The 52,738-nt window shown below is 62.0% G+C and carries 54 protein-coding genes; 17 read left to right on the forward strand and 37 right to left on the reverse strand.

Annotated features, from left to right (window positions below):
- Positions 1–954: 954 nt before the first annotated feature.
- Positions 955–1,371: a MarR family transcriptional regulator gene (locus tag D0Y60_RS23345; protein ID WP_117372348.1), complete on the reverse strand. Its 417-nt coding sequence runs from the start codon at positions 1,369–1,371 to the stop codon at positions 955–957.
- 173 nt (positions 1,372–1,544) lie between these two features.
- Here D0Y60_RS23345 and D0Y60_RS23350 point away from each other — a divergent pair, with 173 nt between their 5' ends.
- On the forward strand, positions 1,545–3,350 hold the full coding sequence (locus D0Y60_RS23350) for a chloride channel protein (protein WP_117372419.1): 1,806 nt from the start codon (positions 1,545–1,547) through the stop codon (positions 3,348–3,350).
- A gap of 794 nt (positions 3,351–4,144) precedes the next feature.
- Here the strand turns inward: D0Y60_RS23350 and D0Y60_RS23355 are convergent.
- Positions 4,145–4,834 (reverse strand): FCD domain-containing protein, encoded by a 690-nt coding sequence (locus tag D0Y60_RS23355; protein WP_117372349.1) that lies wholly within the window; start codon positions 4,832–4,834, stop codon positions 4,145–4,147.
- Positions 4,835–5,019: 185 nt separating this feature from the next.
- On the opposite strand from D0Y60_RS23355, the gene D0Y60_RS23360 reads away from it, so the two are divergent.
- The 5 genes from D0Y60_RS23360 (at position 5,020) to hydA (ending at position 10,025) form a co-directional block, all read left to right on the forward strand.
- Entirely contained in the window at positions 5,020–5,820 is an 801-nt protein-coding gene (locus tag D0Y60_RS23360; protein WP_117372350.1) for an ABC transporter substrate-binding protein, read from the forward strand.
- Between the two features lie 68 nt (positions 5,821–5,888).
- Entirely contained in the window at positions 5,889–6,563 is a 675-nt protein-coding gene (locus tag D0Y60_RS23365) for an amino acid ABC transporter permease (protein ID WP_117372351.1), read from the forward strand.
- Positions 6,560–7,297, forward strand: coding sequence for an amino acid ABC transporter ATP-binding protein (locus D0Y60_RS23370; protein WP_117372352.1), 738 nt, complete (start codon positions 6,560–6,562; stop codon positions 7,295–7,297). Before D0Y60_RS23365 ends, D0Y60_RS23370 begins: the two co-directional genes overlap by 4 nt.
- Positions 7,298–7,322: 25 nt before the next feature.
- Complete coding sequence (locus tag D0Y60_RS23375) at positions 7,323–8,603, forward strand: cysteine desulfurase-like protein (RefSeq protein WP_117372353.1); 1,281 nt, start codon at positions 7,323–7,325, stop codon at positions 8,601–8,603.
- 18 nt (positions 8,604–8,621) lie between these two features.
- Positions 8,622–10,025, forward strand: a complete 1,404-nt coding sequence (gene hydA / locus D0Y60_RS23380) for a dihydropyrimidinase (protein ID WP_117372355.1) — start codon at positions 8,622–8,624, stop codon at positions 10,023–10,025.
- 361 nt (positions 10,026–10,386) lie between these two features.
- Here hydA and D0Y60_RS23385 read toward each other — a convergent pair whose 3' ends face one another.
- The gene (locus D0Y60_RS23385) at positions 10,387–11,139 is read right to left on the reverse strand and encodes a transporter substrate-binding domain-containing protein (protein ID WP_245409289.1); all 753 of its coding nucleotides are present in this window, start codon (positions 11,137–11,139) and stop codon (positions 10,387–10,389) included.
- A gap of 297 nt (positions 11,140–11,436) precedes the next feature.
- Here D0Y60_RS23385 and D0Y60_RS23390 point away from each other — a divergent pair, with 297 nt between their 5' ends.
- The gene (locus D0Y60_RS23390) at positions 11,437–13,710 is read left to right on the forward strand and encodes an EAL domain-containing protein (RefSeq protein WP_245409285.1); all 2,274 of its coding nucleotides are present in this window, start codon (positions 11,437–11,439) and stop codon (positions 13,708–13,710) included.
- 288 nt (positions 13,711–13,998) lie between these two features.
- On the opposite strand, the gene D0Y60_RS23395 is transcribed toward D0Y60_RS23390, so the two are convergent.
- On the reverse strand, positions 13,999–15,351 hold the full coding sequence (locus tag D0Y60_RS23395) for an IS3 family transposase (protein WP_245409286.1): 1,353 nt from the start codon (positions 15,349–15,351) through the stop codon (positions 13,999–14,001).
- Between the two features lie 137 nt (positions 15,352–15,488).
- On the opposite strand from D0Y60_RS23395, the gene D0Y60_RS23400 reads away from it, so the two are divergent.
- The 3 genes from D0Y60_RS23400 to D0Y60_RS23410 all read left to right on the forward strand — a co-directional run bounded on the left by D0Y60_RS23400 (position 15,489) and on the right by D0Y60_RS23410 (position 16,999).
- Entirely contained in the window at positions 15,489–16,130 is a 642-nt protein-coding gene (locus D0Y60_RS23400; RefSeq protein WP_158565543.1) for a DUF1206 domain-containing protein, read from the forward strand.
- A gap of 138 nt (positions 16,131–16,268) precedes the next feature.
- Positions 16,269–16,568 carry a hypothetical protein gene (locus D0Y60_RS25185; protein WP_117372359.1) on the forward strand — a complete coding sequence of 100 codons (300 nt, stop codon included), beginning with the start codon at positions 16,269–16,271 and terminating at the stop codon, positions 16,566–16,568.
- Positions 16,568–16,999, forward strand: a complete 432-nt coding sequence (locus tag D0Y60_RS23410; protein ID WP_117372360.1) for a type II toxin-antitoxin system VapC family toxin — start codon at positions 16,568–16,570, stop codon at positions 16,997–16,999. Before D0Y60_RS25185 ends, D0Y60_RS23410 begins: the two co-directional genes overlap by 1 nt.
- A 69-nt stretch (positions 17,000–17,068) precedes the next feature.
- On the opposite strand, the gene D0Y60_RS23415 is transcribed toward D0Y60_RS23410, so the two are convergent.
- The 9 genes from D0Y60_RS23415 to nirK all read right to left on the reverse strand — a co-directional run bounded on the left by D0Y60_RS23415 (position 17,069) and on the right by nirK (position 24,902).
- Positions 17,069–17,773, reverse strand: coding sequence for a cytochrome c3 family protein (locus D0Y60_RS23415; protein WP_117372421.1), 705 nt, complete (start codon positions 17,771–17,773; stop codon positions 17,069–17,071).
- A 2-nt stretch (positions 17,774–17,775) separates the two neighbouring features.
- The gene (locus D0Y60_RS23420) at positions 17,776–18,267 is read right to left on the reverse strand and encodes a nitrate reductase cytochrome c-type subunit (RefSeq protein ID WP_117372361.1); all 492 of its coding nucleotides are present in this window, start codon (positions 18,265–18,267) and stop codon (positions 17,776–17,778) included.
- A complete protein-coding gene (napA, locus tag D0Y60_RS23425) occupies positions 18,237–20,741 on the reverse strand; it encodes a periplasmic nitrate reductase subunit alpha (protein ID WP_117372362.1) in 2,505 nt (834 codons plus the stop codon). Before napA ends, D0Y60_RS23420 begins: the two co-directional genes overlap by 31 nt.
- The gene (locus D0Y60_RS23430; protein ID WP_117372364.1) at positions 20,716–21,000 is read right to left on the reverse strand and encodes a chaperone NapD; all 285 of its coding nucleotides are present in this window, start codon (positions 20,998–21,000) and stop codon (positions 20,716–20,718) included. The genes napA and D0Y60_RS23430 overlap by 26 nt, the downstream gene beginning before the upstream one ends.
- Positions 20,993–21,493 (reverse strand): ferredoxin-type protein NapF, encoded by a 501-nt coding sequence (gene napF, locus D0Y60_RS23435; protein ID WP_117372365.1) that lies wholly within the window; start codon positions 21,491–21,493, stop codon positions 20,993–20,995. The genes D0Y60_RS23430 and napF overlap by 8 nt, the downstream gene beginning before the upstream one ends.
- 10 nt (positions 21,494–21,503) lie before the next feature.
- The gene (gene napE / locus D0Y60_RS23440) at positions 21,504–21,695 is read right to left on the reverse strand and encodes a periplasmic nitrate reductase, NapE protein (protein ID WP_199564263.1); all 192 of its coding nucleotides are present in this window, start codon (positions 21,693–21,695) and stop codon (positions 21,504–21,506) included.
- Between the two features lie 251 nt (positions 21,696–21,946).
- Positions 21,947–22,642, reverse strand: coding sequence for a Crp/Fnr family transcriptional regulator (locus tag D0Y60_RS23445; protein ID WP_117372366.1), 696 nt, complete (start codon positions 22,640–22,642; stop codon positions 21,947–21,949).
- A gap of 71 nt (positions 22,643–22,713) precedes the next feature.
- Positions 22,714–23,628 carry a formylglycine-generating enzyme family protein gene (locus D0Y60_RS23450; protein WP_117372367.1) on the reverse strand — a complete coding sequence of 305 codons (915 nt, stop codon included), beginning with the start codon at positions 23,626–23,628 and terminating at the stop codon, positions 22,714–22,716.
- Between the two features lie 131 nt (positions 23,629–23,759).
- Entirely contained in the window at positions 23,760–24,902 is a 1,143-nt protein-coding gene (gene nirK, locus D0Y60_RS23455) for a copper-containing nitrite reductase (protein WP_117372368.1), read from the reverse strand.
- 218 nt (positions 24,903–25,120) lie between these two features.
- Here nirK and D0Y60_RS23460 point away from each other — a divergent pair, with 218 nt between their 5' ends.
- Complete coding sequence (locus tag D0Y60_RS23460) at positions 25,121–26,338, forward strand: NnrS family protein (RefSeq protein ID WP_117372369.1); 1,218 nt, start codon at positions 25,121–25,123, stop codon at positions 26,336–26,338.
- Positions 26,339–26,377: 39 nt separating this feature from the next.
- Here D0Y60_RS23460 and D0Y60_RS23465 read toward each other — a convergent pair whose 3' ends face one another.
- The 4 genes from D0Y60_RS23465 to D0Y60_RS23480 are packed head-to-tail and all read right to left on the reverse strand — an operon-like array spanning position 26,378 to position 28,863.
- Entirely contained in the window at positions 26,378–26,677 is a 300-nt protein-coding gene (locus tag D0Y60_RS23465; RefSeq protein WP_117372370.1) for a metal-sulfur cluster assembly factor, read from the reverse strand.
- Positions 26,678–26,682: 5 nt separating this feature from the next.
- A complete protein-coding gene (locus tag D0Y60_RS23470) occupies positions 26,683–27,198 on the reverse strand; it encodes a DUF2249 domain-containing protein (RefSeq protein ID WP_245409287.1) in 516 nt (171 codons plus the stop codon).
- Positions 27,198–28,556: a hypothetical protein gene (locus tag D0Y60_RS23475; protein ID WP_117372373.1), complete on the reverse strand. Its 1,359-nt coding sequence runs from the start codon at positions 28,554–28,556 to the stop codon at positions 27,198–27,200. The genes D0Y60_RS23470 and D0Y60_RS23475 overlap by 1 nt, the downstream gene beginning before the upstream one ends.
- A gap of 25 nt (positions 28,557–28,581) precedes the next feature.
- Positions 28,582–28,863 (reverse strand): DUF2249 domain-containing protein, encoded by a 282-nt coding sequence (locus D0Y60_RS23480; RefSeq protein WP_117372374.1) that lies wholly within the window; start codon positions 28,861–28,863, stop codon positions 28,582–28,584.
- 225 nt (positions 28,864–29,088) lie between these two features.
- Between D0Y60_RS23480 and hemN the strand changes: the two genes are divergently transcribed.
- Positions 29,089–30,441, forward strand: coding sequence for an oxygen-independent coproporphyrinogen III oxidase (gene hemN / locus D0Y60_RS23485; RefSeq protein ID WP_117372375.1), 1,353 nt, complete (start codon positions 29,089–29,091; stop codon positions 30,439–30,441).
- A gap of 58 nt (positions 30,442–30,499) precedes the next feature.
- Here the strand turns inward: hemN and D0Y60_RS23490 are convergent, their stop codons facing one another.
- From D0Y60_RS23490 to D0Y60_RS23515, 6 genes are all read right to left on the reverse strand, one after another.
- Positions 30,500–32,398, reverse strand: a complete 1,899-nt coding sequence (locus D0Y60_RS23490; protein ID WP_117372377.1) for a nitric oxide reductase activation protein NorD — start codon at positions 32,396–32,398, stop codon at positions 30,500–30,502.
- 9 nt (positions 32,399–32,407) lie between these two features.
- Positions 32,408–33,211 (reverse strand): CbbQ/NirQ/NorQ/GpvN family protein, encoded by an 804-nt coding sequence (locus D0Y60_RS23495; protein WP_117372378.1) that lies wholly within the window; start codon positions 33,209–33,211, stop codon positions 32,408–32,410.
- A gap of 64 nt (positions 33,212–33,275) precedes the next feature.
- On the reverse strand, positions 33,276–34,622 hold the full coding sequence (locus tag D0Y60_RS23500) for a nitric-oxide reductase large subunit (protein ID WP_117372379.1): 1,347 nt from the start codon (positions 34,620–34,622) through the stop codon (positions 33,276–33,278).
- Between the two features lie 11 nt (positions 34,623–34,633).
- On the reverse strand, positions 34,634–35,086 hold the full coding sequence (locus D0Y60_RS23505) for a cytochrome c (RefSeq protein ID WP_117372381.1): 453 nt from the start codon (positions 35,084–35,086) through the stop codon (positions 34,634–34,636).
- 155 nt (positions 35,087–35,241) lie between these two features.
- Positions 35,242–35,517, reverse strand: coding sequence for a cytochrome C oxidase subunit IV family protein (locus D0Y60_RS23510; protein WP_117372382.1), 276 nt, complete (start codon positions 35,515–35,517; stop codon positions 35,242–35,244).
- A gap of 10 nt (positions 35,518–35,527) precedes the next feature.
- Entirely contained in the window at positions 35,528–36,088 is a 561-nt protein-coding gene (locus D0Y60_RS23515) for a cytochrome c oxidase subunit 3 (RefSeq protein ID WP_117372384.1), read from the reverse strand.
- Between the two features lie 99 nt (positions 36,089–36,187).
- On the opposite strand from D0Y60_RS23515, the gene D0Y60_RS24925 reads away from it, so the two are divergent.
- Together D0Y60_RS24925 and D0Y60_RS23525 are read left to right on the forward strand one after the other, a co-directional pair.
- The gene (locus D0Y60_RS24925; RefSeq protein WP_199564264.1) at positions 36,188–36,343 is read left to right on the forward strand and encodes a hypothetical protein; all 156 of its coding nucleotides are present in this window, start codon (positions 36,188–36,190) and stop codon (positions 36,341–36,343) included.
- 9 nt (positions 36,344–36,352) lie between these two features.
- Positions 36,353–36,814, forward strand: a complete 462-nt coding sequence (locus tag D0Y60_RS23525; protein ID WP_117372388.1) for a hemerythrin domain-containing protein — start codon at positions 36,353–36,355, stop codon at positions 36,812–36,814.
- Between the two features lie 8 nt (positions 36,815–36,822).
- On the opposite strand, the gene D0Y60_RS23530 is transcribed toward D0Y60_RS23525, so the two are convergent.
- The 3 genes from D0Y60_RS23530 to D0Y60_RS23540 are packed head-to-tail and all read right to left on the reverse strand — an operon-like array spanning position 36,823 to position 39,241.
- The gene (locus tag D0Y60_RS23530; protein ID WP_117372390.1) at positions 36,823–37,755 is read right to left on the reverse strand and encodes a U32 family peptidase; all 933 of its coding nucleotides are present in this window, start codon (positions 37,753–37,755) and stop codon (positions 36,823–36,825) included.
- An 11-nt stretch (positions 37,756–37,766) separates the two neighbouring features.
- Positions 37,767–38,744 carry a peptidase U32 family protein gene (locus D0Y60_RS23535; protein ID WP_117372392.1) on the reverse strand — a complete coding sequence of 326 codons (978 nt, stop codon included), beginning with the start codon at positions 38,742–38,744 and terminating at the stop codon, positions 37,767–37,769.
- On the reverse strand, positions 38,735–39,241 hold the full coding sequence (locus tag D0Y60_RS23540) for an SCP2 sterol-binding domain-containing protein (RefSeq protein WP_117372394.1): 507 nt from the start codon (positions 39,239–39,241) through the stop codon (positions 38,735–38,737). Before D0Y60_RS23540 ends, D0Y60_RS23535 begins: the two co-directional genes overlap by 10 nt.
- Before the next feature lie 107 nt (positions 39,242–39,348).
- Here D0Y60_RS23540 and D0Y60_RS23545 point away from each other — a divergent pair, with 107 nt between their 5' ends.
- Together D0Y60_RS23545 and D0Y60_RS23550 are read left to right on the forward strand one after the other, a co-directional pair.
- Complete coding sequence (locus tag D0Y60_RS23545; RefSeq protein WP_117372396.1) at positions 39,349–40,860, forward strand: UbiD family decarboxylase; 1,512 nt, start codon at positions 39,349–39,351, stop codon at positions 40,858–40,860.
- Positions 40,857–41,429 carry a UbiX family flavin prenyltransferase gene (locus D0Y60_RS23550; RefSeq protein ID WP_117372398.1) on the forward strand — a complete coding sequence of 191 codons (573 nt, stop codon included), beginning with the start codon at positions 40,857–40,859 and terminating at the stop codon, positions 41,427–41,429. The genes D0Y60_RS23545 and D0Y60_RS23550 overlap by 4 nt, the downstream gene beginning before the upstream one ends.
- A gap of 257 nt (positions 41,430–41,686) precedes the next feature.
- Here the strand turns inward: D0Y60_RS23550 and D0Y60_RS23555 are convergent, their stop codons facing one another.
- The 4 genes from D0Y60_RS23555 to D0Y60_RS23570 all read right to left on the reverse strand — a co-directional run bounded on the left by D0Y60_RS23555 (position 41,687) and on the right by D0Y60_RS23570 (position 45,265).
- Positions 41,687–42,133: a pseudoazurin gene (locus tag D0Y60_RS23555; RefSeq protein ID WP_117372400.1), complete on the reverse strand. Its 447-nt coding sequence runs from the start codon at positions 42,131–42,133 to the stop codon at positions 41,687–41,689.
- Between the two features lie 385 nt (positions 42,134–42,518).
- Positions 42,519–44,117, reverse strand: coding sequence for a CopD family protein (locus tag D0Y60_RS23560; protein WP_245409288.1), 1,599 nt, complete (start codon positions 44,115–44,117; stop codon positions 42,519–42,521).
- Positions 44,118–44,171: 54 nt separating this feature from the next.
- Positions 44,172–44,702: a YcnI family protein gene (locus D0Y60_RS23565; RefSeq protein WP_117372401.1), complete on the reverse strand. Its 531-nt coding sequence runs from the start codon at positions 44,700–44,702 to the stop codon at positions 44,172–44,174.
- Positions 44,703–44,872: 170 nt separating this feature from the next.
- A complete protein-coding gene (locus tag D0Y60_RS23570; protein WP_117372403.1) occupies positions 44,873–45,265 on the reverse strand; it encodes a hypothetical protein in 393 nt (130 codons plus the stop codon).
- A gap of 201 nt (positions 45,266–45,466) precedes the next feature.
- Here D0Y60_RS23570 and ric point away from each other — a divergent pair, with 201 nt between their 5' ends.
- Positions 45,467–46,144: an iron-sulfur cluster repair di-iron protein gene (gene ric / locus D0Y60_RS23575; protein WP_117372405.1), complete on the forward strand. Its 678-nt coding sequence runs from the start codon at positions 45,467–45,469 to the stop codon at positions 46,142–46,144.
- A gap of 56 nt (positions 46,145–46,200) precedes the next feature.
- Here ric and D0Y60_RS24930 read toward each other — a convergent pair whose 3' ends face one another.
- The 7 genes from D0Y60_RS24930 to nosZ form a co-directional block, all read right to left on the reverse strand.
- On the reverse strand, positions 46,201–46,350 hold the full coding sequence (locus tag D0Y60_RS24930; protein ID WP_199564266.1) for a hypothetical protein: 150 nt from the start codon (positions 46,348–46,350) through the stop codon (positions 46,201–46,203).
- A gap of 36 nt (positions 46,351–46,386) precedes the next feature.
- Positions 46,387–47,301 carry an FAD:protein FMN transferase gene (locus D0Y60_RS23580; RefSeq protein ID WP_117372407.1) on the reverse strand — a complete coding sequence of 305 codons (915 nt, stop codon included), beginning with the start codon at positions 47,299–47,301 and terminating at the stop codon, positions 46,387–46,389.
- Positions 47,302–47,304: 3 nt separating this feature from the next.
- On the reverse strand, positions 47,305–47,889 hold the full coding sequence (locus D0Y60_RS23585; protein ID WP_117372409.1) for a nitrous oxide reductase accessory protein NosL: 585 nt from the start codon (positions 47,887–47,889) through the stop codon (positions 47,305–47,307).
- Entirely contained in the window at positions 47,886–48,707 is an 822-nt protein-coding gene (locus D0Y60_RS23590) for an ABC transporter permease subunit (protein ID WP_117372411.1), read from the reverse strand. The genes D0Y60_RS23585 and D0Y60_RS23590 overlap by 4 nt, the downstream gene beginning before the upstream one ends.
- Complete coding sequence (locus D0Y60_RS23595; RefSeq protein WP_117372413.1) at positions 48,704–49,603, reverse strand: ABC transporter ATP-binding protein; 900 nt, start codon at positions 49,601–49,603, stop codon at positions 48,704–48,706. Before D0Y60_RS23595 ends, D0Y60_RS23590 begins: the two co-directional genes overlap by 4 nt.
- Entirely contained in the window at positions 49,569–50,897 is a 1,329-nt protein-coding gene (locus tag D0Y60_RS23600) for a nitrous oxide reductase family maturation protein NosD (protein ID WP_117372415.1), read from the reverse strand. The genes D0Y60_RS23595 and D0Y60_RS23600 overlap by 35 nt, the downstream gene beginning before the upstream one ends.
- Before the next feature lie 3 nt (positions 50,898–50,900).
- The coding region (gene nosZ / locus D0Y60_RS23605; RefSeq protein WP_117372417.1) for a TAT-dependent nitrous-oxide reductase at positions 50,901–52,738 on the reverse strand (1,838 nt) is incomplete at its 5' end.

A 52,738-nucleotide genomic window follows, 5' to 3' on the forward strand; every position in this document is an offset into this window, starting at 1 on the left:
GCTCAGTAACGCCATGTCAATCACTCCACAGCCCTCGCTGAAAACTCGCGAGGGACGGTTGAAACATGGGTCAATTCTCAATGGAAATATCGGGCTATGCCGGGTCAGTTCTCAGTGGCAATCAACAAACAACTTCTTTAATCTCATCGGACATCTCGGCCCTCCAACGCTTGGCGTAATATGCAGTGAAACTGTATATTACGCTCTAGGCTACCTTCGGTGCTTTTGCAACCAGCCTCGATGCTTCCTGCCCACCAGTCTGTACCACGTCCCCAGAGCAAAAGTATCTTCGCTCGCGCAGGTCCTGCGACGATCCGCTTTCTGCGATGGGAACACATGGGGACACAGTGAAAGGCGGTTTGCGCTTCGGGTTAGAACCCGAGCTAACCATGAGAAGCTCGACACCGCGATCGGGGCATTTGAGAACCTTCGTCAGCAGATTTCGCGTCGCGATGGACCGGGTCTTGGATGATGTCTTCTGGCCACAGGATTGGTCTTGACGTCCGACCGCCGTCTCCGATTCGATCGCGCTGGACGCGAAAGATCTGGCTCCGGGGTCCGGCACCCTGTTTCCATGCGCATCGAAGACGCGCTGGCTGGAATTCCAAGGGCATAGACGGTCGAGACACGCCTTTTTCACACCGCGCTAGCGCTGGTGTGGGGTCGAGATTGCGATCATCCACCCGTCCTCTGCCACCGACAACCAAGTCAGAGGAGTAGTCGTCCGGCCGTACGCGCAATTCATCGACGCCGGCTTTCTGGCTATCCGCCGCAGCAATGGAGCGGACAATCAGCTCGCGAAACGCTTCATTGCTGGTTTCTGGGAGTATCACGAAGCGCTGCTCCGAGAAGCAATGACGTCGTGAAACATATTGCGCCGAGTTATTTCCCCGCAGGTGCAAAATCCGCAGGTACCAAATCCAGGGCTGAGAACACAGAGATTTGTAAAGTCACTCAGCGGTCCTTGAATGATCTGAGAATATCGATCAAACGCGGCGCCATCTCGCGGATTTCGGTCAGGTGAATGGCGCTCAGCTGCTCGAGGACGGCGTCTGCCTTTTGCGTCAGCGCCAGGGTCTGCCGTCGGCGGTCGGCAGGGTCGACTTGCCGGATCACGTAGCCGGCGGCCACAAGGCGGCCGACCAGTTCCGTCGAGGAATGCGGCGCGATCATCAGCCGCTCAGCAAGCTTGCCGACCGTCATCGCCTCCCCTCCGCCATGGCCCCGGATTGCCAACAGCGCCTGATGCTGCTGGGCCGGGAGCCCTTCCTGTTGGGCGGCCGACGTGCTGAAATCCATGAAACGGCGGAGCGTGTAGCGTAAATTGGAGAGCGCCTCGTAATCGGCATCGCTCAGCTTGTCTCTCGCCATTTTCCGCACTCCCGCATTCCGCAGCCGTCGCGATTTGGCAGCGGTTTATCCGCCTTAACGCACGAGAGAGCGGCCGACTAGGGCGATCTGCACCCTTCGCCGACTGGCATGTTGATTTATGTCGCATTACGATATATCTGCGGCTACCTCATATGACAGAAATGGACGATGCCATGCAGCAGACGAAGCCGCACCACCGGCCGCACGACTTTACCGGAGGCCTCGCCCGCCGCGAGGCCGGTGACTTCACGACCGACCGGCGCGTGCTGGCGCTGATCGGCATGGCCCTGATCGTCGGCACCGGCGGGGCGCTGGCGGCCAAGCTGCTGGTGAACCTGATCGCCCTCGTCACCAACCTCGTCTGGTTCGGCACGCTGAGCCTGGCGGCCTCCTCTCCGGCCGATGCGCCGCGCTCGCTGTGGATGGTCGCCACCCCGGTTATCGGTGGCCTCGTCATCGGCCTCATGGCGCGGTTCGGCTCGGAAAAAATCCGCGGCCACGGCATTCCCGAAGCCATCGAGGCAATCCTCATCGGTGGAAGCCGCATGTCGCCGAAAGTCGCCATTCTGAAGCCCCTGTCCTCGGCGATTTCCATCGGCACCGGCGGGCCGTTCGGCGCGGAAGGGCCGATCATCATGACCGGCGGAGCCATTGGATCGCTCTTTGCCCAGTTCTTCCACCTGAGCGCTGCCGAGCGCAAGACGCTGCTCGTGGCCGGGGCCGCCGCCGGCATGACCGCGATCTTCGGCTCGCCGATCGCCGCCGTGACGCTTGCCGTCGAACTGCTGCTGTTCGAATGGAAGCCGCGCAGCTTCATCCCCGTCGCCCTTGCCGCCTGTGTTTCGGCTTGCTGGCGTCCCTTTCTGTTCGAGGCGGGTGCACTCTTTCCAAAACAGTTCCACATGGACCTGCCCTGGTGGGGTATCGGCCTCTGCGCCGTCATAGGCATCATCGCCGGCCTGCAATCCGGTCTGCTCACCACGCTGCTCTATCGCATCGAGGACGCCTTCGAGGCCTTGCCGATCCACTGGATGTGGTGCCCGGCGATCGGCGGCCTTGCCGTCGGGCTGGGCGGCCTGATCGAGCCGCGCGCGCTCGGCGTCGGTTACGACATCATCGACGGCCTGCTGAACAACAGCATGCTGCCGCAGGCCGTGCTGATAATCCTGCTGGTGAAGGCTGCGATCTGGTTGATCTCGCTGTCATCTGGCACATCGGGCGGCGTGCTTGCGCCGCTGCTCATTCTCGGCGGCGCGCTCGGCTGGCTGGTCGGCCTCGTTTTTCCCGGCGACCCCGGTTTCTGGGCCCTCATCGGCATGGCCGCGATGATGGGTGGCACGATGCGCGCGCCGCTGACCGGCACCTTCTTTGCCGTGGAACTCACTGGGGACGTTTCGACCCTGCTGCCGCTGCTCGCTGCGACCATTTCCGCCTATGCGGTGACGGTACTTCTCCTGCGCCGGTCGATCCTGACGGAGAAGATCGCCCGGCGCGGCCAGCACATCACCCGCGAATACGGCATCGATCCCTTCGAATATACCCGCGCCTGCGACATCATGATCGCAACGGTAGACACGCTTCCCGCCGAGATGCGCGTCGGCGATGCCTCCGCCTTCTTCGCCACCACCGAACGGACGCACCGCATCTATCCCGTCATCGACGGATCAGGCTGCTTGAAGGGGGTCGTCTCGCGCGGCGATGCCCTGCGCTGGCAACAGGACCCGGCACTCGCCGATCAAAGCCTCGATGAGCGTGTCTCCGACACCTCGGTGCCTGTCGCTCATCCGGAAGACACGATCGGCTATGTCGCCGACCTCATGCTCGCCACCGATGTCGGTCGCATCCCCGTCGTCGATCCTGAAACGGGCCGCCTGCTCGGCCTCGTCGCACGCAAGGACCTTCTGCGGCTTCGTCACGCGGCCAATGCCAGCGAGAATGAGCGTAAACCCTATCTCGGGGCTGGAAAGGCAAGCAGATGAAGCAGATGTGATCCCTTTCGGCTAAAGCTGAGCCGTACCGGCTTTGAAGATCGCATCGACACGCGCGATCCACGAGCAGGCATGATCGAACAGGAGCGCAAAATCGTAACGCCACTCCAGAAGGCGCAACTGCCATGTCCTATCGTCGAAAGCTGAGAAACGGTCATCGAGCTTCTGTTTTAAAGCGAGGAGTTCCCCAATTGCGGCGTAGCGGCTTCCTGGTCCGCCGTATGAGACGAAGCGGCCTGGAGTTGTTGATCCAGTTCGAGAAGTTCGACTTTCAACTTTGCGAAATCTGGAGACATCGCGTCAGTCCTCAATTACGCCTGGATAAATTATATCACATAACGATATAATCTCAGGATCGTTCGTGAAATTCTTGTTGCATAGACGGCGAGACATTGAGCTTCATGCTACGATACACGGACGGCAGAGCGGCTTTCACCGAGCGGCATGGCCGCAGGTGTTCTCAAGATGGAGTGGTGCGACCGCTGCAGGCCGGCAATCAAACAGTGAATCCTACCCTGCGTGGCGGGGAAAGGAAGAGATCACATTTGAAACGCTTGAGCGACTGGCCGACTGATCGGCAAACCTAAGCCTACGCCACTCGACACGGCATCGTTGCCCCTGAAGAATGGAGTGAGAATGGTATCGCTATGCTCTGCTGCGATGCTACGGACTTTACCCTCGATATGGGGCTCATAAGTCGCACCTCGCTTCGAACTTGAAGCGAGCACTTCCAGCGGCATCATTAGGGTAACGTCGGAACTGCGGCACTCACCACAATATAGTATCTAGGGCTCCAAGCCCGCGCACCGGGCTGTGTTTCGAATGTGGGTTTCCATTTGCAACCGAGCGCCCACCGGATCGTTTGCGCTCAGCGCCGCGATTATGCGGCGATGCTCTGCAATGGATTCACGCATGCGAGCGGGATCAGTTATAGGAATGGGTTGTCGTTGCGTCGCTGTCAACTGATCGCGTACCGTCTGGTAGAGTGCACGCAGCATGGCGTTGCTGCAGGCCGATGCGATGATCGCATGGAATTCCAGGTCGGCTTCGACGTTGGCCAATAGATCCTGCTGCGCCCAGCCTTGCTCCATCTGCTGGGTCATTTTTTCCATCTGATCCAGTTGATTTGCCATCAGCCGCCCTGCTGCAAGACTAGCCATCTGCCCTTCCAACATGATCCGGGTCTGGAACACGTCGAAAACCGAATAGCTGTCGGAGTAACGCCAGGGCCCCATGTGATTGGAAGCGGACGGCGGACCACCGGAGACGAATGTTCCCCGTCCCGCCTCGGTCTTCAGCAAACCAAGGGTTTCGAGCGTCAGCAAAGCCTCCCGCAGCGAGGCACGACTGATACCGAATTTTTGCGAGAATTCACGCTGCGAGGGAATTTTCTCTCCCGGCTTGAGGCTGCCGCCCTGAATCATACTCTGGATTTCGCGGGCGACGGATTGGGGCAGCAGGGTCTTGTTTAGCATTGTACGTCTTCCATCTCCCCTGCGATACTCCCGTCCCTGGTCGTCGGAAGGACAATCTCGCATCAAGTCTATTTTATCCAGACCGTCCCTTGCAATTGCCAAACAGGCGTGCTTCCTTGGTCCTACTGGTCTGACCAGTTAGACCAAGCGTAGCCGTTTCATTGCCAAAAAATCAAGGGGAACCTATGAAAGCGCTTACACTCTTTACTTCGACGACCGCCTCCGCTCTGCTTGCCGCGGCAGCGTTCATCACCCCCGCCATAGCCGCCGACCTTACCGTCGGCGCCAATATCGGCAACGTTCCGTGGGAATTCCAGAATGCGTCAGGCGAAACCGTCGGTTTCGAAATTGACCTGATAAACGAGGTCGGCAAGCGGCTGGGCAAGTCGGTTGAGTTCGTCAACGTCCCGTTCAATGGCCTGTTTTCGGCCGTCCAATCCGGCCGCATCAATATGGCGGTATCGTCCATCACTATCACCGACAAACGGCTGCAGTCCGTAACCTTCGCGCAGCCCTACTACGACAGCGACCAGTCCTTGACGGTGACGGCAGCCAGCGGGATTACAGGGCTTTCGGGCATGGAAGGCAAGGTCGTGGGTGTCGACACCGGCTCGACGGGCGACATGTGGGCCACCAACAACGGTTCGCAATACAAGTTCGGCGAAATCCGCAAGTTTGAAGGCCTGTCGCCCGCCATGCTCGACCTCGTTGCCGGTCGCATCGACGGCTACATCAGCGATATCCCAGCGCTGCTCTACTACGTCAAGGATAAGCCGGACCTCAAGGTAGTCGAACGTATCCCTACCGGCGAGAAATATTCGGTCATGTTCAACAAAGACGACCCGCTGGCCAAGGAGGTCAACGACGTGATCTCGACGCTGAAGAAGGAAGGTTTCGTCGCCAAGCTGCATGAAACCTGGTTCGGCGCCAAGGCCGAGGACACCACCTCGACTGTCATGGTGATGGACATGCCGGTCGGCAAGTAAGCCACGCCTCCTCGTGACGGCGGCACGCTGGTGTCGTCGTCAACTCCACAGCGACAGCCGGTGGCTCCATGAATCTGGTCAATACCTTCTTCAATATTCCCATCCTGATCGACACATTCCCGCTTCTGCTATCGGGATTGCTCGTCACACTGGAGATTGGCGTCACCAGCATTGTTGCCGGTCTCGCCGGCGGATTGTTCCTCGCTCTGGTCAGGCTTTATGGACCGGGCCCGGTGCCATTCCTCTCCAAGATCTACATCGACATCTTCCGCTCGATCCCGCTTCTGGTGCTGTTGATCATCGTATACTACGCCCTGCCCTTTGTCGGCATCCGTTTCTCGCCCTTCGTCTCCGCAGTCGTTGCGCTCACGCTTGTCTCTGCCGCATACACCGCGGAAATTTTCCGCGCGGGTATCGAGGCCATCCCACACGGGCAGTTCGAAGCTTCGCAGGCGCTGGGGCTCTCTGGCCGCCACATGATGGTCGACGTCATCCTGCCCCAGGCGATCAAGATCGTCATTCCGCCGTTGACGAACAATTGCATCAACGTCCTGAAGGATACGGCCCTAGCCTCCGTCGTCGCCATGCCCGATCTCCTTAAGCAGGCGACCCAGGCGCAGGCGCTGGCTGCCAACCCCACGCCCCTGATCGGCGCGGCGCTGATCTATGTCGCCTTGCTCTGGCCGCTGGTCGCCATCGTCGCGCGACTGGAAAAACGTTTCGGCAAGGACAAACGCCCATGACCCCCCTCATCAAGATCAGCAATCTAAAAAAAGCCTACGGCGCTTTCACTGTCCTGCACGGCATCGATCTCGATATATCGGAGGGCGAAGTTGTCTGCGTCATTGGTCCCTCCGGGTCTGGAAAATCAACGCTGATACGCTGCATCAACCGCCTGGAGGCTTTTTCCGACGAGAGCAGTATCATCGTGGACGGCGTTACCGTCGGCCCTGGCAAAGCGCTGGCGAAGGTGCGTGCCGAAGTCGGCATGGTTTTTCAGTCATTCAATCTCTTCCCACATCTGACCGTGCTGAAGAACGTTATGCTGGCACCAATGCGGGTGCGCGGTGCAAAACCGGCGGAAGCTGAGCGCAAGGCCCGAGACCTGCTAACCCGGGTCGGGATCGCGACACAGGCCGAAAAGTATCCGGGCAAGCTTTCCGGCGGCCAGCAACAGCGCGTCGCAATCGCCCGCGCATTGGCGATGGAACCCAAGGTCATGCTTTTTGATGAGCCGACCTCCGCACTCGATCCGGAAATGGTCGGTGAGGTGCTGGACGTGATGAAGACCCTCGCCGGCACCGGCGTGACCATGGTCGTCGTCACCCACGAAATGGGTTTTGCCCGCCAGGTGGCCGATCGGGTCATCTTCATGGACGGCGGCCGCATCGTCGAGCAGGGCACGCCCTCCGAAATCTTCGACAATCCCAGAGAAGACCGGACGCGCAGCTTCCTGCGCTCGGTTCTCGATCACTGAATACAAATTGGGTCTGGAGGACCATATGCCGAACCAAAATACATCCGCAAAAGCGGCACTCGACCTCGATTTCGTCCGCAGCCAGTTTCCCGGCCTGTCCCATGGCTGGACATTTTTCGACAATGCCGGCGGGTCACAGATCCTGAAGCGGGCGGTTGAACGGATCAATACCTTCCTCTATGACAAGAATGTCCAGATCGGCGGAAGCTACGAGGTTTCGCAGGCAGCCGCAAAGGCACTCTACGAGGCCCGCACCGCGGCCATGCATCTCGTAAACGCGTCACGGCCGGAAGAAATCGTCTTTGGCAACTCGACGACGGCACTCTTGCAGAACCTCGCCCGCGCGATGGTGAGCCAGCTTGCACGGGGCGACGAGATTATCATTACGATCGCCGATCATGAATCGAACATCGGTCCGTGGGACAGGCTGCGTGACGCCGGCATCGTCATCAAGACGTGGCCGCTCAACAAGGACACGTACACGCTAGACCTTGTCGACCTTGAACCGCTGATGTCGGTCCGCACCAAGCTCGTCTGCGTCACCCACGTTTCCAATATTCTCGGTTCGATCAATCCGGTGCGCGAAATCGCGGATTTCGTTCACGCACGGGGCGCACGCATCTGTGTAGATGCCGTCGCCTATGCGCCGCATCGCGTGGTGGACGTTCAGGCCTTCGACGTCGATTACTACGTCTTCAGCCTCTACAAGACCTACGGTCCGCACTATGCGCTGATGTACGGCAAGTATGACCATCTGCTGGAACTGGATACGCTCTATCACTATTTCTACGGCAAGGACAAAGTGCCGGGCAAACTGGAACCCGGCAATCCGAACTACGAACTTGCCTACGCCACCTGCGGCATTGTCGACTACCTTACCGAAATCGGGGAAATGGCCGGCGAAACCGGTTCCACCCGCGAGAAGATCGTTGCGGCTTATGGTGCGATCACGGCGCAGGAAAACGAACTTGTCGATCGACTGCTAACCTATCTGCGTGGCCGCAATGACTGCCGTATTATCGGTCATAGCGCCAACCGTGACGGCACGCGCATTCCGACGGTCAGCTTTGTCTTCGACGGCCGGGATTCTGCGGAAATCTGCAAGGCAATGGACGTACACCGGATCGCAATCCGGTTCGGCGATTTTCACTCGCGCCGCCTGGCGGAGTACCTCGATCTCACCGAGAACAATGGCATGGTCCGGGTCTCGATGGTTCACTACAACACGATCGATGAAATCGACCGGATGACGAAGGCGCTGGATACGATCCTCGCATCGTCCGCCGGCTCCGCGACTGCCGCCTGAGAACCGGAAGAGCGCAGCATGTCCTTCGATACGATCATCCGGAACGGCACCGTCGTTACCGCCAGCGATACCTTCCGATGCGATGTCGGCATTCGCAATGGCCGCATCACCGCAATGGCCGATAACCTTAGTGATGCGGACGAGATCATCGATGCCAGTGGCCTCTATGTGATGCCTGGTGGTATCGACAGCCATGTGCACTTAGCGCAGCCATCCGGCGACGGGATCGTCATGGCCGACGATTTCGCGAGCGGCACGCTCTCGGCAGCCTTTGGCGGAAATACGACGGTCATGCCATTCTGCCTGCAGGAAAAAGGATCAACGCTGCGGGAGGCGCTCAAGGCGTATCACGCAAAAGCGGAGGGCGAGTGCTACGTCGATGTCAGCTTCCATATCATCGTCACCGACCCGACGAGTCATGTACTCGGGCAGGAACTGCCAGCCCTCGTGGAGGATGGATACACGTCGATCAAGGTTTTCATGACCTACGAGAACCTTCGTCTGCGCGACGATGAAATCCTGGCGACCCTGGACAGTGCCAGGACATCCGGCGCGTTGGTCATGGTCCATTGCGAAAACGAGGACGCAATCCGATTCCTGATCGGCCGTCACGAAGCGAATGGCGAGTTTGCTGCAAAATATCATGCGACAAGCCGCCCGGTCGCCGCCGAGCGGGAGGCGACGCATCGTGCTCTCTCCCTGGCGGAGATCGTCGATACGCCGATCGTCATCGTCCATGTATCGAACCGGCAGGCGATGGAGGAAATCCAACGCGCGAGGGCACGCGGTAGCAAGGTGGCGGGTGAGACCTGCCCGCAATACCTTATGCTCACGGCTGACGACCTCGATGCCACGGAATTGGAGGGCGCGAAATTCGTCTGCTCGCCACCGCCACGCGACGAGGAAAGCCAGATTGCCTGCTGGGAGGGCCTGCAAAACGGGACGTTCGATCTATTCTCATCCGACCACTGCCCCTTTCGCTACGATGATGACTCGGGCAAGCTCAATGAAAAGGGCAAGCGAAACTTCCGATGGATCCCCAACGGCATTCCCGGCGTGGAAACGCGGCTGCCGATCCTGTTTTCGGAAGGCGTCAACAAGGGGCGCATCGATCTCAACCGGTTCGTCGCCTTGTCTTCCACCAATCATGCCAAGCTGTATGGCCTCTATCCACGCAAGGGCACGGTCGCGATCGGCTCCGATGCAGATATTGCGCTGTGGGACCCGAAAAAATCGGTCGTCATCACGAACGAGATCCTTCACCACGGCGCTGACTACACACCCTATGAAGGACTTGCGATTACCGGTTGGCCGGTGCGCGTGATGGTCCGCGGAAAGACGGTGATCGACGGAGACGCCCTCGTCGCACAGAAGGGTCTGGGCGATTACTTGGCACGAGCACGTTCACCGTTGTCTAACTGATAATTCACAACACTGGCTCCGGTCCGGGAGGTTTATGGTTTGCGAGAAGTCCTATACCCGTCCATATCTTCAGTGCTTCTCGCTCTTGAACTTAGTCGAACCGTCCGCCCAGACCCTTTGCGAAGGAGTTGAAGGCGCTTCAAAGACTTGGTCTGGCGAGAGTGTTCAGGGTCGGGCGGCAGCGTGACTGTCCGTTGATGTCGCGAAACCTAGCATCAGCGGACTTTGTCGCTCCCCCGACCAGTCCGGGTACAGGCGCCGAGTTCAGTCTCCCAAGCACGCTCCACGTCGCGCCCACAGACGGTCCGATACTTCGTCAGCTTCTGCGGCGAACGCATCCGCTGCAGACAGCCCAACACAATCACCGAATGCTAAACGGAAAATATTTTGCGTTAATGGTGTCGTAGATGTCGTTGGACTGTATCGTCTCGAGCGCGGCATTGAACTTGGCGAGCAACTGTCTGTCGGAAGGCCGCAACGCGATGCCGGCTCCATCGCCGAAATATTCGGCGTCCTTGATATCGCCGCCCAGGAACTCGCAGCAGCTTCCCGCCCGAGTATTGGCCAGCCAGTCATAGACCGCAAGCTTGTCTTCCATGATGATGTCGACATCTCCGTCGGCCAAGCCTTTGTACAGGTCTGGCGAAGCCTTAAACACCGTCTTTGAGACATCCCCATAAAACTTCTGGGCATACGCCTCCTGGGAGGTGCCGGAAGTGACGCCGAGCTTCAGGTCCTTGAGGTCATCCGGCGCGGTCCCTGCAATGCCGGCTCCCTTACGGGAGATGAAAATTGATGGGCTGTCGTAGTATTTCTGGGTGAACGAGACCTTCTCGCGCCGCTCGGCGCTCATCGACATTGACGAGATGATGGCATCGTAGCGTTTGTCCAGAAGGCTGGGGATCATCGTCGTCCATTCCTGGATGACGAACTCGCATTTCAGCTTTGCCGTCTCACAGAGTGCCTTGGCGATCTCGACGTCGAAGCCCTGGAGCTGGTTTGCCGAGTCCAGATAGTTGAAAGGCGGGAATGCGCCCTCGACGGCGATCCGGATCGTATCGTTCTCGGAGGCCGAGATGGCCCTGGGCTGGCTGAAGGAGGCAATGGAGACCATGCAGGCCAGCGCCAGAATTTTCCGTCTGTCAAGAGAGTTCAATCGCAGCATGTCGGCCCTTCATGTGGAAGACGCTCCAGCAGAGACGCGTCTGGCGGCTGTTGCACACCACTACTCAACAACAAAAAGATTAAAGAGCTGGACGTGTTGAGCGCGCAATTTTGCAACAGTTTGGAAAGCCTTTCGTAAACAATCAGGTGCAGGATCGGGATGATTTTCGGAGACGATTGTGTGTCGGGCCAAGCAGCAACCAGGAGAACGGCTGACAAACGTCCCGGGATAACCTCAGGCTCGATATTGCTGCTGCTTGCCATCAGTGGATTAGCAATTCTCGGGCTGGTTTTTCTGGCAGCGATCTGGGCCGGCTCCGAGAGTGATGCCGCCGCCCTTGATCGACAGCGCCACCTCGTTAACGACCGGCTCGAAGACCAGGTAAAACGGGTGTCGCAGGAGATCCAGATGATCGGCGCAGGCTACGCGTCGTTCCTTGCGGCAGACCCTGCTGTTCTCGAAGAGAAAATCATCGGTCCAAACCGCGGCAGCGGCGCGTCATCCGCCGAGACCTTCGGCAAGATCGCGACGACAGCGTTTGGCTATAACGCCGCTTTCCTGGTCACGTCGTCAGGGGAGCTTGCGCTAAATGCAGACGCGGAAACGGCGCGGCGCTTCAAGTGGGTGCGCCCCCTGCTCCAGCCTCTAATCCACGACCTGGAAACCGATCAGCCGCAGCCATCGACATCGGCTGCGAAACCGAGCCGGGTACAGCTAATGCGGCTTGAAGGCCGTCCTTCGGTTGCTGGCGTCGTGTCGATAAAGGGCGCTTCACCAGCCGGTGCCCATGAGCACGGTCAGGGCGCCCAGTTCTATCTCGTCGTCTTCCGCTTCCTTGACGGCGCCACTCTCGACACGATCAGCCGTGAGCAAGGGCTGGCAGGCGCGCGCTATGCCCGCACCGCTGACCAGGAGCACAACGAGGTTGCCTTCCAGATCGCGGCGACAGGATCCGGCGAACCGATCGGGTTTATCATCTGGGAGCCGGATCTTCCTGGCTCGCGGGTGATCGGCCGTCTCGTTCCGGTGCTCTCCATTGCCGGGCTCATCATTGCCGGCCTGTTCTTTGCGCTAATGGGACGATTGCGCAAAAGCCTGAGGGAACTCAGCGCCAGCGAGCACCATGCGCGGCATCTGTCGGTGCACGACGTTCTGACCGGTCTTCCTAATCGAGCACTGTTTGCAGTCCATCTTGTGCAATGCCTCCCGGATCTTGCGCCGCTTCGTAGACGCGCCGTGATCGCATTGATCGATCTCGACAAGTTCAAGGAGGTCAACGACAGCTACGGGCATGCCGCCGGCGACGAGCTCCTGCGTGCAGCTGTCGGTCGAATGAGCGCGCTGATCAAGCCCGGCGATACTCTCTCAAGGTTCGGCGGCGACGAATTTGCCCTTCTTCTTCCTGACCTCGACGAGGCAGATAATGTCTATCTGGCGATCTGTAACGGCATCATCGACGAGTTGAGCAAGCCATTTCAGCTCAACACCGGCGATGCCGCCGTTCGCATCGGATGTTCAATTGGTATCGTTGTCATCCAGGATGCGTCCCATCCAACCAACGAGCTCCTGCGACGCGCCGACGTTGCGCTTTATGAGGCCAAGTCCAGCGGGCGGGGGCGGCTGGTCGAGTATGATCCTTGCCTGGACCATCGGGTCGAGGCCCGGGAAAATCTTAAAAATGATCTTCGCCTGCTCCTGGAACAGACCGGCGAGGATCCCGGCCTCCAAGTGCGTCCGTCTGCGGCCCATGTCGGCCGGCTGGAGGTATATTATCAGGGCGTCTATCATGGCGATGGCAGCGGACGCCTTTCAGGCGCCGAAGCGCTGGTGCGCTGGCATCACCCGACGCTGGGTCTATTGTCGCCGGACAAATTCATTCCGATCGCCGAAGAAAGCGGCGTGATCCTCCGGCTCGGCGAATGGGTCCTTCGCGACGCGGCGCAGTCGGCCGCAAGCTGGCCGGCCGCGCTGTCGCTTTCGGTCAACGTGTCCCCGTCGCAGATCCGTCATCGCGGCTTCGAAAGCCATGTCCTGTCAATCCTGTCGGAGGCCGGCCTGCGGCCTTCGCGGCTTGAGCTGGAACTCACGGAGGCCGCCTTGTTCGACATTGACGAAAGAGGCCAGGCGACCCTCGGCGTGCTCCGGTCGCATGGAATTCGGATTGCGCTCGATGACTTCGGCACCGGCTTCTCCTCTCTCAGCCATCTCATTCAGTTCAACATCGACCGCATCAAGATCGACCGATCTTTCGTGAGCCTGCTCGGCACCAAAGCCGAGGGTGCAGCCATCGTATCCGCCATTCTCGGACTTAGCCGCACCCTCGGCAAGGCCACTACGGCCGAAGGAATAGAGACTGAGGGCCAGAAAGACTTCCTGGTCGCTGCGGGATGCAGCGATCTGCAGGGCTACCTGCTCTCCCGTCCCGTACCCTTGAGCGAATTTCGGAAAAAGATTGACGGCGTTCAAGTCGCTGAGGACCGCGCTACGATGAACGTCGCCGCGCAAACAGTAAGCGCTTGAGCGCCGAAGGCAAGTGGGGACTTACCGTCCACCAGTGACAGCCCAGTTTCGAGACGGAAGCTCCTCTTCGGCGGCGGCCGTCAGTTCGAGATAGTTCCGGTTCAATCGCGGTCAATCAAAACCACTGCCACGCCATCCGAAAGCAGGCGTAGGCACCAATGCCAATGACCAATAGCAAAGCAATCTTACGAGCCATGACGCGCTACCGCTGGGGTGTCCGTCGTCGAATGATCTGAGACTTTTGGGACTTCCGAAGATTGGAGTTTCCGGCTCGGTTTGCGGGTTGATTTAAGCTGCTTTGGCGTGGTGGTTCAAGCGACGCTGTCTGATGGTGTCTCGTTTGATCCTTTCGCGTTCGAGCAGGATGGTCTGGCCGCGCCCGAAGTAGACGTCAGCCGGGGTGAGATTGTCGAGGCTCTCGTGGTATCGGCGATGGTTGTAATGGTCGACGAAGGCCGCGATCTGGGCTTCGAGGTCTTCCCGGAAGAAGTAGTTTTCGAGCAGGATGCGGTTCTTCAGCGTCTGGTGCCAGCGTTCGATCTTGCCCTGCGTTTGCGGATGGCCGGGAGCGCCATGGACCTGCTCGATCTTGTATTTTTCCAGCCATTCGCCGAGATCGGAGGCGACGTAAGACGGACCGTTGTCGGACAGAAGGCGGGGCCGGTGTTCGACCTTGACGCGGTAGCAGCCCGACGCGGCAAGGGCCAGGTCGAGTGTGTCGGTGACGTCGTCCACCTTCATGGTCGTGCACAGCTTCCAAGCGACGATGTAGCGTGAGAAGTCGTCGAGCACGGTAGACAGATAGAACCAGCCCCAGCCGATGACCTTCAGATAGGTGAAGTCGGTCTGCCACATCTCGTTCGGGCGGGTGGTCTTGTCCTTGAATTCGTCGCTGGCCTTGATGACGATGTAGGCTGGCGACGTGATCAGGTCATGCGTCTTGAGCAGGCGATAGACCGAAGCCTCTGACACGAAATAGCTTTCCGTGTCGGTGAACTTCACCGCCAGCTCGCGCGGCGACAGATCGGCATGGTCCAGCGCCATGGTGATGATGCGGTCCCGGATGTCATCGGGAATGCGATTCCAGACCCGTGACGGTGCGGACGTCCGGTCCTCCAGGCCTTCGACGCCGTGGGTCAGGAACCGGTCATACCAACGGTAGAAGGTCGGCCGTGGAATGCCCAGCTTGTCGAGGGTCTGCCTGGCGGGCAGATGCGACTGCTCGACGAGCCGGATGATCTCAAGCTTCTCGGCGGCGGGATATCTCATTCTTCGTCGCCCCCATCCCCGATCATGCTTTTTTTGAGCATGCGGTTTTCCAGGGTGAGATCGGCCAGCGCCTCCTTTCAGGTCGCGGCTCTCCCGGCGCAGTGCCTTCACCTCGTCGCTGGTCGCCGAGCGGGCGGTGTCCCCTGCGAGCCGCTTCTTGCCCGCTTCGAGAAATTCCTTCGACCAGCTATAGTAGAGGCTCTCGGCGATCCCCTCGCGGCGGCAGATCGCGGCAATGCTGTCCTCACCGCGCAGACCGTCCAGCACGATGCGGATTTTATCCTCTGCCGAGTGGTGCTTGCGCGTGGCGCGGCGGATGTCCTTGATGACCTGTTCGGCCGCCGGCTTCTGCGGCCCGGATTTTTGTCTCATCTTCGCTTCCTTTGAATGAGCTACGATGAGCCGAAAATCCTCTCTTCTCGATTAAGCCACTTCTGTCTCAAAGGCGCTGATCCGGAACAAGCTCTCGACAGCCTCCTTAAGCAGCCCTTCAGACAGGTTTGGGTTGGTTGATAGCCGCGGGCCTGATCGGCTTCGTCGTTTGGCGTCTTGCCCAGTCGATCGGCAATGCCGACAACCATAACCATGACGCGAAGGGGACGGCGATCAGGATCAGCCTGTTGGGAAGCGCGCTCGCCTATATCGGTCTCACCTATTATGCGATCGACCGTGTCGCCGGTCTTGGCGGCGAGAGTGACGGGGGCGGCGAAAAGGGGCTGGCCGAATGGATCATGTCTCAACCCGCGGGACAGTGGCTTGCCAGCGCCATTGGGATCGGCTTTATTATCGGTGGCATCGTGACGATCGCCAAGGGCGTGTTGCGAGTCTACGAGAAGTACCTCTCGCCAAAGGCGCGCGACAGCAAGCCGATCATGTTCGCATGCGTATATGGCCTCGCGGCTCGAGGCGTTTTGTTTGTCATCGTCGGGGGCTTCTTCTGCTATGCGGCCTTCATGGTGTCGCCCGAACAGGCCGGAAGTCTCGCGGATGCACTAAACTCGCTTCATGGTCTGCCGTTCGGTGGCGTTCTCTATACGACGGTAGCAATCGGGCTGGCATCCTTCGGGGCCTATAATCTGATCCAAGCGCGCTACCGTATAGTACGAGAACCGTCTGTGACGCGCGAAATCAATAATGCCGCGAAGATATGAGCTCTTGATGGGAATCGAACCGTCGACCCGCAAATTCCCCAAGCTAGTTCGCCGCCTGCGTTCAACATCAGGTCCGATTGACGCTTGCAGAAGAGTACGGCTGCAGCTACATTACTGGATATATATCCGGAGGATCTGATGTCTAGCTCTCAGACACGTGCAATTCAAAATTATAGGAGCCGCTTGGGCGACCGCGGCCTTGCTCGCTTCGAGGTGCTCGGGCGGGATAGCGATCGGAGCCTTATCAGATCACTGGCACGCAGGTTAGCAGAAGATGGCCCGGAAGCAGCCAGTTTGCGTGCTGTTGTAAGCGAAACACTTGCCGGAGAGCCGCCTAAAAGAGGTGGTATCCTTGCAGCTCTCCGCAGATCGCCCCTCGTTGGAGCAGAACTCGAAATCTCACGTTCACGCGAAGAAGGTCGAGAGATCGATTTATAATGCGTTATCTGCTCGACACGAACATTCTCAGCAATATTACAAAGCCCGAACCGTCAGAATCGCTATTAAAGTGGATGGCCGAGCAAGCTGACGCTGACTTATTTATCGCATCGCTCACCATCGCTGAAATTCACCGCGGAATTCTGGAGAAGCCGGCGGGCAAGAAGCGTTTCGCTCTCGAAGCGTGGTTTGCCGGTAGTGAGGGGCCACGCGCACTATTTGCGGGCCGCATACTTTCATTCGATGAGAAGGCAGCGCTCATCTGGGGCGAGTTAATGGCACAAGGAAAGGCGGCGGGCCGTCCAAGAAGTGCATTGGACACGATTGTCGCGGCCATTGCCCAGGCCAATAGCTGTATTGTTGTGACCGACAATGAGCGGGATTTTCACGGGGTAGAAATAATCAACCCCCTCCGGCAAACCGCAATCTAAAACGGCCGGCAGTTTTTAAGCTCTTGAACGGATATGAACCAAAAACCCCTACTTTAACCAACGCAGACCCTAAAATGTCATTGAGCCATGTGCGCTTGCAACTGCCTTGCGCAGATCCCCGATGGCATCACTCGATGCCGCGGGCAGCTCCTGGCCCTCGAGATCCTTTGGCATCTTCCAGCCTGGTTCGACGCCCTCCATATTCGGCAGTTCATGGGCAATGCCCTTGTGGCAGTCGATACAGGTCGCCTTGCCCGGCAGGAGATACTTCGAGTGGATGTCGGCGGCCCGTTGCGTCTGCTTGGTGAAGTCCATCGCCGCGGCGGAATGGCAATTGCGGCATTCAAGGCTGTCATTCGCCTTCAGGCGCGCCCATTCGTGCTTGGCCAGCTCCAACCGCTTGTCGAGGAATTTTTCACGGGTGTTGATCGTGCCGAAGATCTTGCCCCAGACCTCCTTCGAGGCCTGCATCTTGCGGGCGATCTTGTCGGTCCACTGGTGCGGCACATGGCAATCCGGGCAGGAGGCGCGCACGCCGGAGCGATTGGTGAAATGCACCGTATTGGTCAGCTCCTGATAAACGTTGTCTTTCATCTCGTGACAGGAGGTGCAGAATTTTTCCGTATTGGTCAGTTCCAGCGCCGTGTTGAACGCGCCCCAGAACATCACGCCGCCGACGAAGCCGCCGAGCGTCAGGAAGGCGAGGCTGAGCGTTGCCGCCGGCGTCGTCAGAATAGTCCAGACCCAGAGCAGGATTGCCTTGATGCTCGCCATCATCATTCGCTTCCCGCACCGGTGACGCCGAGCTCGCTCATGTCCTTGAACGTGTTGCCGACAAGCGGCTTCTTGTCCGCCTGCGGCACATGGCAGGCGGTGCAGAAGTAGCGCCGCGGCGAGACGTCGGCGAGCATCTGGCCTTCACGGGTCATGTAGTGGGTGACGCTGATCATCGGCGCACCGGCATCCTGCGAGAACTCTCGCTTGTGACAGGACAGGCAGCGGTTGGCATTGACCGACAGCTGGTAACCGTCGATCGAATGCGGAATGATCGGCGGCTGCTCGGGGTAGGCGCGCATGCGCCTGATATCGTCGACGATCCACTTCGGCAGCGGATCGGCCGGCACCTCCTGCATCTTGTCTCCGTCAGGGCCGGAGAGCTGCGGCACCATCTGCGCCATGGCGCTGGTGGCGATCACGGCGGCGCTGAGCGCGGCCAGCAGCCATCCTCTGGGGAGGGTTATGCGACGGGTACGATCTTGACTGCGCATTTCTTGTAATCCGTCTGTTTCGAGATGGGATCGGTAGCGTCGAGCGTGACCTTGTTGATGAACTGGCTGGCATCGAACCACGGCACGAAGATCACGCCTGATGGCATACGGTTTCGCCCGCGCGTCTCGACGCGCGAACGGATTTCGCCGCGCCGCGAGATGATGCGGATTTCCGAGCCCTGGTTGAGACCGCGCTTGCGGGCGTCGTCCGCGTTCATGAAGCAGCGCGCGCCGGGAAATGCCTTGAAGAGTTCGGGCACGCGCATTGTCATCGAACCGGAATGCCAGTGTTCCAGCACGCGGCCGGTGACCAGCCAGGTATCGTATTCATCGTCGGGAGATTCGGCCGGCGGCTCGTAGGGCACGGCGATGATCGCCGCCCTGCCGTCCTTGTTGCCGTAGAATTTCACCCCTTCGCCGGGCTTCACATAGGGGTCGTAGCCCTCACGGTAGCGCCACAGCGTTTCCTTGCCGTCGACGACCGGCCAGCGCAGCCCGCGCACCTCGTGATAGGTATCGTAGGGTGCAAGGTCATGACCATGGCCGCGGCCGAAGGCGGCATATTCCTCGAACAGGCCCTTCTGGATATAGAAGCCGAAATGCTGGGCCTCGTTGTTGGCGTGCTCAGGCTTGACCTCGCTGATCGGGAATTTCGCGACGTCGCTGTCGGCATAGAGCACCTGATAGAGTGTCTTCCCCTTGTAATCGGGGTTGGCAGCGAGGATGTCCGCCGGCCAGACCTCGTCTGTTGTGAAGCGCTTGGAGAATTCCACCAACTGCCAGAGGTCGGAGCGCGCCTCGCCCGGCGCCTGCACCAGCTGATGCCAGACATGGGTGCGCCGCTCCGCATTGCCGTAGGCCCCCTCCTTCTCCACCCACATGGCAGCAGGCAGGACAAGGTCGGCGCTCATCGCCGTGATCGTCGGATAGGCATCCGACACGACGATGAAATTGTCCGGGTTGCGATAGCCCTGATAGGTCTCGTTGGCGGTGTTCGGCCCGGCCTGGACGTTGTTGTTGACCTGCACCCAGTAGAAATTGAGCTTGCCGTCCTTGAGCATCCGGTCCTGCTGGACCGCGTGATAGCCCGGCTTGTCCGGGATGATGCCGTGCGGAATGCGCCAGATTTCCTCCGCATGCTTGCGGTGTTCCGGGTTCGTCACCACCATGTCGGCCGGCAGGCGGTGGGCGAAGGTGCCGACCTCGCGCGCCGTGCCGCAGGCGGACGGCTGGCCGGTCAGCGAGAACGGGCTGTTGCCGGGCTCGGAAATCTTGCCCGTCAACAGATGCAGGTTGTAGACCATCTGATTGGCCCAGACGCCGCGCACATGCTGGTTGAAGCCCATGGTCCAGAGCGACATGACCTTACGATCAGGGTCGGCATATAGCTCGGCGAGCTGCTTGAGGAAGCCGGCCTCGACGCCGGTCATCTCGACCGCCTTTTCCAGCGTGTATTCGGCGACGAAGGCCTTGAAGGCCTCGTAGTCCATCGGTTCGGTCTTGCCGGGATCGGCGGAATTAGCAGCTTTCAGCTCGACCGGATTGTCCGGGCGCAGGCCGTAGCCGATATCGGTGACGCCGCGCACGAACTTCGTGTGATCGCGTACGAATGCCTCGTTCACCCGGCCGGACTGGATGATGTGATTGGCGATGTAGTTGAGGATGACGAGGTCCGTGCCCGGCTTGAAGACCATCGGAATGTCCGCAAGGTCCATGCTGCGGTGGGTGAAGGTGGAGAGCACCGCCACACGCACATGGTCGTGGCCGAGCCGCCGGTCGGCAATGCGGGTCCACAGGATCGGGTGCATCTCCGCCATGTTCGAGCCCCAGAGCACGAAGGCGTCGGCATGTTCGAAATCGTCATAGCAGCCCATCGGCTCGTCCATGCCGAACGTGCGCATGAAGGCATAGGCGGCTGAGGCCATGCAGTGGCGGGCATTCGGATCGAGATTGTTCGAGCGGAAGCCGGCGCGCATAAGCTTGGTCGCGGCATAGCCCTCGAAGATCGTCCACTGGCCGGAACCGAACATGCCGAGCGCCGTCGGACCTTTTTCCTTCAGCACCTTCTTGGCCTGTTCGGCCATCACGTCGAAGGCCTCTTCCCAGGTCACCGGCTCGAACTCACCGTCCTTGGCATAGGTACCGTCGCGCTTGCGCAGGAGCGGCGTCGTCAGGCGATCGGCCCCGTACATGATCTTGGAGAGAAAATAGCCCTTGATGCAGTTCAGGCCGCGATTGACCTCGGCCTGCATATCGCCATGGGTGGCAACGACCTTGCCTTCCTTGACGCCCACCATGACGCCGCAGCCCGTGCCGCAGAACCGGCACGGCGCCTTGTCCCATTTGATTTCGAGAGCGCTCACGCCGCCCGGCACCGGCTGGGCGGCCGCCGGCAGTGCAATGCCGGCCGCCGCCGCAGCGACGCCCGCCGCCTGGGCCTTCAGGATGTCACGCCGCGTCAGTTCGCTGCCCATCAGCCTCGTTCCCTTCCAATTCGACATGTTCGAAAACCATGTTTGCCGCGATCACACCGTCGAGGAGCGAGATGCGCATCAGCGTATCGCCCAGCACCCCGGTCGACGGTCCCTCGATGACGATGACGATCTTGCCCTTGTCTGCGCCATGCACCTCGACATTGTCGAAGCCGGCAAGGGCCGCCAGCACACCGTTGAACCCACCGGGCTTGGTGGCGATGACCGCGCTGGAAATGTGATGTTGCCGCCGCTCATGCATAGGCGGCCTCCGCGCTCTGCGGCACGATCGAAACCGCGCTGACGGGACAGACGGAAATACAGGCGCCGCAGCCCGTACAGGCCGCGGCCGTCAACTCTGGTACGAAGGGTCCGCCAAGCACCGGACGAAACCGGATCGCGCCGGTGGGACAGGCGTCCCGGCAGGCCTGACAGTCGACGCGCTGGAAGGGCAAACAGGACGTGGCGATGGCGACGACGTGATCGAATCGGGTCACCGCGTCCTCGGCAAAGACAGGCTCGGGACAGTGCTCCGCGCAAGCGCCACAGAAAGTGCACTCGCCTGCGGCGAAATCGAGTACAGGGCGATTGTCGACGAGGCTGACAATGCCGGTCGGACAGTGTTCGACACAGGCACCGCAACCAGTGCAGTCGGCGCTCGCCGCATCCAGCATGCCGGGAGGCCGGATAGAGACGGCCGCGCTCCGCCTGCTGCCTTTCAGAAAATCGCGCCGGGATAGTGCTTCCTGTCGCATGGCCACCCACTCAATGGCTAGGCGGGCCGGGTGGCCCGAAGATGATCTGGAAGCCCCATACAAGGAAGCCATACCCCCCAACGATACCAACCGCGAGGATGGGCCAGATGCCGAAGGCGAGGATGAAGAATGTCAGCAATTCGCGGCGCCGGCTGGATTTCGGCGCGCGCGGCGGCGGACGATCTGTCAAGACGTCGGACAAAGATGCTTACCTCCGGCGACAATTCATTGCCGCGATACTAGCATCCATCCCCAAGAAAGAAAGAATAATAAACTATACTTTTTCTATCATAATTATATTTGTGTAATGTCAAATCCGGATATATCGACAGAAATACATCGAAGTGCGAATCACTCCTAGAAAAACGCCGATAATTTAAGATAAATATTATAATAAATAAGAATAATTCAGAATTTACTGAATAATGACGCGGTAAAATAAACACCAGAACGTCAGTCGCGGCCACCGTCCGCGAGAGCGGCAAGGCCGGCCATATCCCTCACCAGAAGCTTCTGGCGACCACCCTCGACAAGGCCCTGCGATTCCCAGGCACTTAGGATGCGCGAGACGGTGTGCAGCGTCGTGCCGGTCATTTCGGCAATGTCCTGCCGGGAGATCGGGAAATCGATACGCACACCCTCGCCTTCCTTGCGGCCGGCCTGCTTGGAGAGCCTGAGCACGGCATGCGCCACGCGGCGCTCCACCTCCTGCGTCGACATTTCCCGGATGCGGGTGTGCGCCTCTTCCAGTCGCTGGCCGATCGTCTGCATGGCGCTGACGGCAAGGCGGGGGTTCTGTTCGACAAAATGCGGCCAGAGATCTGTCGGCCAGCCGAGGATGACGCTTTCCGTCGCGGCCTTCGCGGTGCCCGGATAGTCGGAGCGCTGCAAAGCCTTGGCAAAGCCGAAGAGATCGCCGGGATGCACGACGCGCACGATGATCTGCTGGCCGTCCTCCGTCACCTGCGTCACCTTCAGGCGACCGTGCAGCAGCAGGAAGAAGCTCGCCGCCTGCTGGCCCTGCTCGAAGACGGCATCGCCCTGCGGCACGCGACGCGCCGTCGCGTGATTTAGCAGCCTGTCGAGATCCTCGTCGCTCATCCTGTCGAACAGGGCAAGCGACCGGACGACGGTCCGGTCAATCTTCACAATCGTTTCCCTTTGCGTGCACCGTCATCGGTGCACCCGGCTTCTATCATGCCTCTCCGCCGGCAAAAAGTTCAGAACGCAAGTCCGCGCGTTTTCAACCTGGCAAGAAGCGGGGCGTACCAGCGTGTATCCTTGACCAGCCGGAAGCCGACATTGTCAGGCGGAACCCCGACCGCGCAACCGCCGCCCTTCGGGTTGCGTACGAACGAACTCAACGCCGCCCGGTGCTTGCCGCTCGCGACATAGATGCCGCAGGACGACACGTCGTTCACGACGGTACCGGCCTTGTCGAGATTAAAGCGCCGGTTGCAGGTCGCCGTCCACTCCCAGATATTGCCGGCGAAATCCGCAAAGCCGTATTCGTTCTCGCCGAAACGGCCGAGCGGCTGCGGCACCGGATCACGCGACGCCTTGCGCGCCGCCTCGCGGTTATAGTCGGCGAGCCAGCGATCGGCCGGATTGGTGCTGTTGATATCGACGCCGAGCGCATCGTCGGGAAACCGGGACCCCGCGGCAAAAGCAAGATCCTGGTCGGTCGGCAACACCCAGACCTCGCCGGTGCGCGCACTCAGCCAGCCGGCATAGGCGATGGCATCATCATAGCTGACGCCGGTCGCCGGTGTCGTGGTGGCATCGTGAGGTGCAAAGCCCGGCTCGGCCGCCGGACAGACGCCGTCGGCCACGCAGCGGCCATAGTCGGCAGCCGTCACCTGATATTTCATGATGGTGAGCGGGCGGCGCATGGTGACGCTCTTCACCGGCCCATCGACGGCAAAGCCGTTGCGGAAGAACTCGCCGCTGTCGCGATACTCGAAGCGGCGCGGCGCGATTTCCACCGTCAACGGCTCGTCCAACACGGGGCCGGTAGCCGCCAATCCGATAAGATCAGCCTTGATCGCGAGCGTGCCGGCAAGTGCCGCCAGCAGCAGGGCGGGAAGCGCAAGTGATTTCAGGGGAATGCCGGGTTTCGATGTCAGCGCAGCCATGAAGGCCTCCTTACGCCTCGCCCGGACGATCGTTCGGCGTCCGGGAGTGGGCGCCGATTGGTATGGGAATCGCAGCCTTGCGATCCGCAAGCGCGCCCGTCCCAAGACGGGCGCGCCTTTGTCGGGTGGTGTCAGGCGCCGCTGGGCGGTGTGACCGAGGTCATCAGGTCATCGTTCCAGTCGCCGGTGACGGCGAAGTGGCCGGCGGCACCCAGTTCGAAGGCCTCGATGAGGTTGTGGTTCACATAGGCGTAGATGCCGGGCTGCTGGAAGGTATAGTAGGCCGCGCCCGCCGTGCCGCCCGGAATGAACCAGGTTTCCTGGTCGACATCAGGTGGATTGTGGAACTTGCCGGTCTGCCAGACATAGTCGCCATGGCCGCCGATCAGGTGCGGGCGGGTGTCGCGGTTGGCCTGCGAATGCACGACCAGCACCCTGTCGCCCACCTTGGCCTTCAGCGCGTTGTCGCCCGTCAGTGCGCCCACGGCGCCATTGAAGACGATGTGGCTCGGGGTGAGGGTCCGCATGACCGCAAGCGTATCGTCATAGGCGTCGCCGACGCTGGCATATTTCTTGAAGTTGCCCTCGGCATCACGGGGGACATAAAAGTCCTGCTCGCCGACATAGTAGATGTGGTCATAGGTCAGCTCCTTGCCGTGGCCATCACTCAGGCCTTCGCGCGGCAGCACCATGATGGCGCCGTTCATGCCCGAGGTGACGTGCCACGGCACCATTCCGGGAGGTGCGCAGTGGTAGACGAAGACGCCTGCCTTGGTGGCCTTGAAGCGCAGCACGGTGCGTTCGCCGGGATTGACCACCGTCAGCGCGCCGCCGCCGAGAGCGCCGGTCGCCGCATGGAAGTCGATATTGTGCTGCAGCTCGTTGGTCTCGGGGTTGATCAGCGTCAGCTCGACATAGTCGTTCTGGTGCACCACCATCAGCGGGCCGGGAACCGAGCCGTTGAAGGTCATGGCGTGCACTTCCGTGCCCTTGTCGTCGAGGATCATCTTCTTTTCCTCGATCGTCATGGTGAACTCATAGACCTTCGGGCCGCCTTCGGCCTTCTGGGTGTGGGCGTGCACGAAGGGCGGCTTGACGAGCTCGACCTTCACGCGCTCCAGCTTGGCGATGTCGGCCGCGGTCGCCGCGGCGTTTGTTTCGACCGCGCCGCCTTCGGCGCGGGCCATCGACGCCGCAATGATCGGCGTCAGGACGCCGGCAAACGCGGCACCGCCGAGGATCGTGCGGCGGGTCATCTGAAACTGCTCGGTCATTGAATTTCTCCTTTTCGAAAGGACGGAGCGATGTGTCTATCGCCAGGTCCTCTCTGTTCTAGGAGCATTCGCGCCAACCTCTTTGTGGTGGGACAAACAGGCCCTTCCGGCCGCTGCGGCATTTTGGCAGATGCTGATTTGCTCTTTGCCATCTCGCAAAGAAAGAGCCCGATGGAGGCCCTAGAAACAGCTGACGATTGCAAAGGAAAGTGACATCAATGTCTGCAAATCCCCCCGTCAGTCCATCCGTCGGCCGCCCCGTGCCGCGCGGTCTTTCCCGCACCGGACCAGTGCTCTTCTCCTATGGGTTCCGGCCATTCTTTCTCGGCGGCGCGCTCTGGGCCATCGCGGCCATGGGTCTGTGGATCGCCGCGATAACAGGCCACATCACGATTGCCGAGACCTATGGCGCGCCCAACTGGCACGCGCACGAAATGCTGTTCGGCTTCGCCTCCGCCGTACTCGCAGGCTTCCTGCTGACGGCCGTGCCGAACTGGACCGGGCGCCTGCCGGTTTCCGGCTGGCCGCTGGCAGGCCTCTTTGCGCTCTGGTGCGCCGGCCGCATCGCACTTCTCACCTCCGATGCGATCGGCGTGGCCGTGGCCGCCACCATCGATGCGCTCTTCCTGCCCGTCCTGCTCGCCATCTGCACGCGCGAGGTGGTGGCCGGGCGCAAGTGGAAGGATCTGAAGGTTCTGGCCGGGCTCGCCGCCCTGTCGCTCGCCAATGCGCTCTATCACATGGCAGCCATTCATGGCGGGCACGACCCTATGGCGATCCGCCTCGCCGTCGCCGCCTATGTCGTGCTGGTCATGATCGTCGGCGGGCGCATCATTCCAAGCTTTACGCGCAACTGGCTCAACAAGTTCGGCCGCACCGATTTTCCGGTGCCCTACAACACCTATGACATGGTCGCGATCCTCGCAGGTGCCGGTGCATTCGGCCTCTGGGCCATTCTCCCCGAGCACCCGGCAACCGCTGCTGCGGGCGCGGCCGCTGGCGCCCTCCATTGCATCCGCCTGCACCGCTGGCGCGGCTGGACGGTGGCACAAGACCGGATCCTCGTCATCCTGCACATCGCCTATACCTTCATCCCGCTCGGCCTTTTGGCTATCAGCCTCAGCGCATTGGGATATCTCGAAGAACGCTCGGTGCTGCATCTGCTCTCGGTCGGCGCCATCGCCTGCATGATGCTGGCGGTCATGACGCGGGCGAGCCTTGGCCATACCGGCCGCGCCCTGGTCGCCTCGAAGGTCACGGTGGCCTCCTATGCCGCCCTCATCCTCTGCGCGCTGGTGCGCCCACTCGCGGAAATCCTGCCGGACCTCAGCCCCATCCTCTATGCTGCTTCGGGCCTGCTCTGGATCACCGCCTTCGGCCTCTACTGCCTGGAATATGCGCCCATGCTCGCGCGAAAACGCCGCGCACCGCTTTGAAATGCGAAAGGCCCGGAGGTTATCTCCGGGCCTTTTCGTTCATGCGACATCCAGCATCATCTGCGGCGTCCACGGCGGCTCGTAGGTCAGCCGCACCTCGGCATATTCGACACCCGGCACATACCAGACGCAGGCCTGCACCGCCTCCTTGAGGAAATCCGTCGCCGGGCAGAAACGTGTCGTCGTGGTCATGGTGACGTAGACGACCCCGCCCTCCTCCACCACGATGTCGTAGACCAGGCCGAGATCGACAATATTCTTGCCGATCTCGGGGTCGATGATCATGCGCAGGGCGGTGCGGATGTCCTCGGTCAGCGTGGCCTTGTCCATCTCGTTCATCGCCGTCAAGCCTCCCCGATCCGCACGAGGATGCGGTAGGCCGATCCCGTCTCATCGAAATTGCCGGCCCATTGGTGGCCGCGCTTGGTCAGCTCCGGGAACAAGAACAGCGGTTCGCGCGCCAGCACGGCGAAGAGCACCTCGCCCGGCTCCAGCGCTTCGGCAGCCGCAAGAATACGCACCATCGGCTCCGGCGGATCGAGATCGGTGAGGTCGAGATGTTCGGACGGATCCGGCCAGGTTTCGGGGCGATCGGCGTCGACAGAGGTCTCGACGGGCGCCGCGTCCTTCTTCGGCGTGAACAGCACCTCCCAGTCGCCGCCGTCGATCTCGCGGGCTTCATGATCGAAGCCACGCCCTTCCATCACACGAAACAGCGGCTGCGGACGAAACGTCGCAAGCAGCGTCAACGCCTGTCCGGGCTGCAGGTCTTGAACAGCCTGCATGATCGCCTGGAACGGCTCGCCGCCGCTGCGCAGGATCGGCCGCACGTCGAGCACCTTCGGTGTAATCTCGGACATCATTTATCTCCTTGGAAAGCGGATAGAGGCAGAAAGAGGCGCGGCCGCACCATGCCGGCAGGCGCACGTAGCGCAGCCGGCACGATGGAAAGGCGGCGCGCCCGGATGAATTCGCGGATCAGACAAAGCGTCGACAAAAGCTGCCCTGCGACGGCCATCCGGAAAAAGCCGGTCGTTCCGGCAGCAAGGGAGAGCACCGCGATGCCGACGGCACCGTAATAGAGACGGAACAGGATCAACGCGTGGCGCTCGTCGACGAGGTCCTGCACCCGCGGCACGGGCGCACGGCCCAGGACGGGGCCATAGGCCTCCAGCCAGGTGAGAAAGGCGACGATCTTGTAGAGCTGGGCAAGGCCGAGCCCGGTGAGCCAACCGAAAACGAACAGGTAGACGACCGCCGCCACCATATTGCCGGACCTGAGGGAGGGGACGTTGAGAAGGAGGATAGAGAGGGCACACAAGCCAAGCGCCGCGAAACTCGCGCGAATATTCAGTTCCGCCTGCTTTCGCTTCCGCCCACGATAGATGTGCAGGACATCCGCGCCGTAAAGCATGACGGCCATCAGCGTGAGCAGCAGCGCGGCGGCGAAAAGCAGCGCGGCACCGAAAATGCCGGACAGCACGAAGACCACCGCCACGACAACAAGCCCGACAGCCAAGCTCGCACCCCACCAGGCGGCGCGGCTGGTCGAACGTTCGACCTCCGGCGCCAGCAGAAACATCGAGAACAGCCGGTAGCTGACACCGACCGCCGTCGCGCTCAACCAGCCCCCGAGGCCAAGGGCGGCATGCAGCGCGACGCCATCGGCAACGAGCCGGTCGAGCAATGGACTTTCCGTGAAACCGGACAGGGTGGCCGTGAACGCAGAACCGATCAGGGCCGCGCCGACAAGCGCGGCAAGACCGGTGGCGACGAAGCGGGCGGGTAGCGGCAGAGGCCGCGCAGAAAGAAGCGTGACGGCGAGAATGCCGGCAAACAGGCCGAAACCGGCCAGAAGCATAACGCCGCCGATGGGCAGCAGGGCAAGCGGCAGGTCCAATGCCGCAGACAGCGCAACGAACCCGCCCAGAAGGCAGCCCAGCCCGCCGAGCAGCAGCAACAGGGCCGGCATGGCAAAACGCCCGCCGATGACAGGCCGGGCGATGAGCACCGGCACGAATTGCAAGAGCGCCCCGGCCATCAGCAGGCTCAGCCAGCCGATGGCGATGAGATGGACGACGACAAGCGTTTCCGGCGCGCTGATATCGGCAAAGGGATAGCCGTAGCCGGCCACCATCAGCCCCTGCCCCGCCACGAGCATGAGGCAGGCGGCGGCGAAGTAGGACATGGTCCAGCGGGAGAGCGTTGCGCCCGGCATGTCGGTTTGCCTCGCCGCAACCTGTTCAGTGTTCGGAACCGCAGCAGCAGTCGCAGCCGCCGCCGTCTTCCAGCCGGTCGATCTCGACGCGCCAGACTTCCGGACCCTGTTCGAGATAATCCCAGCCGAACTGGCCGGGGAAATTGGTCTCGAGCTGGTAGTGCAAAGGTCGCGGATCGTGATCGCTGGTGATCAGCATGGATTTGCCGGGCATCAACGCGCCAAGCATGCCGAAAATGCGCGGATGGCGTTCGCGCGGCGGAATGGTGCGCACGTCGATGAGGGGCTTGTCCAGGGTCTCAGACATGGTTTGGTGTTTCCGTCCCGGCCGTTCCGATACCGTTCCGGAAGGGCACGGCCCGACCCGACCGGAACCACCTGACGCTAACCCTACGCGCCGCCAGGCACTTTGACCCTGCGCAAACAATCGACGATTTTCAGGCCTCTTGCCGCGCTGCTTGGCATTTCGCAAAGAAGACTGCCCCGGCCGCTCCTACCCTTTCCGCAATCGACACACGAAAAGGAACGCGCCATGCAACAGGCCCTGATCGAGAAATACGGAGAGGCGCGGCTGCCGCGCTATACGAGCTATCCGACCGCGCCCGCCTTCGCTCCCGTCGTCGGCGCCGGCACCTATGGCGACTGGCTGTCTAACATCAAGCCGGGCACCGAGGCCTCGCTCTACCTGCACATCCCCTTCTGTCGGTCCATGTGCTGGTATTGCGGTTGCCACACCACCATCACCCAGAAGGACGCGCCGATCCTCGACTATCTCGACATGCTGCGACAGGAGATCGGCCTCGTCTCCGACCGGGTGGAAAACCGCATCAAGATGAAACACATCCATTTCGGCGGCGGCACGCCGACGATCATGCAGCCGGAGGAGTTCCGCGATCTCATCGGCCTGCTGCGCGCCCGCTTCGGCCTCGTTGCCGGCGCGGAGATCGCGGTGGAGATCGACCCGCGCACGCTGACGGCAGAGATGGCGGCAGCGCTCGGCGAGGCGGGCGTCACCCGCGCGAGCCTCGGCGTGCAGAGTTTCGATCCCGTCGTGCAGAAGGCGATCAACCGCATACAGAGCGAGGCGCAGACCGCCGAGGCCGTGACCCGGCTGCGCGCGGCCGGTGTCGGTGGCATCAATTTCGACCTCATCTACGGCCTGCCGCACCAGACGGTGCAATCCTGCATCGACACGGCGAAGGCGGCGGTCGCCATGCGGCCGGAGCGTTTCGCCGTCTTTGGCTATGCCCACATCCCCTCCTTCAAGAAGCACCAGCGGCTGATCGACGAACGCGCGCTGCCCGATGCCGCCGCACGCGCCGCGCAGGCGGAGGCGATTGCCGAAACACTCGTTGCCGCCGGCTATGTTCGCATCGGTCTCGATCACTATGCGCTCCCGAGCGATGATCTCGCGATCGCCGCAAAACGCGGCCGGCTGCGGCGCAACTTCCAGGGCTATACGACGGATACTTGCGAAACGCTGATCGGCTTCGGCGCCTCGTCCATCGGCCGCACGCCGGATGGTTATGTCCAGAACGAGGTGCCGCCCGGCCTCTATGCCCAGCGCATCGCCTCGGGTCGGTTGGCCACCGTCAAGGGATACCGGCTGACTGCCGAAGACCGGCTGCGCGCCGAAATCATCGAACGGCTGATGTGCAATTTCCGCGCTGACATCACCACCATCGCCGCCCGTCACGGTTTCGACGCGGCCCCCCTTTTGGACGGCAATGCGCGGCTGGCAGCGCTCGCTGATGACGGCGCCGTCGATATAAGCGGCGGCACGGTCACGGTGCGGCAGGATCATCGTTTCATCATCCGCGCCGTCGCTGCCGCCTTCGACGCCTATATCGACCAGTCGGCCCGCACGCACAGCAAGGCTGCCTGAACGCAAAAGGCCCGGCGTGGTGCGGCACGCCGGGCCTTTCTCGCAGATCCTGTGTCCTCTATCCCACAAGACCGCGATAGATCGCCGGCAGCGCCGCTGGCAGCCGGGCGATATTACTGACAATGGCGTAGCCGTTGCGGCCGAAGATGGCGGGCACATAGGCTTGCGCCTCCCGGTCGACCGTCACGCCGAAGACGCCAAGGCCCGTGCGCCGCGCGTCGTTGACGGCGCGGCGGCTATCCTCCAGCGCGAAACGCCCCTCGTAGTGATCGACGTCGTTCGGCTTGCCGTCCGTCAGGATCAGCAGCAGCTTGCGGCGGTTCGGCTGCGCGCGGAGCTTCGCCGCCGCATGGCGGATCGCCGGGCCGATGCGAGTGTAGAAACCCGGCTTCAGCGCCGCGATGCGCGCCTCGACGCCATGGCCCATCGGCTCGCCGAAATCCTTGACCGTCTCGACGCGCACCCAGGAGCGGCGGCGCGAGGTGAAGGTCAGGATGGAATGGCTATCGCCGCAGGCCGCGAGGCCATGGGACAGAACCAGCAGCGCCTCCTTCTCCACGTCGAGCACCCGGCGGTTGTCGAACCAGGCATCAGTGGAGAGCGACACGTCCACCAGGATGGTGACGGCGAGGTCATGCGCCTGCGGCCGGCTCATCAGGTGGATGCGATCGCTGCCCTGCCCGCCGGCGGCGAGATCGCTGCGCGCCCTGACCACCGCATCAAGGTCGAGTTCGGCGCCGTCGAGCTGCGCACGCAGCATTTCATGGCGCGGCCGCAGCACCTCGAATTGCCGGCGCACACGGCGGATGAGGCTTTTCGTATCGGCATCGGTCTCCGGGATCTCGGCCGCATCCGGCGCGGGCGCGGCCAGCACGCGGCAATGGTCCGGCAGATAGGTGGCCGTGCGATAATCCCATTCGGGATAGGTGAACTCACCCGTCAGCCGCGTGCGGTCCATCGCCTCCGGCGGCAGGTCGAGATCGAAACGGAAGCGCGCGGCGGGACGCCCCTTGCGCTCGCCGAGCGTCATGTCGTCGAGTTCATCGGCAGCCGAGGAATCGTGGTCGTCGCTGTCGTCGCCGGGGCGGTCGACATTGACCATCTCGGCCATCGCCAAAATCTTCTCGAAGCGGTTGAGAATGAAGGGGCTGCGTTCGCTCTTGCGGTTCTCTGCCTTCTCACGCAGCGCCACATGACGCTCCGTTTCCGGTGCGTCGGGGTTTGTTCCCGTGGCCGGCTGGTCTTCATCACCGCGTCCCTCACCCTCCTCGCGCCACAGCGCATTCGGCCAGAGCGGCACGGGAAGCATCGGCAGATAGCCGGCAGGTGCACGATGCGGAAAAATCACCGGCAGCGTCCCGTCGGCAAGCCCGGCGCCCTTGCGCAGCAGACTGAGGATGCGGTTCTCGACATGGCGCTCGACGGAGGGCAGCGGGCGGTGCTGGCGCGCTTCCAGCGTCGCGGCGCAAAGCCCGCGGTAGCGCCTCGCAAGGCCGGGAAAGGCCGCAAGTACCGCTTTCACCATCGCTTCCGCGCGCTGGAGAATGGCAAGGTCCCGCAGCAGCGGGTCACTTTCGGCAACAGGCTCGAGCGGCATCGCAGCCATGGCGGCGGCGAGCCAGACATAGAGATCGCGGTTGAGTGCGCGCTCCGGGAAAAGGTCGACTGCGCCGGGCAGCATGACGGTCGCGTGGTCGCGGCCGGGCTGCACCAGCTTCTCCTCGCCAAGCCCCATGCGCTGGCGCAACCGCAACCGATGCGTCGAGGTGCGCCCACGCGCCGGCGCGATCTGCACCGCGCCCTCCCCGCCGAAACCGCGAAAGCAGACGGCGAGCACCGGGCGAACATCTTCCAGCCGCACCGCCTGGTCCGGATAGCGCGGCCAGCTGCCGGTATTGCCGACCAGCCGGTGCCACGCCCGGCCGACGGTCTCCTCAAGCTCCAGAAAATACAGCATGGTCAGACCTCACCGGATCATCGCATCGGCGATTTCGAGAAGGGCGGCGCGCACATCCGGTTCGTCGGTCAAGGGCTCGATCATCGCGGCGCGCACGGCCTCACGCACGCTCATGCCGCTGTCGATAAGGCAGGCGCAATAGACGAGCAGGCGCGTCGAGACACCCTCTTCGAGGTCATGCCCCTTCAGCGCGCGCAGCCGGTGCGCCAGTGCTACGAGCGGCGCAATACGCGCCTCGTCCAGCCCGCTCTCCGTGGCGACCACGGCGATCTCGGCGGCCTTCGGCAGGAAATCGAACTCGATGGCGACGAAGCGCTGGCGCGTGGAGGGCTTCAGCGCCTTCAGAAGGTTCTGGTAGCCGGGATTGTAGGAGACAACGAGCATGAAGCCAACAGGCGCTTCCAGCACCTCGCCGGTGCGCTCCAGCGGCAGGATACGCCGGTCGTCGGTCAGCGGATGCAGCACGACCGCCACGTCCTTGCGGGCTTCCACGATTTCGTCGAGATAACACACACCGCCCTCGCGTACGGCGCGCGTCAGCGGGCCATCGACCCAGACCGTATCGCCGCCCTTCAGCAGGTAGCGACCGGTCAGATCGGCGGCCGAGAGATCGTCGTGGCAGGAGACCGTCGAGAGCGGCAGGTTGAGCTTTGCCGCCATATGGCTGACGAAGCGGGTCTTGCCGCAGCCGGTCGGGCCTTTCAACAGCAGGGGAAGCTGGCGCACCCACGCCTTTTCGAACAGTTCGCATTCATTGCCGGAAGGGCTGTAGGCGGGAATATCCGCACGGGCGGCCTTGAGCATCACGGTCATTGCGGTCTCCAAATCTGATAGAGGAAAGGTGCCGGCCCCGTGGGATGACGGGGCCGGCCAGCGCTCACTCGGCCGGTTGGACCATCCGGGTGAGGCTGTCGGTGCGCTCACGGCCGGGCACCAGCACGGCCCAGATGAACATCAGCGCAGAGACGAGCACGACCACGCCCGAGCCGAGTCGGACCCAGTAGAACAGTGCCAGCTGGTCCTGCACGTCCATGAAGCTTTCGCCGAGCACACGCTGGAGGTGGATCTGCACGACGCCCGCAAAGGTGAGCGCGAAGGTCATGACCGACATGGCTGTGCACATGATCCAGAAGCTGACGATCGAGAGCCATTGGTTATAGGGCTGGCGACCACGGAGCTCCGGGATGGCATAGGCCATCATGGCGAGGTTCAGCATCACATAGGCGCCGAAGAAGGCGAGGTGTCCGTGGGCTGCCGTCATCTGCGTTCCGTGGCTGTAGTAGTTCACCGACGACAGCGTGTGCAGGAAGCCCCAGACACCGGCGCCGAAGAAGGCCATGACCGAGCAGCCGATCGACCAGAGCAGCGCCGCCTTGTTCGGATGGTTGCGGCCGGCCTTCCAGGTCATCACGAAGGTGAAGATGACCATGGTGAAGAAGGGCGCCACTTCGAGTGTCGAGAACAGCGAGCCGATCCACTGCCAGTAGCCCGGCGCGCCGATCCAGTAATAGTGATGGCCGGTGCCAAGGATGCCCGAGAACAGCGCCAAGCCGACGATGACATAGAGCCACTTCTCCACGACTTCGCGGTCGATGCCGTTGAGCTTGATCATCAGGAAGGCGAGCACCGAGGCCATGATCAGCTCCCAGACACCTTCGACCCAGAGATGGATGACGTACCACCAGTACATCTTGTCGAGCGCAAGGTTCGCCGGATTGTAGAAGGCGAAGAGGAAGAACAGCGCCAGACCCCACAGGCCGAAGAGCAGGATGTTGATAACAGTGGTCTTGCGGCCCTTCAGCGCCGTCATGGTAATGTTGAACAGGAACATCAGCACGACAACGACGATGCCGACCTTGGCGATGAAGGTCTGCTCGAGGAATTCGCGGCCCTCATGGATGCGGAACATGTAGCCGACGACCGTCAGGCCCGCCGCGACGAAGAACATCCAGAACTGCGCGATCGCCAGCCTGGGGCTGTAAAGCTCCGTCTCGGTCTCCTCGGGGATCATGTAATAGGTGGCGCCCATGAAGCCCATGAGCAGCCAGACGACGAGCGCATTGGTGTGGATCATGCGCACGATGTTGAAGGGCAAGAGTTCGGACAGCGTATTGGGCAACACATAGATCGTGCCGGCCACAACACCGAAGAGCACCTGGGCGAGGAAGAGGCCGAGCGCGCCATAAAAGTACAGCATCGCGACCTTTTGCGTTTGATATTTCATGTCGTCTCTCCTTAACCGGCGTCGTTCGGCGGCCAGTTCTGGGTCTTGATCTTGCTCGTCCATTCGAGGAAGTCGGCGAGATCGTTGACCTCCTGTTCGGTGAGGTTGAATTGCGGCATCTGCCGCCGGCCTTCCGCGCCGCTCGGCTGGGCGGCCATCCAGGCCTTCAGTGCCTCACGGGCGCCTTCGGGGTCTTCCACGCCGCCATAGCGCTTCCACACATTGCCCAGCTCCGGTGCGAAATAGGCCCCCTCACCCAGCAGCGTATGGCAGTTGATACAGGCGTTCTTTTCCCAGACATGTTTGCCGCGCGCGACGCTGTCGGTGAGCGTCGTCTCGTCGGTGGAGGTCGTGCGCATGTAGTAATGCGAATGGGCGGTCAGCCCCACGAAGATCGTGAAGAAGAAGATGGACCCGCCATAGAAGACGTTGCGGGCCCCGGTCTTGGTTAGGCGCTCTGCCATCCCCTGGTCCTTTCCTGGCCGGAGCCCCAAGGGTCCGGCGTCAAACCCCGCTCTTACGGTTGTCGGCGATCCCCTCGCCGATGATGCGGGACGCTTCCGTTCTAGCGCCGCAGGAAAAGGCGTCTTTGCGCGCAGGCAAAGAGCGGGACAATTCGTCAGCCGATGAGTGAGACGGTGACGGCGCGCACGAGCGCCAGCGACAAGAGAACCGCCGGCCAGGCGAGCAGCGCGGACTTCAGCACGCCGCGGCTGGTGCGCAGCTCCATGAAGTCGAGCACGATGAATCGCCCCTTGGCATAGGCCATGATAAGCACGGCGGTGATGGGCACCAGCAATCCGCCCGAAAGGCCGCCGACAAAGGCGCCGCCGGCGGCGAGCGTCAGCAGCATGGCGAGGGTAGCGAAAAACTGTTCGCGAGCCTGTCGGGTCATCCGGATATCCTCAGGTAAGATAGACGATGGGGAACATGACGAGCCAGACGAGATCGATCGCGTGCCACAGCGTCGCGATCATCACGACATTGCCGCGCGCGGGCCGCCAAGCGACGAGAAAAAGGATCGCCGCGCCGAAGACGACATGCAGCAGATGGAAGCCCGTGACGAGGAAATAGAGTTCGGTGAGCCGGCCGAGATCGCCGATACCGGAGCGGATCTCCAACACGTATTCGAAAGCCTTCACGGCGGCAAAGGCGAGGCCGAGGAGCGCCGCCAGCACGAGGGGGCGGCGGACAGCCTTACCGTCGGCGCCGAGCCGCACCGTCAGCGCGGCCTGCCAGCCACTCAGCACGAGGATGATCGTATTGGCGGCCGCGAGGCCCGGATGAAGATGGCTGCGGAACGACGCCGCGCCATCCGGGTCCAGCATCGTCATGATCATGAAAGCGATCAGCAGCACGCCGAAGGCGGCAAGCTCGCTCCAGACCAGGATCCACAACAGCAGGCCGTCGCCCTCGCCACCCTGCGCCTTCGTCACCGCCATGCTGAAATCACCCGTCGTCGCCATGCCCCTTTCTAACCGGGCGAGAGGAGACCTTCTTTGCGCCGGCACAAAGACCAGCGCGCGCGGACGCGGCAGGATGGCGACAAAGGAAAGGATACCCTCATGACCGACGCGCAGATCGGCCTTCTCGTCGCGACCCCCGTCATCATCGGCTTCGCCCTGATGCTCTACCGCATGGGCGTGCTCCAGGGCGCCGGCACAGTCTCGGCCGTCGGCGCTTCCGTGGTCATCGCCGCCGTACTGTTCTTCGGGCAATAAGGTGGAAGCATGAGCGGACAAAACCTCACCGCCGCCGATATCGGTCGGCTGGAAACCCTGCATAGCGATCTACTCGACTTATGCCTGCGCCTCGAGGAAGCCGCCAGCGATCCCACCATCGCCGGAGAGCTGCGAGACCTCGCCGACGCCATCCCGCCGCTCCTGAAATCCGTACACGACCTAGAGGAGCGCCTGCTCTTCCCGGATTTCGACCGACACGCCGGTTCCTGCTTCGCCGCCATGACCATTGAGCGCCTGAAGGCCGAGCACCGCTGCGACCGACTGGCGGCGGAGGAACTGTCGCTCACGCTAAAGGCCGTCGCCGACGGCCGTTGCGGGCTTTCGCCAGACACCGTCGCACGCATGCTCGCCGGTTTTCAGGAAAGCCTGCGCCGCCACGTCTTTTCCGAAAAGATGATCCTCGAAAGCTTGCTTGCCGCAAAGGATGATGAGCGCAAGATTTTTGGTTGAAATGCTTGTCATCCGCCCGCCGTGGTCGCGCTACGCCCCCGCGCCACCCAGGCCGCTCCCTCCTGCTGGTGCAGGAAGCCGTTCGAAAAGCGTATGCCTGGATAAGCCTTCTCCAGCTCTCGAACAGCCTCTTTCCCTTCGATCCGCCCATCGAGCGTCGCGCGGTAGAGAGCCGCTACCCTAACCATGTCGCAATCCTGTGGAGAAAGCCTGACGCGGGTGAGGCCCGCCTCCATCAACACCGCGAGATCATCCAGGAGCACGACGCAACTGTTCGACATAGTCTGGACGCCGTTCAGGACGAGGAACGACTGTCGGTCGAGCGTGCGCAGCGGCAGGCCGTCGGGATCCTCACCGCAGATGAACTGGCAATTGTCCTTGGTCAGCCCCTTCGAGCGGGCATGGGCGCAGCGCGCGGAGATGGCGAGCGGCATGCGGCCGAAGGCGAAGAGTTCGAAGGCAAAGTCCGGCATGGCCTGCAGCATCTGCCGGATGGAGGTAGCGGGAAGCTCCGGCGGGAGACAGACCACATCCGCACCGCGCGCGGCAAGCGTGCGCGCCGTCGCGGCATTGTAGACATTGACCAATGGGCCGATGGAATGCGGCCTCCCTTTGAGAAGCCCGAGGGCGGATAGGTCGTTTGCTTCCACTTTGTGGTGCGCGTCGCGAATGAGGTCGCGCACATGTCGGCTTTCGCGTTCCAGCGTCACCATGGCGAGCGTCGAGAGCGTCACCTGCTTGCCGGCGGCTTCCAGACGCTCGATAACGTCGGCAATATGCGGCTCGCTGAAATGCTGGCGCTTGGAGCAGACAGTCTCGCCGAGCGTCACGTGATCAATGTCCGCCTCATCGGCGATGCGGAAATAGAAATCCCGCCATTTCGGACCGTCCCAGAGGTAGTAGATCGGCCCGAGGCTTAGCGCTGTCCGCCTGGTTTTCATCGCTTCGTCTCCTATCGCCAGCGTTTGTCATAGGCGCCGGAGGTGGTGCGCTGCCCTTCGCTCATCGCCCGCAGCCTGGAAACGAGCGCAGTACGCTCCGTCGGGCTCGCGCGGAGCGCCTTCTTCAACGAGGACACCACCTCGGCGACATAGGCCTTGCCGCGCTGCCGCCCCTCGATCTTCAAGGCACACACGCCGGCCGCCTTCAGCGCATCGATCTCGTCGATCACATCAAGCGAAACAGGATCTTCGAAGGCGTAGCCCTCCGTGCCGCCGACATCGAAGCGGCCCTTGCAGAGCGTCGGATAGCCGGAGGCCTCGCCGGGGCCGAAGCGGTTGATCGTGTAGGCGCCGAGTTCGGAAACGAGTGCGCCGGCCTCCTCCCGGTAACGGACATGGCTGGCCGGCGAGCAGACGCCGTTCATGTTGGGTGACTTGCCGGTCGCATAGGACGACAGCGAACACCGCCCCTCTGCCATGACGCAGAGGCCGCCGAAGGCAAAAACCTCCACCTCGCAATCGATCTGCCGCGTCAGCCGGGCGATATCCTGCACCGTCAGAACGCGCGGCAAGACCACGCGCTTGGCACCGAAGGCCTCGACGAGGAAGCGGATCGCATCGGGGTTGGAGGCCGACGCCTGGACAGAGACATGCAGTCGCTGCTCCGGATATCGTTCCGCTACATAGGCCATCAGCCCGAAATCGGCGATGATCAGGGCATCGGCCCCGATCGTCACCGCATCGTCGGCGGCGGAATACCAGAGCGCTTCGTCGCCCGCACGCATGAAGGTGTTGAGCGCCACGAAGGTCTGCACGCCCTTGCGGCGCGCGAGCGCGATGGACTGGCGCAGTTCCTCGCGGCTGAAGTTCAGGCCGGGGAAGTTGCGGGCGTTGGTCTCATCGCGAAAGCCGCAGTATATGGCGTCGGCGCCGGCCTCTATCGCCTCGCGAAAGGCGGCGGGGGTGCCGGCAGGGCAGATCAGTTCCATGCCGCGCCCCTCCCCCCGAGTGCCCGCGCCCGGATGTGACGTGCAGCCCCGCTCACCAGTGGCGAAAACGGCCCTGCCAGCGCGCCGAGTTCGCGCGGCAGATCGATGGCGCTGTCATCAAGCGCATTGCGCAGCGCCAGCATGGCCTCCATGTCGCCGGTAACCGAGAGATCGCGCGAGAAGAACAGCGCATCGGCATCGCAACGCCCCTCCAGCAGGCCCAGCAGCAATGCGAGAGGCCCATCGATTCGCGCATCCGCCAAAGGCGGCTCGCCACGAAAGACGGACAGCATGCGGGTCGCCGGCACGATGCGGAAATGCAAGGAAAGATCGGAGGGCGAGAAGCAGTAGCGGGTCTGCCTGTAGTCGCCGAGACGGTCGAAGAGATCCGGATGCCCCTTCAGCACGCCGGTAAAAATCGTGCGCGCGACGCGCTCCACGAACCAGAGCGGTGCGATTTCGGCAGATTTTGCAAGAAGCGGAGAGAGATAGGGCATGCGGCTCGCCTTGGCGGGAAAGAACGCGCAAAGCCTAGGGAGCCGCGGCCCTCAAGTGTTTGCGCCAGCACAAAGACCAGGCTGTTTTTCCCCGGCAGAAGTTCGGCATGAAACCCGAAAGCCCTATTCCCCGCCGCCATGACACCCTTCAGGATTTCGTCGCTCTGCTGGAGCAGCGGGGGCGACTGAAGCGCATCCACGAGCCTGTCTCGCTGGTGCACGAGATCACCGAAATCCATCGCCGCGTGCTGGCACAGGAAGGCCCGGCGCTGCTCTTCGAACAACCGGTTGATGCCGCCGGCACTGTCCAGCCCATTCCACTCCTTGCCAATCTTTTCGGCACCCGAGAGCGGATCGAATGGGGTTTTGGCCTGGAGGCCGGCGGCCTACCGCAGCTTGCATCGTTTCTGGCAGACCTGCGCGATCCCAAGCCGCCGCGATCGATGCGGGACGCCTGGCAGAAGCTGCCGCATCTCAAAGCCGCGCTTTCGATGAACCCGCGCACCATCACCCGCCCGCCCTGCCAGCACACGATCTGGCAGGGGGAGGCCATCGACCTCGATCGTCTGCCGATCCAGACCTGTTGGCCCGGCGAGCCGGCACCACTGGTCAGCTGGCCCCTGGTGATCACACAGGCGCCCTACGACCCAGACGACACCAATGTCGGCATCTATCGCATGCAGAAGCTCGGCAAGAACCGGTTGATCCTGCGCTGGCTGGCGCATCGCGGTGGCGCGCGCCATCACCGGCTCTGGCAGGCACATGGCGAAAACATGCCGGTCGCGATCGTCATTGGCGCCGATCCCGCCACGATCCTCTCGGCGGTCATGCCCCTACCGGACGGCATGAGCGAACTGGCCTTTGCCGGCGTGCTCAGCGGCCGGCGGCAGCAGACGGCGCAGTGTGTCACCGTACCGCTGCCCATTCCGGCCGGCGCTGAAATCGTGCTGGAAGGCACGGTCTCCACGCGGGAAATGGCGGACGAAGGTCCCTATGGCGATCATACCGGCTACTACAATTCCGTCGAGGCCTTCCCGGTGCTGACGCTGTCGGCGATCACCCTGCGGAAAAACCCGCTCTATCTCTCGACCTATACCGGACGCCCGCCTGACGAACCCTCGCGGCTCGGCGAGGCGATGAACGACCTCTTCGTGCAGCTGGTGAAACGGCAGTTTCCCGAAATCCGCGATCTCTGGCTGCCGCCCGAGGCCTGCTCCTATCGCGCCATGGTCGTTTCGATCGACAAGCGCTATCCGGGCCAGGCACGGCGCGTGATGATGGGGCTGTGGTCCATGTTGCCGCAGTTCAACTATACCAAGCTCGTCATCGCCGTGGATGGCGATATCGATGTCAAAAGCTGGCCGGATGTCATCTGGGCACTCTCCACGCGCTTCGACGCAAGCCGCGACCTTGTCGTCATCGAGAACACGCCGATCGACTATCTCGACTTCGCCTCGCCCAAATCCGGCCTCGGCGGCAAGCTCGGTCTCGATGCCACCAACAAGATCGGCGCGGAAACCGAGCGCGAATGGGGCCGCCCCCTCGCCATGTCGCCAGAGGTTACCGCACGGGTCGACTGCCTCTGGCAGACGCTCGGCCTCGGAGAGGTGACTGCGTGACGACGCAACGCGTCATCGTCGGTATCTCCGGCGCATCGGGCGCGGCACTCGGCGTTCGCATCGTCGAAAGGCTCGCAACACTGCCCGGTATTGCAACCCATCTGGTTGTCTCGGACGCAGCACGGCGCACGCTTGCGCTGGAATGCGGCCCCGATACGCTCGATCGGCTTATCGCTCTTGCTCAGCACCACCCGATCGACGATATCGGCGCCTCCCTTGCCAGTGGCTCCTTTCCGGTCCGCGGCATGGTCATCGCGCCCTGCTCCATGCAAACACTCTCTTCGATCGCGACCGGGCGAACCGAGACGCTGCTCACGCGCGCAGCGGATGTGCAATTGAAGGAGCGCCGCCGCCTCGTGCTGCTTGCGCGGGAAACGCCCCTGCATCTCGGACACCTGCGCAGCATGGTCGCGGCGACCGAGATGGGGGCCATCATCATGCCACCCGTCCCGGCCTTCTATCACTGCCCAAGCTCCGTCGCCGAGATCATCGACCACCTCGCCGCCCGCGCCATCGACCTGCTCGCGCTTCCTCACCCTCTCCTGGCAAAGAAATGGGAGGGCACCTGATAGGAATTCGCCGCCCCGCACGAGAAACTGCTTCACAAGGGATTATGCAGGCTTCACGAGCTAACCTACGAGGAGCAACCTGGCGGATGGCCGAGGTTACTTTCGGAGATCAATGGAATTGGTCGTGCGCCATCCCTAAGACTGCCTGTAGCGCCAGATCTGCCGTTGTGTCAGGCTGTACTCAACATATTCTTGAAATAGCAAAGAAGGCGGAGAGCAATCGTTCTCCGGCCCTCATTTTCGGTCTTGAATCTTGTTTACAGGCCCATTTTAGCGATGGCCGCATCCAAGCGTTCGCGGGCTTTCTTCGGCAGCTTGCCGGTCTTGACGGCGTCGAGGTTAGCCGGTGTATCGCCGACGACGACAAGACCCACCATGCCCATGCCGACATGCGGCGTGCACTTCACGCCATAGGCGCCGGGCTTGTCGAAAGTGACCTTATAGGTCTCGTTCATCTTGCTCTTGAAGGCCTCCGCGCCTTCGGGGATGAAGTCCTTGATCGTCTCGACGTTGTGGCCCTTGTCGGTGGGTATGAAGGTAACCGTGTCGCCGGGGGCGACCTTCACGAAGGCGGGCTCGAACACCATGGCGCCCTCGGCACCCTTGTTGAGCATGTGTACTTCAAAATCTGCCGCACCGGCGGGAAGGGCAAGCGCGAAAAGGACCGCTGCTGCGCCGACGATGCTCTTTACCATAATACGCACTGGAGTTCTCCTTGCTGACGAACGTCAATCGTTCATGAGAAAGGGATAGGCCACGGGAACGCTCCGTTCTTTGACGTTGATCAAACAACGGCGATAGAGTGGTCACCGGCGGTATGATCGGAGCATTGTTATCCGTCGCAATCGGAACGCCACATTGAAACGCTCGTTCCATCCCGACTACGATCACACTCATTGTCACTGGTTTGCTAAATGGCGTCTCTCGGTGGGCAACCGCAGTCGTCGTGATTCCTGGACGCCAACCACTGTTGGGAATACCACGACGTTTCCAGGAGTCTTGATTGTCTCTGGCTTGGCATACCTAACTGCACGATTAGATGCCCTTTGCGAAAATGGAACAGGCTGTTCCGCCAATGTTAAGATGGCCTTATCGTGGTAGTTCAATCGTGTCTTCAAGCCGTACGAGTTCAAAATCACTGATGAGAATATCAACCCTCACGCGCCATTGTCCGGCAATGGGCAGGTTGACATCGGCGGCACGCCACACGCCGTCGGCGTGCAACATGGCTTTCCGGCGCATCGGCTCGATACCCGCTTGCGGATTGGAAAGCGCGAAAGCCACTTCTTTCGGCGTGATAGCCGTGAACTCCGGTGCCAGGATGATGGCGGACAGCCCGACCGGACCGGCGCGTCCGGGCGTGACAGCAATTTCAGCCATCGCCTTGTCCGCATGGACATGGATCGACACCGGCTGCGCAGCTGCTATCGCCAGCGCGCGGGGCGGCGGCGTGAACCGCCATGTGGCGGCGACAACAAAAATGACGAGGGCGATCATGGTCTCGATGATAGCAGCGCGGGCAAGCCGCCGTGCCGCGCCCTGCTCGCCGCGTTCGGCTGGTTTGGTAAAGACCCAGCGATTGGCTGCCACGAGAAGAAACAGGACCACGAGCAGCGCCGTCTTTGCGAGAAGAACATTGCCGTAGGCCGTGGAAACGAGCGCATCGAATGTCTGGACCTGCACGATGGCCAACAGCAGGCCAGACGCGGTCAGTGCAGCGACGCAAACGGGAATAAGACGGGAAAAACGACCAAGCGCCTGCCGCGCAGCATCGCCTCCATGTTGTAAAGCGTAGGCCAGTGGTGGGAGAGAGCCGATCCAGATGGCAATCGTGACTACATGCACGAAGACCGCCGGCCGCATCAGCCATTGCGGCGTCGCCGAACTCGCATGGCCACTCAATGCCATCGCCGCGCTTCCGGCGACAATTGCAACAAGCGATGCCGCGCGGCCCGAAACAGTCGTCCTTGAAGAGGTTGCGAGCGCCAGAAGAAACGCAGAGGAGAGCGCCATGACGGTCAGGCCGAAACTCGTCTCGAGGCCGGCGCTCCATACCGCGTGATCCGCCAGACTGGAGAGCGGGGCGCCCAGGGCATCGAGCCCCTGCAATCCCAGAGAGACCGCCGTCCCCGAAATGCCGAGCAGCAGAGCTGCTCTTATAACCGGCAATCCATCGACGCCACCGGGGATCAGCCACCGGACGGCGAAAAGGCCCCCGATCCCGAAGAAGAGACCGGCATACATCGCGATGCGGGCAAGCCATAGCGCCATCCTGACCGGCCAGTCGATCACCTCCCCGGCAGCCTGCGGCGCGTTGCTCGGCGCGCCAATCGAAAAGATCGTGGAACCCGCGATGGGATGTCCGTCCTCGGACACGACGCGCCAGGCAAGCACATGGGTTCCTACGGCAAGGTCGCCGGGTGCCGTGATCTCGAGCGTGCGATCGCGCAGAACGAATGTTTCCAGCGTCTTCGACTGCCCATCGGGCAGGATGAGCCGCAGCACGAGCGGCGACACCGGCTCGCTGAAGTACAGCGACAGGGTTTTCGGCGGCGCATTGACGACGGCGCCGTCAGCCGGCACCGCGCCCGTCAACGAGGCATGCGCCATCGCTGCCACAGCGAGGCAGTACCAGAAGATGCCGGTCAGAAAAACCTGGATACAGGATCGGCCAAGATGGTCCCGCACGACAATCTCCGAAGGACAGATGGACCGGCGCCCGAAAGCGCCGCCTTTGCGGGTTCAGTGGCCGCTTACGGCCTCAAGCAGCTTCACGCCGGGGGCGGGAAGCTCGAGATCGTCCTCGGACTGGCCTGCGGCCGGGATTTCGATCCAGCGCTCAGCCACACCATCCGGGCACTCCTGCACTACGGGGAAGTGCAGCGTTTCACCCGCCTTCAGATCCTTCGTCAGATAGACCCGCAGCACGAATTCGTCATATTCGTCGTCGCCGAGATTTCCGCCGCTCCAGACGATTTCCTTCACGCCTTCGCTGGTCGGCGTGCCGTAGTAGTCGTAGGATTTAGCATAGGCGCCCTTGATCTTTTCAAGCGTCCAGCCGGCCTTCGGCTGCGGCTTCACCGCAATCACGCCTTCGGGGATCTGCACGCGCACCACATTGGTCGGCTTGCCCTCGCAGCCGTGCGGCACCTGGAAGATCGCGCGATAGGTCGAGCCGACCGGCGCCTCCTTCAACTGCAACGAAACATGGGCAAGGGCGGCGCTGGAACCGAGCGCAAGGGCGGCAACGGTTGCAAGTGTTCTTTTCAGCATTGTCAGTCTCCAAGAGAGCCGGTCATCCCTGCCGGCAAGGTATGATGGAAAAAGGAAAGGAGATAGGAGCGCGAGGGCATGCAGCAGGCGGTCCGCTCATGCAGCGATCAGGGCAGGGAAAACCTGCACAACATGCTCGCACGATGGCCTTGCCGGCACTGGCCCGGCGATCAGGCGAGTGTCGGGGGACCGCGCGGATGTCCGGGCAAAGCCTCATGCGCCGAAGGCGCGTGGTCGTCATACCCGTCGAAAATCCGCTGCGAGGGTTGTGCAAGCGGATTGAACAGGATGAGGACAGGACGATACGGCGGAACGAGGCCTGCCGCCATACCGCAGGCCAGCGTGCAGCAATCGGGAGCGAGCGAGCGCTCCTTGCCCGGCGTCGATGCCGGTTTCTGCTCGTCGAGATGGGTGATGCAGAGCGGATTACCATAGGCATCCACCGCCGAACTGCCGGCCGTGGCAGCTTGGGCCAAGGGGCTCAGAAGAACCTGCAACGCCATCAGCACGGCGGCGGCGAAAGCCACCCAGCCGTTCCGGCGCTGCTGCATGTATATCGTCATCAAAACCTCTCGCACCGAGGCTTACCAAGCGCGCCGCGTGACGAAAAGGCTCCCGGCTCGCCGAATTGTCGCACTCTTTGCGGTGCAGCAAGCAGCGCCACGATAACTTCTCATGCATCCGCTCTTTTGTTCGGCCGGGCGCAAAGATGACGCATGACGATCCTGCAAAATGGAGCTCTTCCCTCCTTCAAAGGATCAAGCATGCAAACGCTTTCTCTCAAGACCACGGTGACCACCATTGCCGCCGAACTGCCGGGTGCGGCCGAACTGTTTCGCCGCTCTGCCATCAATTTCTGCTGTGCGGGTGATATCCCTCTGCGCCAAGCGGCCGAACGGGCCGGCTTATCGCCGGCAGAACTGCTTGCCGAGCTGGAAGCGCTCCAGCGGATGGCCGGTATTGAAGCGCCACAGGAGACCGGGCCGCTCATTGATCATCTTCTGTCGCGCTACCATGAGACCCATCGCCGCGAACTGGCCTTTTTGATCCCGCTTGCCGAGAAGGTCGAACGCGTTCACGGCGACCATCCCGTCGCCCCATCAGGACTGGCTCGCGCACTGGTCGCGCTGAAGGCGGAACTGGAAGACCACATGACGAGCGAGGAGCAAATCCTCTTCCCCCTGATGCGGCAAGGGCAAAACACGCGGATTTCCCGCCCGATCATGCAGATGCGCCATGAACATGCCGATACGGTCAGGCTTCTTCAGGATATCGAGCATGCAGCCCATGGCATGGCGCTGCCGGAGGGCGCCTGCGGGTCGTGGACGGCGCTCTATACGGGGCTGCGCAAGCTCACCGATGATCTCGTCTTGCACATGCATCTGGAGAATACCGTGCTTTTCCCGCGCTTCGAGACGCCGGAAGCCGCCATCGGCGCCTAAGCCCGAGACGGAAAGCGGCATCCGGATTTTCCGGGTGCCGCTCCATCACACATTCGTCAGACGAAGACCATCACGGCCACATAGCCGACGGCGATCAGGACAAGCCCGGCGATCAGCATCGGTATCAGACTGCTGCCGTTGATTTCCCTGCCGCTGACCTGCTCACCGGAAAACACCAGGGGTTTGCGCGGTTCTTTTTTGTCCATGACAGCCTCTCGTCGTTGCGGTGATCGAATGCTTGGCTAGACGCTGGCCTCCAGACGTGCGCCTTCGAAATGTCCGAGCATGACCCGGATTTCCTCCTGATCGGAGATCAGACAGGCAGCGGTGGCGAGTGCGTCGGCAATGGCGGCGGATGGCGCCGAGACCGAGACCGAACGCCACGCCGATGCCGCCGGCCTGCCGGTCGTAGGATCGAGGATATGGCCATCGTGGCCTGCCTGATCGAAGGTCGTACCGAGTGGGGCAGAAGTGGCGAGCGCGCGCTGGCGCAGCGACAGGCGTTCTCCCGTTTCCAGGCGTACCGGCCAGTTCCCGCCCTCCGGCTTACCGCCAAGCGCCCGCAGCTCACCCGTATCGATCAGGATATTGCTCAGCCCCTCCGCCTCCAGCAGGGCGGCGACCCGATCGGCGACATAGCCTTGGCCGATACCATTCAATGTCAGGGCCATGCCGGGTTGCAGGGTGATGGCGGCCGCGTCGAGTTCCACCTTCGCCCAGCCGGTCCCGCGGCGGACCGTCTCGACCGCTTGCGCATCGGGCTTCCGCCCGCCTGCAGCCGCTTCGGCCCAGAGCGCCCAGAGCGGTTGCACGGTGGGGTCGAACCGTCCGCCGCTTGCGCGGTGGACGGTACCGGCCAGCGACAGGCAGTCGAGCAATTCGAAAGGCGGTGCGGGGAGATGCCCGTCGCGGTTCAGACGAGACAACGCGCTCTGCGGCCTGTAGAGGCTGAGCATATCTTCCAGCCGGTCGATCTCGGCCATGACGCGGGCGGCGATGACCTCCCCATCGGGATGGTCGAGCCGGATCGAGGCGCGTGCGCCCAACGCCTGTCCCGTCCATCGACGGGTCGTACCCTTTGAGGTCGCGCGGGCAGTAGCAGGCAAGAAGGCCAGAGCGGCGGAAATCGTGATCAGGCGGCGTCGGGTGATGGGCATGGGTCAGCCTCCGGCTTTGTTGGGCAGGGCACGCAGGCGGCCATCGAAATCCGCATCGTCGTCGTTCCCCTGGTCCGCCCCGGCATCGACCGGCGCGAGAACCATGTCATTGGTGATGTCGGCGAGCGTCAGCACGCGGCCGCCCTCGGCGCGAACGAAATCCTCGGCGCGCTCCCGGCTGGAAAACGGAACCGCTTCCGGCGCCCCCATGCCGCCCGCACGCGCCGAGCCGAGAACGTAGAAAGCCTTGTCGGCGGCGATCCAGTTGCCATCGCCGGGGCGGCCCCAGGTCGCACCTGCTTTGCCCATGTCGTTGACATAGACGGCGAGGATCGGCGAGACCTGCTCGGGGCCGCGCATATAGGCGATGGCATCGCGCACCTGGCTGAAGAACAGCGGCGCGGCGTTGCCTTCGAGGAAAACCTGCGCCTTCGGGCCGGGATGCTCCAGGAGGTTCATTTGGCAATAGTGACCGAGGGTCTCCGGCGTCATGTCCTGCGGCGTCGTGCTCTGGGCCACCTCCTCCTTGCAGGCGGAAAGCAGCGCGAGGGCGGTGACGAACAGGGCTGAACGAAGCGAAATCCTCATGGTGTCACCTTACGGAAAGCCGTCACGGCAAGCGCGATGGCGGCGAGCGGCCATACGAAGAGCGAAGCGGCCGATTGCCAGAGCGGAATGGCGCCCGCCGCACCGCCAATGCCGCCGGCCGCCGCAACGGCCTCCGCCGCCGAGAGATTGAAGACGCGGAAGGCATCGGCGGGATTGGCAAGCAGGGCAACCGGCAGCGCCTGCGTGGTGAAGGCACCGCCGCCATACGAGACGATCAACGCAAGCAGCGCGAGGTCGTAGAGCACGACCGCCACGAGCCAGAGCGCGATGGCAAAACCGGCGGCTCCGGAGGGCCTACGCGCCAAAGCCGAGAGCGCATAGCCCGCACCGAGGAAGGTGGCCCCGAGCAGCACGGAGGACCAGATCAGCCGCAACAAGGAGCCAAGCCCCCTAATCGCCTCGGCATCGGACCAGATGGCGACCAACGCCGCCGAGCCGTAACCGAGCGTAACCGCGAGAGAGAGGATCACGAGATGGGCGAGCAGCTTACCGAGCAGGATGTGCAGGCGCGAGACAGGATAGGTGAGCAGCAGCGGCAGCGTGCCGCGCTCCACCTCGCCCGCTACCCCATCAAAGCTCATTAGGAGCGCGAGCAGCGGCACGAGATAGACGGCGAGCGACGTGAGCGAGGCGACCGTCACCGAGAGCCGGTCCACACCCACATCCCCCGTCGGTGCGGCACCGGCGGCAGCGAGCACCAGCGCAAACAGCACCATCATGCCCGTCGCGATGGAGACCCAGCGATTGCGAAAGGCGATGCGGAATTCCGAGATCGCGATGGCGAGGATGCGCTTCATTGCCCGTCCCTCCGGCTGAAATGACTGTAGATATCTTCGAGGCTCGGTGGGATCACATCGAGATCCGCGACGTCGCCCCCGAGCGCGGCTATTCGGGCCAGGAGCGGCAGTTTTTGCGCCTGCGCGCAGGAAAGGCGCAGAAGTCCATCTCCGCTCGCAACGGCCTGGGGAAAGGCCGCCGTAAGAGAAGGTGTACGGTTGGAAGTGGGGCGAACGAGAAGGGAGACGGGCAGTGCCGCGCGGGCCCGCAGATCGGCGAGAGTGCCCTCTGCCACCAGTTCGCCCCCCGAGAGGATAAGGATGCGGTCTGTCCGCGCCTCTACTTCGGTCAGCACGTGGGAAGAAAGCAGGATCGCGGTTCCCTCGGCGGCGAGGCCGTCGAGGAGATCGTAGAAATCGCGCCGCGACACCGGGTCGAGACCCGACGTGGGCTCATCCAGTACGAGGAGACCCGGGCGACCGATCAGCGTCTGCGCGAGGCCGACGCGCTGGCGCATGCCCTTGGAATAGGTGCCGATGCGTCGGTGCCCCGCCTTCTCTAGCCCGACGCGGGCAAGAAGCGCCATGGCTTGCTTCGGGTTCTCCCCACGCAGTGCGAGATAGTGGCGAAGCTGCTCCTCTCCAGTCAAAGCGGGGTGGAAGGCAGCGTTCTCGGGCAGATAGGCCACCTGAGCGCGCGCCGCCGAAGAACCGGGCGCCATGCCGCAAACCGTGACGTCGCCGCTGTCATAGGGGATGAGGCCGAGGACGATCTTCATCAAGGTCGATTTGCCGGCACCGTTGTGGCCGAGCAGCGCCGCGCGTCGCCCCGCTTCCAGCGTCAGCGAAACGGCCTTCAGCGCCTTCACCTCGCCGAAGCGCTTAGTGAGCCGAGAGATTGTCAGGGTCGGTGTCATCATAATTTCCTTCGGCCCAGCGACCCGCGGTTTCGGCTTCGTAGCCGAGGATTTCGGGCGGGACAGATATGGTGAGAGGCCGCATCAGCGGCGCACTGTCGCGTACGCCGCCGGGCAGCGTCGCGGGAAAGTCCCGCTGGCTCCAGCGCACGAGCTGCACGGCGGGCGAACCGATGAGCAGACTTGCCGCCGGCTGCGACCAGAGAATCTGGTCCATCAGATCGTTGGGGCGGTAGAAGCTGTCGGCGATGCCATCGCCATTCAGGTCAAAGGCCGGGTGGTCGGACCAGAAATTGCCCCTGCCCCGATGGCTCCATTCCATGTTGCGCGTGCCGACATATTTCACCTGCTCGCGGTTGGCGATGAAGGCGTTGCCGGTCAGTACGTTCTTCTCGGACCCGGCGGTGAAATGGATGCCGATGCCGCAGCCCTCCAAGCGATTGTTCCAGATCAGGTTCTTGTGGGCGTTGTATATGAACAGGCATTTCTTGGTGCCGCCGCGCACGAGATTGCCCGTGACGTCGGCATTGTTGGCATAGTTCAGCATCAGACCGTGCTCGCGGTCGCCGAGGCTCAGATTGTTGAGGATCTTCGCCTTGTTGGAGAACATGATGGCGAAGCCGAGATGGTTGCCGATTGAGATATTGCCGGAGATCTCGGTGTTGCGGGTGTACATGAAATGCACGGCAAACCGCAGATCGCGCATGACGTTGCCGCGGTAAATGCTATCGGCGCTGGCATTTGAGAAGATGCCATCACGGCCATAGCGGATGACATTGTTCTCGAGCAGCGTACCTGGGCTGTTCCAGACATAAATGCCGTTGCCGCGCTCATTCATGCGGGCGTTGTCCGTGCCGATGATCTCGTTTCCGCTGACGACGGCGTTGCGGCCGCCATGCACATCGATGCCATGCATATTGCCGGTAATGAGCAGCTTCTCGATCCGCGCGCGATCAGCCCCCTGTAGAATCTTGACGCCAGAATCGAGGTCCTGATTGATGCGACCAGAGCCGGTGACGGTGAAGCCCGAAAGGGCCACATCCTCAGCGGATATCGTGACGACGCTGCCCTGTCTCTCGCCGTCGACCACCGCGCCGCGCGGCCCTCTGATCGTGAGCGGCCGGTCGATGGTGACGGGGCCGATATAGGCCCCGTCAGTGAGCACAAGCACATCGCCAGCCGCCGCACCGGCAATGGCCTCTGCGAGATTGCCCGCGCCCGGCGCGACAGCACTGTCCGCCGCGGCTAGCGGCGAAGCGAGCAGAAGGCCGATCAGGAGAACGGGCAGCCGCATGCCTCAAGCGTCCTTCGGTTCGACGAACATACGGCCGCGCATTTCCATGTGCAGCGCATGGCAGAACCATTGGCAATAGTACCAATAGACGCCGGGATTGGCCGCGACGAAGGTGACGGAGCTCGTCATTTGCGGTCCCACCTCCATGGCAACGCCATGGTTGCCCATGGTGAAGCCGTGCGTCAGGTCGTCGATCTCGTCGAGATTGGTGACGATAACCGTGACCTCATCACCTTCCTTCACGGTGAAGCTTTCCTGGCTGAAGCTCGGCGCGACCGACGTCATATAGACGCGCACCTTGTTGCCGTCGCGGATGATGGCGTCGGTCCACTCATCGATATTCACGCCGTCCAGCTCGGCCTGCTTGCGAGTTTCTGCCCACATCTCGTCCCGACGATCCCAGACGGATTTTATATTTGGCAGGATAGAAGGTGCGACCGCGATAGCATCATGGGGCTCTGCGAAGGTCGGACCATCATGCACGAGCACCATCTTATCACCCGATATGTCTATCAGCTGGTCGTTTTCGGGCTTAAGTGGTCCGACGTTCAGGAAGCGGTCCTTTGAAAATTTGCATAAGCACACCAGCCAGTCATTCGCCGCATCGAGGGTCTCGCCCATAACAATTTTCAGATGTCCTGGCTGATACTGGACGTCGAGCTTGTCCTTGATCGGATTGATCTTCTCCCCAGAATACGCGCGGATGGCCTCGTCGATGTTCCATTTCACCACCTGACTGTCGAGGAAGAGCGACGTATAGGCGTTGCCGCGACCATCGAAGGCGGTGTGCAACGGGCCAAGTCCGAGTTCCGGTTCCGCCACCACGGCACTGCGCGGCTCGGTATTGTCGTAGAAGATCGCATCGAATTTGGTGACGTCGAGCACTGTGACTGTCGGCGAAAGCTTGCCGGCGACGCACAAGTGCTTCTTGTCCGGCGCCATGTTGCAGCCGTGCGGGTTGTTGGCGATCGGGATGTAGCGCGTGAAGAGCGACTTGGCCTCCTTGCGGCCATCCAGCACCTTGACGCCGTTGATCTCTTCATACTTGCCGGCGGCGATCGCCTTCTCGATCTCGGCGAGGTTGAAGACGACGACGTGGTCCATCTCGGACTTGGTCATCTCTTCCAACGACATGCCCATTTCGGAGTTGTAGCAGGTCGAGAAGGCCCACTTGCCCTCGTAGTCGGCATCGCAATTGTCGAGGTTGCCGGAAACCTGCACCTGCCAGGCGACCTCCCACTTATCGGCGTCGACTGCGGTGAAGATGTTCACATAGGTCGAAACGTCCTTCATGGTCGAGCCGTCGTTGACGAGCGGCGCCTCGTCCTCGCCGTTGCAGAAGACGTAGTTCGAGCGCGGCCACTTCTGCGGGCGAAGGCCGTGGATGCCCTTGGCGTTCGGGATCTCCAGGATCGCGTCGGTCTTCATCACGTCGCAGCGCACGCGCGCGACGCGCGTATTGGCCTTGTCGTTCATGAAGAGGTAGCGCCCGTCATATTTTCCTTCGGTGAAGGACATGTGGACGTGGTGCAGGTCGCCGTTGTCGTGGATTTTCTTGCCGTTAGCGGCGAGCTGTTTCTTCGTCTTCTCCGTCATCGTGCGCTGGTGGATGTGGATCGATTCGTTCGTCTGGCCCCAGCCGGTGGCCGAGCAGCGGTTGAACACCGGCACACGCATCAATTCGCGCATCGAGGGAATGCCGAGGATACGCATCTCGCCGGTCTGGCCAGAGGACCAGAAGCCGTAATAGTCGTCCAGCTTACCGGGCGCGACCGAACCGTCGGCGCCCGCCGCGGCGCGGGCCGGCGTCGCAAGGCCAGCGGCGCCGAGGCCGAGGGCGG

This window comes from Shinella sp. WSJ-2, from assembly GCF_003432075.1.
Classification (GTDB): Bacteria; Pseudomonadota; Alphaproteobacteria; order Rhizobiales; family Rhizobiaceae; genus Shinella.

Excerpts from the sequence above, each read along its gene's own strand:
- D0Y60_RS23460 (WP_117372369.1), top strand. The coding sequence starts at position 25,121 with ATGTCTGCAAATCCCCCCGTCAGTCCATCCGTCGGCCGCCCCGTGCCG.
- nirK (WP_117372368.1), bottom strand. The coding sequence starts at position 24,902 with ATGACCGAGCAGTTTCAGATGACCCGCCGCACGATCCTCGGCGGTGCC.
- D0Y60_RS23525 (WP_117372388.1), top strand. The coding sequence starts at position 36,353 with ATGAGCGGACAAAACCTCACCGCCGCCGATATCGGTCGGCTGGAAACC.
- D0Y60_RS23475 (WP_117372373.1), bottom strand. The coding sequence starts at position 28,556 with ATGCCGGGCGCAACGCTCTCCCGCTGGACCATGTCCTACTTCGCCGCC.
- hydA (WP_117372355.1), top strand. The coding sequence starts at position 8,622 with ATGTCCTTCGATACGATCATCCGGAACGGCACCGTCGTTACCGCCAGC.
- D0Y60_RS23515 (WP_117372384.1), bottom strand. The coding sequence starts at position 36,088 with ATGGCGACGACGGGTGATTTCAGCATGGCGGTGACGAAGGCGCAGGGT.
- napF (WP_117372365.1), bottom strand. The coding sequence starts at position 21,493 with ATGCGACAGGAAGCACTATCCCGGCGCGATTTTCTGAAAGGCAGCAGG.
- D0Y60_RS23420 (WP_117372361.1), bottom strand. The coding sequence starts at position 18,267 with ATGCGCAGTCAAGATCGTACCCGTCGCATAACCCTCCCCAGAGGATGG.
- D0Y60_RS24925 (WP_199564264.1), top strand. The coding sequence starts at position 36,188 with ATGACCGACGCGCAGATCGGCCTTCTCGTCGCGACCCCCGTCATCATC.
- D0Y60_RS23580 (WP_117372407.1), bottom strand. The coding sequence starts at position 47,301 with ATGCCCATCACCCGACGCCGCCTGATCACGATTTCCGCCGCTCTGGCC.
- D0Y60_RS25185 (WP_117372359.1), top strand. The coding sequence starts at position 16,269 with ATGTCTAGCTCTCAGACACGTGCAATTCAAAATTATAGGAGCCGCTTG.
- D0Y60_RS23345 (WP_117372348.1), bottom strand. The coding sequence starts at position 1,371 with ATGGCGAGAGACAAGCTGAGCGATGCCGATTACGAGGCGCTCTCCAAT.
- D0Y60_RS23385 (WP_245409289.1), bottom strand. The coding sequence starts at position 11,139 with ATGGTCTCCATTGCCTCCTTCAGCCAGCCCAGGGCCATCTCGGCCTCC.
- D0Y60_RS23465 (WP_117372370.1), bottom strand. The coding sequence starts at position 26,677 with ATGAACGAGATGGACAAGGCCACGCTGACCGAGGACATCCGCACCGCC.
- D0Y60_RS23395 (WP_245409286.1), bottom strand. The coding sequence starts at position 15,351 with ATGAGACAAAAATCCGGGCCGCAGAAGCCGGCGGCCGAACAGGTCATC.
- D0Y60_RS23595 (WP_117372413.1), bottom strand. The coding sequence starts at position 49,603 with ATGACACCGACCCTGACAATCTCTCGGCTCACTAAGCGCTTCGGCGAG.
- D0Y60_RS23360 (WP_117372350.1), top strand. The coding sequence starts at position 5,020 with ATGAAAGCGCTTACACTCTTTACTTCGACGACCGCCTCCGCTCTGCTT.
- D0Y60_RS23565 (WP_117372401.1), bottom strand. The coding sequence starts at position 44,702 with ATGCTGAAAAGAACACTTGCAACCGTTGCCGCCCTTGCGCTCGGTTCC.
- D0Y60_RS23415 (WP_117372421.1), bottom strand. The coding sequence starts at position 17,773 with ATGGCGAGCATCAAGGCAATCCTGCTCTGGGTCTGGACTATTCTGACG.
- D0Y60_RS23355 (WP_117372349.1), bottom strand. The coding sequence starts at position 4,834 with ATGCTAAACAAGACCCTGCTGCCCCAATCCGTCGCCCGCGAAATCCAG.
- D0Y60_RS23370 (WP_117372352.1), top strand. The coding sequence starts at position 6,560 with ATGACCCCCCTCATCAAGATCAGCAATCTAAAAAAAGCCTACGGCGCT.
- D0Y60_RS23600 (WP_117372415.1), bottom strand. The coding sequence starts at position 50,897 with ATGCGGCTGCCCGTTCTCCTGATCGGCCTTCTGCTCGCTTCGCCGCTA.
- D0Y60_RS23495 (WP_117372378.1), bottom strand. The coding sequence starts at position 33,211 with ATGACCGTGATGCTCAAGGCCGCCCGTGCGGATATTCCCGCCTACAGC.
- D0Y60_RS23490 (WP_117372377.1), bottom strand. The coding sequence starts at position 32,398 with ATGCTGTATTTTCTGGAGCTTGAGGAGACCGTCGGCCGGGCGTGGCAC.
- D0Y60_RS23545 (WP_117372396.1), top strand. The coding sequence starts at position 39,349 with ATGAAACCCGAAAGCCCTATTCCCCGCCGCCATGACACCCTTCAGGAT.
- D0Y60_RS24930 (WP_199564266.1), bottom strand. The coding sequence starts at position 46,350 with ATGGACAAAAAAGAACCGCGCAAACCCCTGGTGTTTTCCGGTGAGCAG.
- D0Y60_RS23365 (WP_117372351.1), top strand. The coding sequence starts at position 5,889 with ATGAATCTGGTCAATACCTTCTTCAATATTCCCATCCTGATCGACACA.
- D0Y60_RS23375 (WP_117372353.1), top strand. The coding sequence starts at position 7,323 with ATGCCGAACCAAAATACATCCGCAAAAGCGGCACTCGACCTCGATTTC.
- D0Y60_RS23530 (WP_117372390.1), bottom strand. The coding sequence starts at position 37,755 with ATGAAAACCAGGCGGACAGCGCTAAGCCTCGGGCCGATCTACTACCTC.
- D0Y60_RS23590 (WP_117372411.1), bottom strand. The coding sequence starts at position 48,707 with ATGAAGCGCATCCTCGCCATCGCGATCTCGGAATTCCGCATCGCCTTT.
- D0Y60_RS23510 (WP_117372382.1), bottom strand. The coding sequence starts at position 35,517 with ATGACCCGACAGGCTCGCGAACAGTTTTTCGCTACCCTCGCCATGCTG.
- napA (WP_117372362.1), bottom strand. The coding sequence starts at position 20,741 with ATGGGCAGCGAACTGACGCGGCGTGACATCCTGAAGGCCCAGGCGGCG.
- D0Y60_RS23505 (WP_117372381.1), bottom strand. The coding sequence starts at position 35,086 with ATGGCAGAGCGCCTAACCAAGACCGGGGCCCGCAACGTCTTCTATGGC.
- D0Y60_RS23480 (WP_117372374.1), bottom strand. The coding sequence starts at position 28,863 with ATGTCTGAGACCCTGGACAAGCCCCTCATCGACGTGCGCACCATTCCG.
- hemN (WP_117372375.1), top strand. The coding sequence starts at position 29,089 with ATGCAACAGGCCCTGATCGAGAAATACGGAGAGGCGCGGCTGCCGCGC.
- D0Y60_RS23410 (WP_117372360.1), top strand. The coding sequence starts at position 16,568 with ATGCGTTATCTGCTCGACACGAACATTCTCAGCAATATTACAAAGCCC.
- D0Y60_RS23500 (WP_117372379.1), bottom strand. The coding sequence starts at position 34,622 with ATGAAATATCAAACGCAAAAGGTCGCGATGCTGTACTTTTATGGCGCG.
- D0Y60_RS23540 (WP_117372394.1), bottom strand. The coding sequence starts at position 39,241 with ATGCCCTATCTCTCTCCGCTTCTTGCAAAATCTGCCGAAATCGCACCG.
- D0Y60_RS23570 (WP_117372403.1), bottom strand. The coding sequence starts at position 45,265 with ATGACGATATACATGCAGCAGCGCCGGAACGGCTGGGTGGCTTTCGCC.
- D0Y60_RS23450 (WP_117372367.1), bottom strand. The coding sequence starts at position 23,628 with ATGGCTGCGCTGACATCGAAACCCGGCATTCCCCTGAAATCACTTGCG.
- D0Y60_RS23430 (WP_117372364.1), bottom strand. The coding sequence starts at position 21,000 with ATGCATGAGCGGCGGCAACATCACATTTCCAGCGCGGTCATCGCCACC.
- D0Y60_RS23350 (WP_117372419.1), top strand. The coding sequence starts at position 1,545 with ATGCAGCAGACGAAGCCGCACCACCGGCCGCACGACTTTACCGGAGGC.
- D0Y60_RS23470 (WP_245409287.1), bottom strand. The coding sequence starts at position 27,198 with ATGTCCGAGATTACACCGAAGGTGCTCGACGTGCGGCCGATCCTGCGC.
- D0Y60_RS23585 (WP_117372409.1), bottom strand. The coding sequence starts at position 47,889 with ATGAGGATTTCGCTTCGTTCAGCCCTGTTCGTCACCGCCCTCGCGCTG.
- ric (WP_117372405.1), top strand. The coding sequence starts at position 45,467 with ATGCAAACGCTTTCTCTCAAGACCACGGTGACCACCATTGCCGCCGAA.
- D0Y60_RS23535 (WP_117372392.1), bottom strand. The coding sequence starts at position 38,744 with ATGGAACTGATCTGCCCTGCCGGCACCCCCGCCGCCTTTCGCGAGGCG.